The organism is Burkholderia sp. BCC1208 (assembly GCF_902833095.1).
GTDB lineage: Bacteria > Pseudomonadota > Gammaproteobacteria > Burkholderiales > Burkholderiaceae > Burkholderia.
In genome coordinates this window covers 490,308-547,499 of the sequence record NZ_CADFDY010000002.1, presented here as the reverse complement: position 1 = coordinate 547,499, position 57,192 = coordinate 490,308, and the positions used below count along the sequence as shown (strand labels likewise).

Genomic DNA, 57,192 nt, shown 5'->3' with positions numbered 1-57,192 from the left:
CGAGTACGGCCGCGGCTTCGCGGTCGTCGCGACCGAGATCCGCCGCCTGGCCGATCAGACGGCCGTCGCGACCTACGACATCGAGCAGACGGTGAAGGAAATCCAGTCGGCCGTGTCGGCGGGCGTGATGGGAATGGACAAGTTCTCCGAGGAAGTGCGCCGCGGGATGCTCGACGTGCAGCAGGTCGGCGGGCAGTTGTCGCAGATCATCTCCGAGGTGCAGACGCTCTCGCCGCGCTTCCAGATGGTCAACGAGGGCATGCAGACGCAGGCGAACGGCGCCGAGCAGATCACGCAGGCGTTGTCGCAGCTGTCGGAGGCCGCGCAGCAGACGGCCGAGTCGCTGCGCCAGTCGTCGCAGGCCATCGACGACCTGACGCTCGTCGCGAACCAGTTGCGCACCAGCGTGTCGCGCTTCAAGGTCGACGCGTGACGCGCGCCGACACGCAGAACGGCGCTCACGCGCTGTTCCTGATGTTCGAGCTCGACGGCGAGCGTTACGCGCTCGACGCGGCCGGCATCGAAGAGGTGATGCCGCTCGCCGTCACGAAGGCGGTGCCCGGCGCGCCCGACTGGATCGCCGGGCTGCTGATGCGCGGCGGCGAGCCGGTGCCGGTGATCGACGTGCCGATGCTGGCGCTCGGGCGGCGCGCGCAGGCGCTGCGCTCGACGCGGCTCGTGATGGTCCGCTATCGCTCCGGTCACGCCGGGGGCGAGCGCACGCTCGGCCTGATCGTCGAGCGCGCGACGCAGACGATGCGGATCGACCGCGCGGCGTTCCGCGCCAGCGGCGTCTCGACCGCGCGCACGCGCTGGCTCGGGCAGGTCGCGAACACGCCCGACGGTGTCGTGCAGCAGATGTCCGTGTCCGACCTGATCGACGACGTTGCACGCCTGTATCTGTTCGACGGCCTGTCGGGCCACGGGGGGGAATCCGCATGAACGTGTCCGAATCGCGATTTCGCGGCTGGCTGCTGCGCGAGACCGGCATCGACCCCGATTCGCTCGGCAACGATTTCCTGATGCGGGCGCTGATGGATCGCGTGCATGCGTTGCAGGGGGACGGCGAGCGCGTGCCGTCGGCCGCGCGGCTGCCCGTGACGCCGGAAGCGCTCGACGCGTACTGGCAGCAGCTCAACGCGTCGGCCGACGAACGGCGCGCGCTGATCGAGCTGTTCGTCGTCCCGGAGACGTGGTTCTTCCGCGACCGCGAAGCCTTCGCCACGCTCGCGCGGGAGGCCGCCGAACGGCTCGCCGCGATGCCCGGCCGCGTGATTCGCGTGCTGAGCGCGCCGTGCTCGACGGGCGAGGAGCCGTATTCGGCGGCGATGGCGTTGCTGGATGCGGGGCTCGAGCCAGCCAGCTTCGCGATCGACGCGATCGACCTCAGCGCGCGCGCGATCGAGCAGGCGCGGCTCGGCTGTTACGGACGCAATGCGTTCCGCGGGACGGCGACGGAGTTTCGTACGCGGTACTTCACGCCGACCCGCGACGGCTGGCTGCTCGACGAGCGCGTGCGCGCGTGCGTGCAGTTCAGCCACGCGAACCTCGTCGAACCGGTTGCCGACAACGGCATTCGCTACGACTTCGTGTTCTGCCGCAACGTGCTGATTTATTTCGACCGCGATGCGCAGGATCGCGTGATCCGCTCGCTCGACGCGCGTCTCGCCGACGACGGCATGCTGTTCGTCGGGCCGGCGGAGACGGGTGTCGCGATGCGGCAGGGGATGCGCTCGGCGCGCGTGCCGCTGGCCTTCGCGTTTCATCGCGAGTCGGCCGGTGCTGCGGCGGCCGATGCATGCGCTGCCCGGCCGGTTGCGCCGCTGCCCGCGGCGGCGCCGTCCCGGCGCGCGGAGCGCTTCACGGTCGCACCGCTCACCGCGCCGCGCCCGGCGGTGGCCGTCGAGCCGTCGGCCTGGCTCGGCGACGTGCGTCAGCCGTTCGCGGCGGCGCCGGTCGTGCGGACGGCCGCAATCGACGCACGGGCCGCGCTGGCGGTGGCAACCGCCGTGGCGGCCGCGCCGGCCTACGACGGCATCGCGCCGGCGATCGACGATGCCCCGACGCTGGAGGATGCACAGGCTCTGGCGAACGCGGGCGCGTTCGACGAGGCCGAGCGCGTGCTCGCGCAGTTCTCGGCGCGCGTCGGCCCGCATGCCGATGCGTTCTACCTGAACGGACTGATCGCGGATGCGCGCGGGCGCGCCTCGGAAGCGGGCGACTTCTACCGGAAGGCGCTGTACCTGCGCCCAACGCATCATGAGGCGCTGACGCATCTCGCGACGCTGCTCGACGTCGGCGGCGATCGTGCGGGCGCGCAATGGCTGCTCGAACGCGCCCGGCGTTCGGCCGGCTGACACGACGGGAATGGGACCGACACCGCGATGACCAGAGAAACTCATGAACCGCGCCGCCGCTGCCACTGACGACGCGACGCTCGACGTCGACGATTGCTGGAACCGGATCGGCACGCGCGGCGACCGCTCGTGCGAGCGGCTGAACGACTGCCTGCGCTGCCTGAACTGCCCGGTCTACGCCCGTCACGCGGCGAAGCTGCTCGAGCGTCCGCTCGACGTCGCCGAAATGGCGGACGTCACGTGCCGGATGAGCGCGTTCGGCACCGCGCATGCGCGCGACGACGACGGCGATACGCGCCATGCGGCGCTCGCGTTCCGGGTGGCCGACGAATGGCTCGCGCTGCCGATCGGCGTGCTGCGCGAGATCGCCGGCACGCGTCCGATCCATTCCCTGCCGCATCGCCGCCATTCGGCCGTGCGCGGGGTGGTCAACATCCGCGGCACGCTGCGCATCGCGATCTCGATCGGCGCGCTGCTCGGCCTCGATGCCGGCACGACCGGCAACACCGGCAGCGGCAGCGGCGACGGCCGTTTCACGCGGCTGCTGGTGGCCGCGCACCAGGGCGAACCGATCGTGTTTCCGGTCGACGAAGTCGAGGGCGTGCTGCGCTTCGGCGCCTCCGACTGGGTGCCGGTGCCTGCCACGGTCGGGCGCGCGAGTGCGGGCCTGTCGCGCGGCGTGCTGTCGTGGCGCGGCAAGTCGGTGGGGCTGCTCGACGACGATCGTCTGTTCGACGCCGTGACACGGAGCATGCGATGAGCGGCGATGACGACCTGAGCCACCTGTCGCTGCTCGAGCTGTATCGCGAGGAGACGCGCACGCAGACCCAGGCGCTGTCGGAGCGGCTGCTCGCGCTCGAATCGGGCGAGCCCGACTCCGTCGCGCTCGAGGCGTGCATGCGCGCCGCGCATTCGCTGAAGGGCGCCGCGCGCATCGTCGGCGTGCCGCTCGGCGTCGAGATCGCCGGGCGGATGGAGGAATGCTTCGTCGCCGCGCAGGCCGGCACGATCGCGCTGACGGCCACGCACGTCGACGTGCTGCTGGCCGGCGTCGATTTGCTGGTGCGCGTCGGCGATCCGCAGGGGCAGCCCGTGTCGCAGACCGAGATCGACGTGTTCGCCGCGGCGCTGACGGGCGCCGACGGCGCGCGGACGATGCAGGCGCCGGCCGCCGTGCCGCCGCCGGTGCCGCCGTCGTTCGTGCCGTATCGCGAACACGACGGCGCCGCCAACGAGCCGGTCGGCGCGAGTGCCGCGGTGCCGCCGCTCGCCGTATCGGGCACGGTGCCCGATCCGGCCCAGGCCGGCCGCATGGCGGGCGCCGGTGCGATGCGCCGCGTGCGCGCCGACACGCTGAACCGGCTGTTGAGCCTGTCCGGCGAATCGCTGGTCGAATCGCGCTGGCTCAAGCCGTTCGCGGAATCGATGCTGCGCGTGAAGCGCGCGCAGCGCGACGCGGCCCGTTCGCTCGACCTGATGTACGAGCAGTTCGCCGACGATCTCGACGCCGGCATGCTCGCGTCGATGAACGAAGTGCGGCACATGCTCAACGACCTGCAGCGCTCGCTTGCCGAGCGCATGGACGAATTCGACCGCTTCGAGCGGCGCAGCACGCATATCGCCGAGCAACTGTACGACGAGGCGCTGCAATGCCGGATGCGGCCGTTCGGCGACGCGACGCGCGCGTATCCGCGCATCGTCCGCGATCTCGCGCGCTCGCTCGGCAAGCAGGTGCGTTTCTCGATCGTCGGTGAAGGCACGCAGGTCGATCGCGACATCCTCGACCTGCTCGACGCGCCGCTCGGCCATCTGCTGCGCAATGCGATCGACCACGGCGTCGATTCGCCCGACGCGCGCCACGCGCGCGGCAAGCCGGCCGAGGCGAGCGTCACGCTCGAGGCGCGCCACAGCGCCGGCTCGCTGCTCGTCAGCGTGATCGACGACGGGCCGGGCGTCGACATGGATGCGCTACGCGCGGCCGTCGTCCGCCAGCGCCTGACCGACGACGAGACGGCCGCGCGGTTGTCCGATCCCGAGCTGCTCGAATTCCTGCTGCTGCCGGGCTTCTCGATGCGCGATGCGGTGACCGACGTATCGGGGCGCGGCGTCGGCCTCGACGCGGTGCAGGAGATGGTGCGCGGCGTGCGCGGCGCGGTGCGGATCTTCAACGAGCCGGGTGCCGGCATGCGCTTCGTGCTGCAGTTGCCGCTCACGCTTTCGGTGATTCGCAGCCTGCTCGTCGAGGTCGGCGGCGAACCGTATGCGTTCCCGCTCGCGCATGTGCGCCGCACGCTCGAACTCGCGCACGACGACATCGACGTGCTCGAAGGGCAGCCGCATTTTCCGTTCGACGGCCGGCGCGCGGGCCTCGTCGCCGCGCACCAGTTGCTCGACGCGGGCGAGCCCGATGCCGCGCGCGCCACCACCGCTGTCGTGGTCGTCGGCGGCGAACCCGAGCTGTACGGCGTCGCGGTCGACCGCTTCCTCGGCGAACGGATGCTGGTCGTGCAGCCGCTCGACAGTCGTCTGCACAAGATCCAGAACATCGCGGCCGGCGCGTTGCTCGAGAATGGCGACCCGGTGCTGATCGTCGACGTCGAGGATCTGATCCGCTCGGTCGACAAGCTCGTGCGCGGCGGGCAACTCGCGCGGCTCACGCGCGATCCGCAACTCGCGCTCGCCGACCGGCGCCGCCGCGTGCTCGTCGTCGACGATTCGCTGACGGTGCGCGAGCTCGAACGCAAGCTGCTCGAAAAGCGCGGCTACGACGTGACGGTCGCGGTCGACGGCATGGAAGGGTGGAACGCGGTGCGCAGCGATGCGTTCGATCTCGTCGTGACCGACGTCGACATGCCGCGCATGGACGGCATCGAGCTCGTCACGCTGATCAAGGGCGACCCGATGCTCAAGCGCGTGCCGGTGATGATCGTGTCGTACAAGGATCGCGACGAGGATCGCCGTCGCGGGCTCGACGCCGGCGCCGATTACTACCTCGCGAAGAGCAGTTTTCACGACGAGGCGCTGCTCGATGCCGTGCACGACCTGATCGGGGACGCGCGCAGATGAACATCGGCATCGTCAACGACCTGCCGCTGGCCGTGGAGGCGCTGCGCCGCGTGATCGCGCTGCGCGCGGACCATCGCGTGCTGTGGGTGGCGACCGATGGCGACGAGGCAGTGGATTTCTGCGTCGCGCATCCGCCCGACGTCGTCCTGATGGATCTCGTGATGCCGAAGGTCGACGGCGTCGCCGCGACGCGCCGGATCATGGCGCGCGCGCCGTGCGCGATCCTGATCGTGACGGCGAGCGTCAGCGCGAACACGTCGTCGGTGTACGAAGCGATGGGCGCCGGCGCGCTCGACGCGGTCGACACGCCGACGCTCGCGCTCGGACTGTCGACCGATGCGCCGCCGCAGGCGCTGCTCGCGAAGATCGACCAGATCGGCCGACTGCTCGAAAGCCGCACCGCGGCGCTCGTGCCGCCGGGGCCGGCGCCCACGCGCGGACAGCCGACGCTCGTCGCGATCGGTGCGTCGGCGGGCGGACCGACCGCGCTCACCGCATTGCTGCGCGCGCTGCCGGCCGATTTTCCGGCCGCGATCGTGATCGTCCAGCACGTCGACCAGGCATTCGCGTACGGCATGGCCGAATGGCTCGACGGCTATACGCGGCTGCCGGTGCGCGTCGCGCGGCAGGGCAGCGTGCCGGAAGCGGGCGAGGTGCTGCTCGCGGCGACCAACGACCATCTGACGCTGTCGCCGCGCGGCGTGCTCGGCTATACGCGGCATCCGGCCGAAACGCCGTATCGGCCGTCGATCGACGTGTTTTTCAACAGCGTCGCGGACGGCTGGCAGGGCGATGCGCTCGGCGTGCTGCTGACGGGCATGGGACGCGACGGCGCGCTCGGCCTGAAGGCCATGCGTGCGAAGGGCTGCTATACGATCGCGCAGGACGAAGCGACCAGCGCCGTGTACGGGATGCCGAAGGCGGCCGCGGCGGTCGGCGCGGCGTCGGCGATCCTGCCGCTCGAACAGATCGCGCCTCGGTTGATCGCGCGAATCGCGCTCGCGCCGCGCGACTGACGGCGGCGCATCGGGCAGGCGCCGTCGTTTCGTGGCGCATCGGCGTCCGCATTGCGTGCGTGGCGCGGCGTCGCGTACAATCGCGGCCTGCGGAGATGGCATGCCTCCCTGTGGTCGTTCGCGGCGCATGACGCGCGCGGTGCGGCCCTCAACCGCCGGTTCGCCCGGCTGATGATGCCTGCGTGTTCCTGGGTCGTCAGGAGGTCGCAGGCCGTCCATCCGGTATTCTGCCGCCCAGGTTTTGATGTTCCGTCGAATCTGGAAATCATGTTCTTCACGACTTCTGCCGATCTTTTCGCGACCGTGCGCTACGTGTGCCGCTGGCTCGCGCTTTCAGCGCTGCTCGGCGCGCTGGCCGGTACGGCTTCCGCATTGTTCCTGATCGCGCTCGACTGGTCGACCGATACGCGCGTCGCGCATCCGTGGCTGCCGTGGGGGCTGCCGGCCGCCGGTTTCGCCACCGGCTGGGTCTACCATCGCTTCGGCCAGTCGGTCGCGCGCGGCAACAACCTGCTGATCGACGAGATTCACGACCCGAAGGCGCTCGTGCCGAAGCGGATGGCGCCGCTCGTGCTCGTCGCGACCGTCGTCACGCACCTGTTCGGCGGGTCGGCCGGCCGCGAGGGCACGGCCGTGCAGATGGGCGGCGCGCTCGCCGATCGCGTCACGCACCTGTTTCGTCTCGATCGCGAGCATCGCCGCGTGCTGCTGATGGGCGGCATCGCGGCCGGCTTCGCGTCGGTGTTCGGCACGCCGCTCGCGGGCGCCGTGTTCGGGCTCGAGGTGCTCGCGATCGGACGCGTGCGATACGACGCGCTGCTGACCTGCGTCGCGTCGGCGATCGTCGCGGACGTCGTGTGCCGCGCGTGGGGCGTCCATCACACGGCCTATGCGATTCCGTTCGTGCCGGCCGTATCGGCGACGGGGCTGGCCGTGACGATCGTCGCGGGCATCGCGTTCGGCGTGGTCGGGCGGCTGTTCGCGTTTGCGACGCATGCGCTGACCGCGTGGTTTCGCCGCGTGATCCGCCATGCGCCGCTGCAGCCGGTGCTCGGCGGCCTGGTGGTCGCCGTGGCCGCGACCGTGCTGAACGTGCCGCAGTATCTCGGCCTCGGCATCCCGACGATCGAGGCCGCGTTTCACGGCCCGCTGCCGCTTTACGATTTCGCGGGCAAGTTCGCGTTCACCGTCGTCACGCTCGCGTCGGGATTCAAGGGCGGCGAGGTGACGCCGCTGTTCTACATCGGCGCGACGCTCGGCAATGCGCTCGGCCAGGTGCTGGCGCTGCCGGTGCCCGTGCTCGCGGGGCTCGGCTTCGTCGCGGTGTTCGCGGGCGCGGCGAATACGCCGATCGCGTCGACGATCATGGCGATCGAACTGTTCGGCGCGGATATCGGCGTGTATGCGATCGTCGCCTGTGTCGTCGCGTATCTGTTCTCCGGACACGCGGGGATTTATCGCGCGCAGCGCGTGGCGGTGGGGAAGGGGGCGCGGGTGGAGGCGGAGTGAGTGTGCGGCCACGCTTGACGTCGTTCGATCGCAGCGGCGCGATACGATACCCGGGACGCTCGAACAGGAGAGGCATCCAATGACACTGGACGACTTTCTGACCGAAGCGAAGCGCCTCGCCAGGCCATGCCACGCGTACCGCTTCGCGGCCGACGGCGAAGCCGTCACCGGCTACTGGCATGGGGTCGACGCCGGCGCGTTGTGCATCTCCGTCGAGCGCGACGGCATCTGGCTGAACGTGTATCTCGACGAAAGCGGTACGGGCGGCCGCGTGGAGACTGCCACGCAACCTGTTCGTTCGGATCGCCCGCTGTGCCGATCCGATGCAACGTCGCTTCCGCCGGTCGACGCGGTGTTCCGCTTCGGCTCCGCCGCGATCGACGCCTACCTCGACGCATGCGGCTGGCAGCGCGACTGGGGGTTCAACGACAACTTCAAGGGCACTGCCGCGCACGACTACGCGCGCGCGTGGATGGCGCAATGCCCGCTCTACACGGGCGGGGTGGTGGCCGTCGCGGGCGGATGGAACATGCCGTGGCCCGACGACGGCGATGAGCCGATCGATCTCGATCTCGTCCTCCGGACGTTCGAGGAATCGGAGCCGTGGATCGAGGTGTTTTCCGACGGCACCCGGTACTCGGTGATCCAGCGGATCACCTAGCACGCGGGTAATTCCCCTTTACTGCTTCGGCAGCCGCGCGACATTGCGCGCCAGCAATTCCTCGATATCGATGCCTTTTTCCGCCAGCAGCGCGGTGACGACGCCGTTCAATTCGCCGAGCGTTTCCTTGACCGCTTCCCGGATCGTATCCACGACGACCTGCGTGCTGCGCTCGATCTCGATGTTGACCTTGTCGTTGACGCCCTTCGCATCGAACGTGGTCGCGCGGCGCGTTTCGGGAATCAGCCAGACGTCGAACCAGCCTTCGTCGCGATTGACGTCCGAAACCGTGAGGCTGCAGCCGTTGATCGCGATATAGCCCTTCGCGAACACATAGCGCTTGAACTCGGCAGGCACGCCGATGCGGATCATCCGGTTGTGTTCGGACGACGCGATGTGCAGGATGGTCCCCGGGAAGTCGACATGACCGGACAGCGGATGCCCGCCGATCTCCGCGCCGTCCTTCGCGGCCCGCTCCAGGTTGATCCGAGAGCCGATCGCCAGATCGGCCAGCGTGGTGATTTTCAGGCTCGGCAACATCACGTCGAAGTCGATGAGCTCCGGCGAATGGATGGTCGTCACCGTCAGGCACACGCCATCGACCGACACGCTTGCGCCGATCTCGATATCGTCGGTGAACCGCTCGGGGAATGCGATGCTGAAGGTCCTCAGCTCGCCGTGATCCTTGATGGCGTCGATGGTGCCGACACCCTGAACAATGCCTGTAAACATGGTCTGCCTTTCGTCGCGAATTGCCTGGCCGACATGATAAGTGATCCCGGCGGCGGACACGCGGCGGCGCGCGGTTCGGTGCCGCCGAGCCCGTGCCGCGCACACGAAAAAGGCCGTGCGCGGGGCACGGCCTCGATCCGGAACCGATTGCACTCGACACGGCGCGGCGGCGATGACCGCGCCGCCGGCTCGTGTGGCGACGCGCTCGCGTCAGACCTCCGCCGGCTCTCCCAGCGGCCCGGCATTGCGATCCGCCATGCGCCGCGGCGAATCGGCGAGCCCCTTCGCCAGCTCCAGCGCCTGCCGCTCGAACAGCCGGCGGTAGATGCCGCCGTCGATGCGGATCAGCGCGTCGTGGTCGCCTTCCTCGATCACCTTGCCGCGATCAAGCACCAGCAGCCGGTCGAGCGCGCGCACGGTCGACAGCCGGTGCGCGACGACGAGCGTCGTGCGGCCGACCATCAGCCGCTCCATCGCCTGCTGGATCAGCAGCTCGCTTTCGCTGTCGAGGCTCGACGTCGCTTCGTCGAGGATCAGGATCGGCGCATCCGCGAGGAACGCGCGCGCGATCGCGACGCGCTGGCGCTCGCCGCCCGACAGCTTGATCCCGCGTTCGCCGACGAGCGTGTCGTAGCCGTCCGGCAGCGCGACGATGAAGTCGTGCGCGCTGGCGAGACGCGCGGCGCGCTCGATGTCGGCGCGGCTCGCGTCGGGGCGTGCATACGCGATGTTCTCCGCAAGCGTGCGATGGAACAGCACGGGCTCCTGCTGGACGATCGCGATCTGGCTGCGCAGCGACTCCTGCCGTACCTGCGCGATATCCTGGCCGTCGATCGTGATGCGGCCGCCCGACACGTCGTACAGGCGCTGGATCAGCTTGATGAACGTCGTCTTGCCCGACCCCGAATGGCCGACGAGCCCGACGCGTTCGCCGGGCGCGATCCGCATCGAGAAATCGTCGTACAGCGGCACCGGATGGTTGCCGTAGCGGAACGTCACGTGCTCGAAGCGGATTTCGCCTTGCCCGATCCGGATGGCCGGCGCGCCGGGGCGATCGTCGATGCCGAGCGGCTGGCGTTCGAGCGCGACGAGTTCTTCCATGTCGTTTACCGAGCGCTGCAGGTTGCGGATGTGCATGCCGACGTCGCGCAAGTAGCCCTGCAGCATGAAGAACATCGTCAGCGCGAACGCGATGTCGCCGACGCTCGCTTCGTCGTTCGCCCACAGCCGCAGCGCGACGCCGATCATCGCGGCCTGCATCGCGACGAGCATCGCGCCCTGCAGCCCGCCGTTGAACGTGCCGCGCACCCAGGTGCGGCGCGTACGCTGCCGCCATTTGCCGATCACGCGCGCGAGCCGCGCTTCCTCGCGCGTTTCCGCGCCGAACGCCTTGACGACCGCGTTGCAGCTCACGGCATCGGCGAGCGCGCCGCCCAGGCGCGTGTCCCACAGGTTGCCGAGCCGGGCGGCCGGCGCGACGATGCCGAGCGACACCGCGACCGTCACCGCGATGTACAGCAGCGAGCCCGCGCCGACGACGAGCCCCATCACGGGCCAGTGCGCGCCGAGCAGCACGGTCGCACCGACCAGCATCGCGACCGACGGCAGCAGCGCGATCAGCACGGTGTCGTTGAGCAGGTCGAGCGCCCAGATCCCGCGCGTGATCTTGCGCACGGTCGAGCCCGCGAAGCTATTCGCGTGCCAGTCGGTCGAGAAGCGCTGCACGCGGTGGAACGACGCGGCGGCGATCTCGCTCATCATCTTCAGCGTGAGCGTGATGATGTTCAGGTAGACGCCCTGGCGCAGCACCGTCGCGCCGATGCCGAGCGCGGCGAGCGTGCCGAACGCGACGAGCGCCGAATGCCACGCGGCCGCGCGGTCGGTCAGGCCGGTCGACAGCGCGTCGACGAGGCGGCCGGCGAACAGCGGCGTGAGGACGTCGGCGAGCGCGGCGAGCAGCGCGAGGCTCGCGACGGTTGCGATGCGCGCCGGCTGCTTGCGCCAGTAACGGACGGTGAAGCCGAAGACGGCCCGGAACGCGTGGCCGCCCAGATGGGAGGTTTTTCTGGTCATGTATCGTTGCCCGTCGCATCGCGCGACGGGACTTTCCGGTTCGGAGAACGTCGAAAACGCAACAGCCGGGCCGCGCGAAACACGCGGGCGGAACGAAACGGGCTGTCGGGAAAGCGCGGCTGACGGGTCAGCGGAAAACTCGGGAGCCGGCGCGGACGGCGGGCTGGATCAGCTGGGCCGTGGGACCACGTTCGGGAAGGCTGCTGGCATTCGGAACATCTGCACCTCCCCTGAAGTGAACGGTTGAAAGGACGCCGAAAAGACGTGCAATGATTTTATCAGGAGTGTCGCGCGCGCCGCAATGTCTGACGAATGCGACGTTGCGGCGTCGATACGGTTAGTATTCGAGGTTTTGGCCCCTTTTCGCGTACGTTCCGCGATGGCGGGCACGGGCCGGCGGGCGCATCGATTACACTTCGGCGTCCGCGGCGCGCGACGATGCGCGCCCGCCCGGATTCATTCCGAACCATTCCCGAGGAAACGATGAGCGACGTTCAGCAAGGCATCCTGGCTCCGATCGATACGGCAGCCCGATACCTCACTTTCACGATGTCGAATGACGGCAATATCGCCGCGGCGCTGACCGCGCTGCGCGAGATCGCCGACGGACGCGACACGGTCGTCGGCTTCGGGCACGCGCTGGCTGCCTATCTCGGGCATCCGGTGCCGGGTCTGACCGACTATCCGGCGTTCGCGGTGAACGACCGCACGCTGCCGGCGACGCCGGCCGACGTGTGGGTCTGGCTTCGCTCGGACGACCGCGGCGAGATCGTGCTGCGCGCGCGGGCGATCGAACGCGCGCTCGCGCCGGCGTTCGCGCTGCAGGAAGCCGTCGACGGCTTTCGCTATTCGAACGATCGCGACCTGTCCGGCTACGAGGACGGCACCGAGAACCCGGAAGGCGACGACGCGGTGGCCGCGGCGATCGTGACGGGGCAGGGCGCGGGGCTCGACGGTTCGAGCTTCGTCGCGGTGCAGCAGTGGGTGCACGACTTCGACCAGATGGAGCGTATTGCGCCGGGCGACATGGACCACATCGTCGGGCGTCGCCGTTCGGACAACGAGGAACTCGACGACGCGCCCGAATTCGCGCACGTGAAGCGCACCGCGCAGGAGAGCTTCGAGCCCGAGGCGTTCATGCTGCGCCGTTCGTCGCCGTGGTCGGATACGCGCCGCGCGGGCCTCTATTTCGTCGCGTTCGGCTGCTCGTTCCGCGCGTTCGACGTGCAGATGCGCCGCATGAGCGGCGCGGACGACGGGATCGTCGACGGCCTGTTCCGCTTCACGCGGCCGCTGACGGGCGCGTACTTCTGGTGCCCGCCGATGAAGGACGGCAAGCTGGACCTGTCCGCGCTCGGACTGTAAGCGCCGAACCCCATCCGCAAACGGGCGGGCCGCGCATCGTGCGCGGCCCGCCCGTTTTGCTTGTTGCGTGCCGATGCGTGCGGACCGCCACGGCCGGCACGCCAGGCACGCCGGGCACGCGGCGTGTCAGGTCAGCGTCGTTTCGATGCGCGTGCCGCGCTTGATGAACAGCGTCACCGGCGTCTTCTCGCAGATCTCCGCGAGGCGCTGGCGCTGCGCGTCGTCGAGCGGGCCGTCGAGCGTCACGATGCGGCGCACGTATTGCTGGCCGTCGCGATCGGCATGCAGCTCGGTGTGCACGTCGATGCGCACGGCCGGCCACGTCTTGCGCTGCATGTACATGCGCAGCGTCGCGGCCGTGCACTGCGCGAGGCCGGCGAGCACGAGTTCGAACGGCGCCGGCCCGAGGCCCTGGCCGCCTTCGCGCAGCGCTTCGTCGCCGGTCAGCGCGTGCGTGCCGGCCTGCAGCTGGACGACGTAGTTCGGCGCGTCGGCGGCGAGGGTGGCGGCAGCGTGGATGAGCGGCATGGCGAATCTCCGGTAAGCGGGAAAGAGGGGCCGCGTCGACGCGCGGCATGTCGACCGTCAGCATACCGTCTTGCCGGAAAGCGCGGGCGCAGCGTGTTGCGACGACGTTCGACGCAATCAGTCGGCCCTGACGCCGGCACTCCGGCGCACGAGCGCCGCGACGCGTTCGCGCACCCACTGGTGCGCACGGTCGGTTTCGCGCGATTCGTGCCAGTACGCGAGCAGCGGAAACGGCTTCAGCCGCAGCGGCAGCGGCTGCACGGCGATCGGCAGCATCGCGGCCATGCGCAGTGCATACGTGCGCGGCAGCGTCAGCAGCAGATTGCCCGCCGCGGCGATCTGACATGCGGCGAAATAGTGCTGGCAGACGAGCTGGATATGACGCAAGCGTCCGTCGTTGCCGAGCAGCACGTCGAGCGATTGCGGTTCGCCGTGCGACGACACCGCGACGTGCCGGGCGGCGAAATAGTCGCCGCGCCGCAGCGGGCCGCTCGTCAGCGGATGATCGTGCCGCATCGCGACGACCAGCGAATCGTCGAGCAGGTGTTCGGTCGCGATGCGCGGGCCGGTCTGCACGCGGCGATCGACCGCGAGATCGAGGTTGCCCGACGCAAGTTCGCGCTCGATGTCGTGCACCGCGACGCGGCGGCTTACGAAGCGCAGGCCCGGCGCTTCGTCCGCGAACGCGGCGACGATCTGCGGCAGCGCGATCGATTCGAGCACGTCGCGGATGCCGACCGCGATGCTCAGGTCGAGCGTCGCCGGATCGAACGCCGCCGGGTCGCGCGCGGTGCGTTGCAGGCCGGCGAGGTGGAGCTGCACGTCCGCGATGATCGCGCGCGTGCGCTCGGTCGGCACGATGCGGTTGCCCTGGCGCACGAACAGCGGATCGTCGAAATGCGCGCGCAGCCGGTTGAGCGCATGCGTGACGGCCGGCTGCGTCAGATGCAGCGCGCGGGCGGCCGCACCTATGCCGCCGTGCACGTAGACGGCGTCGAACACGCGGAACAGGTTCAGGTCGAGACGGTGATCGGCGGGCACGGAGCGCGGGCGGCGTGGTGAAGGACGGATCGATTCTAAAGGATGCGCGGGCAACGGATGCGCGGGTCGGCATACGCGGCGCTCGCTCCTGTTCGATGGATGTCGATGCGTGTCGATGCCGTTCGCGCCGATACGCGAGCGTCCGCTTGACCGCTGCGCAACGCCATCGAACACGCACGTCATTAAGCATGACCGTCGCAATAATCTACCGTATCGCATACGCGATTCCATGTCGGCATACCGGCGGTGCGCGGCAGCCTGTAGTAATCCGCCATCATGCTGTCCCCGTCGGCCATTTCGCGCCAAAGGCACTACCCGTTCGGCTAAGATGCCGTCGCTTCATATTTCGGGATAGCCGTCCTGTCGCACGCATTCAAACCAAATATAAGCCTGACAGTTCGACGGTATTAGAAGAAGTCGAACAAGTCGGGGGCTTGGCCAGTGAATGCAGCAGATCAGCGGTGGGTCGTTATCTATTTGAGTACGGGGTTTTCGTTGGCCCAGGCCGCGCGTCTCGGCGAGGCCTTCAATCTGGCGAATCGCCTGCATGGATACGGCGTGGATTACCAGCTTAAGTACGTGTCCGAAAGCGGGGGGCTGTTGCAGTCGTCGTCTGGCGTGAGAATCGCGGCCGATCCGCTCGGCGACGAACACAGCCGCCGTGCGCTCGCGTTCTTTCATCTTCATGGCGACCGCGCGGCCGTCAACTGGGACGACGCATTGCAGCGACGCCTGGCCGACATTCGTCAGCATGCGCGCTGGATCGTCGACGCGATGGATCTGCCCGCGCTCGCCGCCACGCGGCGGCCGTCGTCGTCGATCGACGTGCGGCCGGGCAGGGCCGGGCGCGCCGCCGCCACGACGATCGAATCGCGGCCCGGCGAGACCGACGTGTTCGCCGCCGCGCTCGACATGTTCCGCGCCGACCTCGGCGACGGCGCCGCGCAGGAGATCGCCAGCAACATGATGCGGCCGGTCGAGCAGCGCTACGTGCAGTCGATGTGGGCGTTCCGCGAACTGAGCGCGAGCCCGTCGATCCGGATGTCCGCGCAGCGGCTGCGCGCGCAGAGCGTGAACCGCATCTCGATTGCGAACGCCGCGCACGCGGCCGCGATGAGCGAGCGCAATTTCCTGCGGCGCTTCAAGAAGGAAATCGGCGTGACGCCGACCGAGTTCGTCCAGCACGTGCGGCTCGAACGTGCGTGCCACATGCTGATCCATACGACGCTGCCGGCCGACAAGGTCGCGCGGCGCACCGGGCTCGGCAGCGGCGAGCGGCTCGCGAAGCTGTTTCGCCAGCGCCTGTTGATGTCGCCTACCGAATTTCGCGTCACCGAACGGGAAAAAATCCTCGCGCACGGCGCGGCGTCGCCCGATTCGAACGACGGGCGCGCCGCCGCGTGTTGCGACGCGTGCGTGACAGAGCGCGGAAAAACGGGCCGGATACCCGTAGAATCGTCGTGTCGCGATCTCGATTCCCGGTTTCCATGCCCTTCCTCCCCACCACCGCCACCGCCCCTTTCTGCCCGTCGGAAGTAAAGGGCAGCATCACGATCGACGCCGCCGCGCCGCGCTGGCAGAAGCTCAGGCGTTTTTTCGGCCCCGGCCTGCTGGTCGCGATCGGCTACATGGATCCCGGCAACTGGGCGACCGATATCCAGGCCGGCTCGCAGTTCGGCTATTCGTTGCTGTGGGTCGTCGCGTTCTCGAGCCTCGCGGCGATCTTCCTGCAGATGCTCGCGGCGCGGCTCGGCCTCGTCGCGGGCAAGGATCTCGCGCAAGCCAGCTACGACCGTTACGGCCGCCTTGGCCGCGTCGTGCAGTGGATCACCGCCGAAGTGTCGATCATCGCGTGCGACATCGCGGAAGTGCTCGGCTGCGCGCTCGCGTTCAAGCTGCTGCTCGGCGTGCCGCTCGCGTGGGGCGTCGTGCTGACCGCGCTCGACACGGTGATCGTGCTCGGCCTGCAGGGCAAGGGGGTCCGGCAGATCGAGGCGATCGTGCTCGGGCTGATCGCGACGATGGCGTTCTGCTTCGTCGCGCAGGTGGCGATCACGCCGCCCGACTGGCATGCGGTGGTGGGCGGGCTCGTGCCGGGCGATCCCGGTCACGACCGCAAGGATGCGATCGTGCTCGCGCTCGGCATCGTCGGCGCGACGATCATGCCGCACAACCTGTACCTGCATTCGTCGGTCGTGCAGACGCGGCACGTGGTCGGCGGCGCGCGCGGCGTGATCCGCGACACGCTCGCCATCGTGCGCATCGATACCATCGTGTCGCTGTTCGTCGCGATGCTCGTCAATGCGGCGATCCTCGTCGTCGCGGGCGCGGCATTCCATGCGACCGGCCAGCACAACGTGACCGACATCGAGCAGGCGTACCGGCTGATCACGCCGATCGCGGGCGGCGCGGCCGCGCTGTTGTTCGGTATCGCGCTGCTCGCGTCGGGGCAAAGCTCGACGCTGACCGGCACGATCGCCGGCCAGGTCATCATGGACGGTTTCCTGCATACGAAGATCCCGTGCTACCAGCGTCGACTGATCACGCGCGGGCTCGCGCTCGTGCCGGCGCTGATCGGCGTGCTGTGGCTCGGCGACGGCTCGGTCGGGCAACTGCTCGTGTGGAGCCAGGTGCTGCTGAGCCTGCAGTTGCCGTTCGCGATGTGGCCGCTGATCCGCTCGGTCAGCGACCGCGGCACGATGGGCGAACATGCGATCGGGCGCGGGATGCAGGTGGTCGCCTGGGCGCTGTTCGCCGTGATCACCGGCACGAACCTGCTGTTGATTACCGGTGTCGCGGGTTGATACAGCCTGTCACAGGCTGACACAGGTGCGCCGCGCGCATGCGGTAAACTGCGGCCTTTCGATCGTCCCCGAAGTCCGTCATGTGGAGTGAAATCAGCAACATCGGCGATGCCGCGCTGACCTTGCCGATCGCGCTGACCTGCGCGGCATGGCTCGCGCTGACCGACTGGCGCCTCGCCGCCCGCTGGGGCGTGCTGCTGGCCGCCGCCATGGGCGTCGTCGGCGCCACGAAGATCCTGTATGCCGGATGCGGCATCGAGTTGCCCCAGTTCGATTTCCGCGTGATCAGCGGCCATACGATGCTGTCGACGTCCGTGTGGACAGTCGCGCTGTCGATGCTGTGGCAGGCGTTCCGGCCGGGCAAGGCGCCCGGTATCGCGGCCGGGCTGGCCGTCGGCGCGATCACGGCCGTCGCGCGCGTGTTCGATCATTCGCACACCGTGCCGGAAGTCGTCGTCGGCTGGATGCTCGGCGCGCTGGTCGCGCTGGTGTTCCTGCGCGGCTACGACGGCGCGCGGCAGCGCGCGTTCTCGCCGCGCGTCGCGGCCGTCTGCCTGCTGCTCGTGTCGGGCATCGCGTACGGGCACCGTGCGCCGTTCCAGCAGATGATCGACACGCATTCGCCGCAACTCTGCGCATTCGTGCGCGCGCCGTCGGGCGACGGATTCTGACGGTCGCCGACGGCGGACGCTCCGGCGCCGCCTGCCTGGCGCCTTCTTGCCTCGGCGTTCGTCCGGCGCTTTCCGGCGGGTCGCACGATTCCACGCCGGATCCTCTTCCCGATTGCGTTCTTCCCCGTGCGCAACGCAACACCCGTTTTCCCGCTAATCGACTAGCCGACGCAGCCCATCCGACGGGCCGCGCCGAGCGGTTTGCGCATGGGCGCCGGCACGTGCAAGTCATGAACGACGCCTATGACTGGGCATAACGAATATTCATTTCATCGATTGGCGGCATTCGCGTACGCTGGCTGTCGTTTCACCGCGGGCAAGCCGCCCGGCCGGTTCGGCGTGCGTCCAGGTTATCTCGATATACTCGCGGGAACCGTGCGTTGCGTCGCCATGTCGGCACACCCGCGACCGGCACACGTCGGCTGGAAGATGCACGGCAACCCCGTCGCGGCAGCGTTCCGCGACGACGATTCACGACAGGAGGAGGTCACATGACAATCGTTTTTCCGCGCCTCGCCGGCAAGTGCGCCTACATCACGGGCGCCGCGGGCGGCCTCGGCCGTGCGATCGCGCGCCGGATGGTCGAGCAGGGCGCGCGCGTGTTCCTGACCGACATCGCGGAAGCGGCGGTGCTCGATGCGTTCGCGCAGGAACTCAACGCGGGCCATGCGACGCCGGTCGCGTTCGCCGCAACCCAGGACGTGCGCGACGAAGCGCGCTGGCAGGCGCTGCTCGCGCAGGCGACCGATGCGATGGGCGGGCTGTCGGTGCTGGTCAACAACGCGGGCGTCGGCTCGATCGGCTCGCCCGCGCAAATCGAGCTGGACGAATGGCGGCGCGTGATGGCGGTCAACGTCGAGAGCATCATGCTCGGCTGCAAGCATGCGCTGTCGTATCTGGCCGAGAGCCATCCCGCGTCGATCATCAACATTTCGTCGGTCGCGGCGTTCAAGGTCGAACCGGACTTCACCGCGTACAACACGTCGAAGGCGGCGGTCGCGTCGCTGACGAAGTCGGTCGCGATCGACTGCGCGCGCCGCGAGATCGACGTGCGCTGCAATTCGATTCACCCGGCGTTCATCCGCACGGGGATCGTCGAGCCGCTGTTCCAGTCGCTCGGCGAACGCGACGCGACGCGCAAGCTCGCGCGCGGCATTCCGCTGCGCCGGCTCGGCGAGCCGGACGACGTCGCGCACGCGGCCGTGTATCTGGCGTCCGACGAGAGCCGCTTCGTGACGGCCGCCGAACTCGTGATCGACGGCGGCATGTGCGCGGTCTGACGCGTATCCCGAACCATAACGATTGGAGGAGAACATCATGTCGACACCCGTGAATCGCCAGCTGCTGCTGAAGACGCGCCCGGAAGGGCGGGTCGGCCGCGAACACTTCTCGCTCGTCGAGACGCCGGTGCCGGCGCTCGCCGACGGCGAGGTGCTCGCGCGCGTGCTGTATCTGTCGATGGACCCGACCAACCGCGTATGGATGAGCGACGTGCCGCAGTACCTGCCGCCCGTCGCGATCGGCGAGGTGATGCGCGCGCTCGGTATCGGCCGCGTGGTCGCGTCGCGCCATGCGGGTTTCGCGGAAGGCGATCTCGTGCAGGGGCTCGTCGGCTGGCAGGACTATGCGGTCGTGCCGGCCGAGCAGGCCGCGCAGCTCGTGAAGCTGCCCGCGCAGTCGGGCCTGCCGCTGCCGACGCTGCTCGGCGCATGCGGGATGAGCGGGCTGACCGCGTACTACGGGCTGACCGACATCGCGCCGGTGCAGCCGGGCGAAACGCTCGTCGTGTCGGCGGCGGCCGGCTCGGTCGGCTCGATCGCCGGGCAGATCGGCAAGATCCACGGCGCACGGGTGGTCGGCATCGCGGGCGGCGCGGACAAGTGCCGCTACCTGACCGAGACGCTCGATTTCGACGCGGCCGTCGACTACAAGGCCGACGATTTCCGCCAGCAACTGAAGGCGGCGACGCCGGACGGCGTGCACGTGAACTTCGAGAACGTCGGCGGCGAGGTGATGCGCGCGGTGCTGTCGCGGATGGTGATCGGCGGACGCGTCGCGCTGTGCGGCGTGATCTCGAACTACAACAGCGGCCGCGCGGCCGACGACGTCGGCGTGCTGATCTCGAAGCGGCTGACGATGCGCGGCTTCCTGATCCTCGACTACCGCAAGAGCCGCGAAGCCGTGCAGACGCTCGCGGGCTGGCTGCGCGACGGCCGCCTCAAGGCCGAGGAAACCGTGGCCGACGGTCTCGAAAACGCGCCCGACGTGCTGAACCGCCTGTTCGACGGCGACCATCGCGGCAAGCTCGTGCTGCGCGTCGATCCGGACGCGTGACGGGCATGCGACATCGGTCGCGTCGGGCCGCGCGGCCGTGTCGACCGCGCTGAGTTCGATCCATCCGGCTGAAGTTTAGGACTTGTCCCATATATTGTCCGGGCCGCTCTCCCTACAGTGATTGCCAGTACACAGGCGGCGTGACCGACGCGTCACGCCGCCTGTTTTTCCGGTAACGCGGCAGAGGAGAGGGAACATGCGCGACAACGCGAAGCGATCGGCAACGGCAACCGCCACGGCCACGGCCACGGCCACGGCCACGGCAGTGGGCGCCGCAGTCGTGCGGAGGATGGTGTTCGGGCTCGGTGTCGTACTCGCGATGTCGAATGCAATGCCGAACGCGATGGCGGCTGGACAGCCCACGCCGGATGGCGTCGTGCGGTTCACCGGTTCGCTCGTCGATCTCTACGACGTGACGCTCGATGCGCCGGCGGGCGTGCAGATCGACGCGCTGGCGGCGGCCGACGGCGCGGCAACGGCCACGCTCCGGTTCGATGCGCATGGCCGGCATCTGGCCGGTGCGCAGGTGGCGCTGGTCGGGCCCGACGGCGCGCCGTTCGCGTCGGACGGCGGCGCGGCGGTGCGTGTGACGTGGCGCGATGCGCGCGACGAACGAAGCGTGCGGCTGGCGCCGGGCCGGGTTCATCGCGTCGGGCCGTACGGCGGCGTGATGACGGTCGCGGCGGATGAAGCAACGGGCGCCGCGGCGCCCGTCGTGATCCATATCCGTCATCCTTGATCGGCGCTTTCCGCATGCGTGCGGATCGCCGGCGGCCGGCCGCGCGTCATTCGCCCTGTTCGGCGCGCGCGTAGATATCCCAGCTCGCCATGAACAGCGCGGCGACGAGCGGCCCGATCACGAAGCCGTTGATGCCGAACAAGGCCATCCCGCCGAGCGTCGAGATCAGCACGACCCAGTCGGGCATCTTCGTGTCCTTGCCGACGAGGATCGGGCGCAGCAGGTTGTCGACGAGGCCGATCACGCCGACGCAGAACACGACGAGGATCACGCATTTCCAGACCGCGCCGATCATCAGGAGGTAGAGCGCGGCCGGCACCCACACGAGGCCCGCGCCGATCGCGGGCAGCAGCGACAGGAACGCCATCAACGCCCCCCACAGCACGACGCCCTCGATCCCGAGGATCCAGAAGATCAGGCCGCCGAGCGCACCCTGCACGAGCGCGACCGCGATGTTGCCCTTCACGGTCGCGCGCACGACCGTCGTGAATTTCGCGAGCAGCAGGTTCTTGTGCTCGTCGTCGAGCGGCAGCGCGCGGCGCACGCGGCGGCCGATCTCGCCGCCGTCGCGCAGCAGGAAGAACACCATGTACAGCATCACGCCGAAGCTCACGATGAACTGGAACGTGTTCTGGCCGATGCTGAGCGCCTGGGTGGCCGCGAACTGGCTGATCTGCGCGGCGCCGTCTGTCAGCTTCTTCTGGATGCCCGGGATGTTGGTCAGCCCGTATTTCTGCAGCAGATGCTGGATCGACGACGGCAGTGCGTGAATGATGTCCTGGAAGTACTGCGAATAGTTCGGCTGCGCGGTCTTGATTTCCTGGTACACGTACGCGATTTCCTGCACGAGCGTCCCGGCGACGAACACGAGCGGCAGGATCACGATCAGGATGATCAACGACAACGTGACGAGCGCGGCCAGATTGCGCCGCTTGCCGAAGCGCGCGGCCAGCCAGCGCTGCACGGGCTGGAACAGGATCGCGAGAATGGTGCCCCAGAACACGGCGCCGAAGAACGGTGCGAGGATCCAGCAGAGTCCGACGGTGACCGCGAACAGCAGGAAATATAAAAATTTTTGGTGGTCTTGTCCGCTATCCATGGGAGACATTCGCGCAGATTGATGCGTGGTTTGATTGAATCGCGTTGCCCTGTGCGCGATCGGTTCGCGAACGTCACGGGTTCGCGGCCAAATGCGCGGCGGGGCGGCCCATGCGGAGTATGCCCGCAAAGGTGCCGCCATCATAGCCGCTGCGTGAGACACATGCGAAAACGCCGCGGCCGGGGCCGCGGCGCTGCCGGGAAGCGAACGCGGCGCGAGGCCGCGTGCCGCGTCGTCAGATGTGGAGCTTGGTGACCTTCGTGCCGTTCACCGACAGGTCACCCATCAGGCCCGCGTTGGTCAGGACCAGCACTTCCACCGGTGCGGTGGCCGTGGTGGTGTCGACCGCGCCGTTCGCGCCGACCTTCACGACCGCGACCGACGCGTCGGCGCCGGCCGACCAGCCTTCCGACTTGCGGAACGAGTCGAGCGCATCCTGCGTCATGAACAGGAACACGACCGCCTTCGACTGCGCGCCGGCCTGCAGCCCGACCGACAGCGACGACGTGTTGTAGTAGCCGACGGTACTGCCGCCGACGCGCAGCGCGCCGTTGCCGGACTGGGCGCCGACGATGAAGCCGGCCTGCAGCACGTTCGGGAACACGAGGACGCCGCGTGCTTTCGAGACCAGATCGCGCGAGCCCGGGACCGTCGAATACAGGCGCGACAGCGTTGCATTCACGCTGGCGTCGATCGACTGGCGTTTCGACGCACTGGCCGCCGCGCTATCGGGTTTGTCGGACGTGGTCGTGCAACCGGCGAGGGCGAGGCTGCCGAGCATCACGGCAGCGGCGGCTTTCATGGCGAGGGATTTCTGCATGGCGGTTTCTCCTTCGTTGTCTGATTGAGGACGGACGGTGCGGGCAGCGGGGCGGGCGGCGGTGCCGGTAGCCCCGTTCAACGGCGGGAAAGGAGCAGCCCTGCGACGAACGCGAGGCCAGCGACGACGCCGGCGGTCTGCCACGGATTCTCGTGCACGACCTGCGACATGCGTTCGGCCGAATCGCGCAGCCGGGCGGCCGCGCTGCCCGATGCGTAGTCGAGCGCGCCGCGCGCTTCGTCGATCCGGGATTGGATGCGCTTGCGCAACGCGGCGATATCGCCATCGCCATCGTTTTTCAGCAAATCTTCCAGTTCATCGACCAGCCCGCGCAGATCGTCGCTCACGTCGGTTTGCAGATCGCGGGCGGCGGAGCGGGTCGTACGGCCAACGCGTCGGCCGGTGCGGCGGATGTCGGACAAGCCGCGGTCGAGCTTGTGTTCGATCGAGTCGGTAAGCGCCATGGTGTTTATCCTCCTTTGATTCCAGGCTAATTTGAAGATAAGACGAATCCCAGCAACTAGTGTGATTCACTTGATCCGCCCGAGTTTCGAGACAAATTTTCAATTCGTCGGCGGGATCGCCGGAAAGCCCCGTCACGCGGGGCGGGGCGGTGGTTGAAAAAATTTCGCGTCTCGGACGAGGCAGCATGTCGAGCAGCGGATCGCAGTGAAGGCCCGGTAAATATGGCGTTGCCGGCCCATCAGGTAAATAGTGCCGTTGCAGGTCGCGTACTGATGCAATTGCACTAATCCACACCGGATCGAGGCGCACGATTCGTGCCCGGAGCCGATTGCACCCCGCTGCCGTCCAGCGCGACGTCGATGACGACGGGATCGTGGTCCGACGAGCGGTAGGCGTCGGGCGCGTAATAAGCCGACCGTCGCGCGGACGTTTTGTAATCGGGCACGGGTTGCAGGACGAGCGGTTCATCCGCGTTGATGTGCCAGATCTGCACGGCCTTCACGCGCGCGGCGAGGGGCGGCGTGGCAAGCGCATGGTCGAGACTGCCGGCTTCGCCGCGAAATACGTAGCTGTACGCAGCATCGCCGACGAAGCGCGCAACCAGGTTCGCGTAGCCGCGCGCTTCCAGCGCGCGCACCGGGTCTTCCTTCGCATAACTGTTCAGGTCGCCGATCAGCAGCACGCCATTGGCCGCGATGCCCGTCGGCGAGGTGGCGAGCCAGTCGGCGACGCGCGCGGCCGCCTCGGTACGCGCCGCATTCCAGCAGCCCTGGCCGTCGGACTGGTCGAGATCGGCGCCGCTCGCATGCGGGCAGTTCTTCGACTTCAGGTGATTGACCGCGACCGTGAACGCGCGCGTGCCGCCGATGCGCCGGAACGTCCGCGCGAGCGGCGGGCGGTGCCGGCCGCCGAGTGCGACGGTGGCGGCGCGCCCGACCGGCTCGACCGTGCGGCTGTCGTACAGCAGCGCGACCGCGATCGCATCGCGGCCCAGCCGCGCGGTGCCGGGATCGACCGCGCGCCAGCCGTCGCCGAGTTGCGCGGCGAGACGCCTCGCGGCGCTCGCGTCGCCGTGGCCGTTGTTCGCGATTTCCATCAGTCCGATCACGTCGGCGCGCAGCGCGCGCAACGCCGCGACGATCTTCGCTTCCTGCCGCGCGAACGCGGCAGGCGTTTTCGCGCCGCGGTCGGCCGGCGCGCCGAATCCGCCGCCACGGCCGTCGCCGTTGAAATAATTGAAGACATTGAACGATACGACGCGCACGTCGGCATCGGGATGCCGGGCCGGTGCCGCGGTACGCGGGTTCGCGGCGGCGTCGAATACCGGTGGCGTGCCGGCCACCGGTTGCAGCCGCCATGCGCCGTAGCGCAACTCGAGCACGCCTTCGACGCCGCGTACCGTGTAGCCCGCGCGCAGCGTGTTGGCGGCGCTCAGCGCGGGCGGCGGATAGCGGACGGTCGCCGGGTCGCGGCGGCTCGAACCGTCGTCGAGCACGATGCGGTTCAGCGCGTTGGCTGCCGCCTGCGCGGCAGCGTCGGCCGGCAGCGCGACCTGGGTCGGTACGCGCAGCCGGCCGTTGCTCAGCACGATGCTGCCGTAGCGGCCGAGTTCGTGGGTATCGCTGACCGTCAGCGTTTGCGGCAGGCGTACGCGCATGGCTTCGTGCGCGGCCAGGACGGCGGGCGACGAGACCGGCAGCGCGAGCACCGCCGGCGTGACCGTCTGCCCGCGCGCACACACGGTCACGCGGCCTGACAGCGTGAACTGCGTGCGGCCGTATTGCTCGTCGACCCTGCCGGTCAGATGCACGAGATCGCCGGGTTCGGCGCGCGCGCTCGGCGCGTGGACGAACAGGCCTTCCGAAACGCCCGGCCGGCGTTGCCGCTGCGCGTCGGCCTGCTGGACGAAGAAGCCGCCCAGGCCGTCGGCGCCGCCGAACGCCGCGGTGACGACCGCTTCGATCGACGTCGTTTGCCCGGCGAGCGGCGACGGCCGGCCGGCGCGGCGGATCTCGGTAATCGCCGTGGCCGCGCCGCCGCAGCCGCTGCTGAGCGGCGGTGCGGCGGCCAGCCGGGCGAAGAGGGGCGCGCAGAGCACGACGGACAACGCCACGAGCAGCGCAACGGCAAACAGGGGGAGCGGGCGTGACATGAGACGGTCCACGGGATGAGAATCCGACAGTTCGGGACCGCATCTTGAAGGCAAAATGTCAGGCTGCGGCCGAAATGGCCGTCCGGCCAGTGCCGGTTGGCCAACGATGCGGCAAGCCGCCCCGCGGCTGTTACGCTTTCGCATCGAGCGTCGCATGCCGCTCACCCGGCGCATGCCGCAGCACCCCGTCCCCACAGGAGAAATCCATGTCTTACATGCTGTTGATTGTCGAACCGACCGAACAGCGCGCCGAGCGCACGCTCGACGAAGGTCAGGCGCTCTACGCGCGGATGGTCGATTTCGCCGAGTCGTTGAAGGCGCGCGGCGTGCTGCGCGGCGTCGAGTCGCTGGAGCGGTCCGAGCGCGGCACGCGCGTGCAGGTGCGCGACGGCGAGACGCGCCTGCTCGACGGCCCGTTCGCGGAGGCGAAGGAGATGATCGGAGGCTTCTTCCTCGTCGACGTCGACACGCGCGAAGAAGCGATCGAGATCGCGCGCCAGTGCCCGGCCGCGCAATGGTGCACGGTCGAAGTGCGCGCGGTCGGCCCGTGCTTCCTGTGAGCATCACGACTCGGTATTTACCCTGATTCGTCGTGGCGCGTGTCGATCCGGCCGTCTTCCGCCCGTCGTCCGGGTAAGGCGCCGCGGAACGGGCGCCGCCATCCACCGACGACAAGGAGTGAACGATGCGATTCATGATCATGATCCGGGCGAACGCCGTCAGCGAATCCGACGCGTTGCCGGACAACCGGCTGGTCGAGGCCATGACGGTCTATCACGAGGAACTGGCGAAGGCCGGCGTGCTGCTCGACGCCAACGGCCTGAGGCCGAGTGCCCACGGCTGGCGCGTGCGCTATACGGGCGGCAAGGGCACGGTGATCGACGGCCCGTTCGCCGAAACGAAGGAACTGATCGCCGGCTATACGCTGATCCAGGTGCGTTCGCGCGACGAAGCGCTCGAATGGACGCGCCGGTTCCCCGCGCCGTTCGGCGCCGAGCTCGATTGCGAGATCGAGGTGCGGCCGCTGTTCGAGCTCGACGACCTCACGCCGAGCGAGGCGGTCGAGCGGTTCCGCGATCTCCACGTCGGCCGTAGCCACGCCTGAATCCACCCTCACTGGGAGCACCCCGTCATGCACAAGATGGTTTTCATCAATCTGCCGGTAGCCGACTTGCCGCGCGCGAAGACGTTCTATCAGGCGCTCGGCTTCGAGGTCGTGCCGGCCTATACCAACGATCAGGCCGCCTGCATCCGGATCAGCGACACGATCTTCGCGATGCTCCTCGTGCGGCCGTTTTTCCAGACCTTCACCGACAAGACCATCATCGATCCGGCGACGCACATCCAGGTGTTGTCGTGCCTGTCGTGCGACAGCCGCGCCGAAGTCGACGCGATCGTCGCGAAAGCGCTGGCGGCCGGCGGGACCGCGCCGCAGGCGCCGCGCGAGTACCCGAACATGTACGGCCACGGGTTCACCGATCCGGACGGCCACACGTGGGAACTGATGGCCATGCCGCTGGATGCGTCCGCCCAGGGGCAGGCGTCGTGACGCATGAGGCGACTCATCGTGCGATCGAAGCGGTCTGGCGAATCGAGGCGCCGAAGATCATCGCGCGCGCCGCGCGCGTGGTGCGCGACGTCGGCGTGGCCGAGGAACTGGCGCAGGACACGCTCGTCGCCGCGCTCGAGCACTGGCCCGTCGACGGCGTGCCCGACAATCCGGCCGCCTGGCTGATGACGGCCGTGAAGCGTCGCGCGCTCGACCGGGTCCGGCAGGAGTCGCTTCATGCGGCGAAGCGCGACCAGCTTGGTCACGAGATGGACGCGCTCGACGCGCATGTCGTCCCCGATATCGCGGATGCACTCGCCGACGCGCGCGACGACGACATCGGCGACGACCTGCTGCGGCTGATCTTCACGTCGTGCCACCCGGTGCTGTCGACCGACGCGCGCGTCGCGCTGACGCTGCGGCTGCTCGGCGGGCTGACGACGGGCGAGATCGCCCGGGCGTTCCTGACGCCCGAGCCGACGATCGCGCAGCGGATCGTGCGCGCGAAGCGCACGCTCGCGGCGGCGCACGTGCCGTTCGAGGTGCCGGCCGCCGATGCGCGGCCCGCGCGGCTCGCCTCGGTGCTCGAAGTGATCTACCTCGTGTTCAACGAAGGCCATGCGGCGACGGCGGGCGACGACTGGATGCGTCCGTCGCTATGCGACGAGGCGTTGCGGCTCGGCCGCGTGCTGGCCGGGCTCGCGCCGGACGAAAGCGAAGTGCTCGGGCTCGTCGCGCTGATGGAGCTGCAGGCGTCGCGCATGCATGCACGCGTCGACGCGCAGGGCCGGCCCGTGCTGCTGCTCGACCAGGACCGCAGCCGCTGGGATCCGTTGCTGATCCGGCGCGGCCTCGCGGCGCTGGAGCGGGCGACGAAGCTCGGCGGCGTGCGCGGACCGTATGCGCTGCAGGCCGCGCTCGCCGCGTGCCACGCGCGGGCGCGGCACGCTTCGGACACGGACTGGGCGCAGATCGTCGCACTGTATGACGCGCTCGCCGAAGTCGCGCCGTCGCCGGTCGTCGAGCTGAATCGCGCGGTCGCGGTGGGGATGGCGTTCGGGCCGGCCGCAGCGCTCGAACTCGTCGACGTGCTGCGCGACGATCCGGCGCTTGCGCGCTATCACTGGCTGCCGAGCGTGCGCGGCGATCTGCTCGCGAAGCTCGGCCGCGCCGACGAGGCCAAGCTGGAGTTCCGCCGCGCGGCGGAACTGACGCGCAACGAGCGTGAGCGCGAACTGCTGCTCAGGCGCGCGATGGATGCGTGATGCCTGGCGCATGACGATCGCGGTGCCCGCGGCGCCAGTCTTCCGGCCATTCGCCGCGTTGCGCCCCGACACTATCGTCCGCATTGAAAAAGCCTATTGGGGGATGCGAGCGCGAGCGCCTAGATTGAAGAGCACGATGCGCACCCGGCACACGCATCGTTCCCCACATATCTGATCGGCCCGGCGTCATACGCGGCCGCGCCGACTCGAACGGAGGCGCAAATGGCTCAACTCAAGGGCAGCAAAACCGAAGAGAACCTGAAGGCCGCATTCGCGGGCGAATCGCAGGCGAATCGGCGCTATCTGTATTTCGCTTCGAAGGCCGACGTCGAGGGGCAGAACGACGTCGCTGCGCTGTTCCGCTCGACCGCCGAAGGCGAAACCGGCCATGCGCACGGCCATCTCGAATACCTGGAAGCCGTCGGCGATCCGGCCACGGGTTTGCCGTTCGGTTCGTCGCGGCTGAATCTCGAATCGGCGATCGCCGGTGAAACGCACGAATACACCGACATGTATCCGGGCATGGCGAAGACCGCGCGCGACGAAGGTTTCGACGAAATCGCGAACTGGTTCGAGACGCTCGCGAAGGCCGAACGCAGCCACGCGAACCGCTACACGAAGGCGCTGGACAGTCTCGTCGACTGACGGGCCGCCGGCCGGCCGCACGGCAGCGCCGCGCGACCGGCACGCGGCCGGCTGTTCGTTCATCGCCGCCCGCACCGCGCGGGCGGTGCGCGCACATGCGCGCCACGCGGGAGCGCCCCATGCCCCACAAGGAAGGCAGTCTCGAAGCCCCGACCCGGCATCCGCTCGACTGGCAGTCCGAAGCGTTCTACGACCAGGCCGCGATCGATGCGGAAATGACGCGCGTCTTCGACATCTGCGCCGGATGCCGGCGCTGCGTGTCGCTGTGCGGCGCGTTTCCGGCGCTGTTCGACCTGGTCGACGACACGCCGACGGGCGACATCGAGGAAGTGCCGAAGGCCGCGTTCGGCAAGGTCGTCGACCAGTGCTATCTGTGCGACCTCTGCTACATGACGAAATGCCCGTACGTGCCGCCGCACGCATGGAACGTCGACTTCCCGCACCTGATGCTGCGCGGCAAGGCCGCGCGTTACAAGCGCGGCGAAGCGACGCTGCGCGACAAGGTGCTGTCCAATACCGATGCGCTCGGCCATTTCGCGGGCATCCCGGTCGTCACGCAGACGGTCAACGCGGTGAACCGCACGCCGCCCGCGCGCCACGCGCTCGAAGCGGCGCTCGGCGTCGATCGCCATGCATGGCTGCCGGAATTCGCGCCGCGCACGTTCCGGCGCGCCGCCCGGCGCTCGGACGATTCGCCCGTGCGCGACGGCGAACGCACGCCCGGCAAGGTCGCGATCTACGCGACGTGCTACGTGAATTTCAACGAGCCCGGCATCGGCCACGACCTGCTCGCGATTCTCGCGCACAACGAGATCCCGTACGAACTCGTCACGCGCGAAGCGTGCTGCGGGATGCCGCTGCTCGAGCAGGGCAATCTCGAGGGCGTCGCCGCGAAGCAGGCCGTCAACATCCCGGTGCTCGAACGCTACGCGCGTGAAGGCTATGCGCTGATCGGCGCGATCCCGAGCTGCGTGCTGATGTACAAGAGCGAGCTGCCGCTGATGTTCCCCGGCGACGCAGCCGTGCGCGCGGTGGCCGATGCGTTCTGGGATCCGTTCGAATACGTGATCGCGCGGCATCGCGACGGGCTGCTGAAGACCGATTTCAAAACCGGCCTCGGCACCGTGTCGTATCACGTGCCGTGCCATGCGCGCGTGCAGAACATCGGCCGCAAGACGGCCGATGCGCTGTCGCTCGTGCCCGATACGCGCGTGAACGTCGTCGAGCGCTGCTCGGGCCACGCGGGCACGTTCGGCGTAAAGAAGGCATTCCATGCGGACGCGATGCGGATCGGCGCGCCCGTGTTCAAGGCGATGGCCGAGCCGCAGCCGGATGTCGTGTCGTCCGACTGCGCACTCGCCGGCCATCACATCGTGCAGGGCATCGGCGAGAAGGGGCTGCCGCAAGCGCCGCTCGCGCATCCGCTGACGCTGCTGCGCCGCGCGTACGGCATCTGAGCCGCCGCGGCCGACTCACGAGGACATCCCATGACGCTGACCCGCGACTCCCTGCTGACGCTCGAAGCGTACGCGAAGATCCGCAAGGCCGAACACGCGCGGCTCGTCGCGTACAAGCGCCGCCGCGCGGTGGCGCTCGGCAATCACCTGCGGTTCCTGTTCGAGGACGAGACGACGATCCGCTACCAGATCCACGAGATGCTGCACATCGAGAAGATCTTCGACGAAGCCGGCATCGAAGGGGAGCTCGACGCGTATCTGCCGCTGGTGCCCGACGGCACCAACCTGAAGGCGACGATGCAGATCGAGTACGAGCACGAGATCGAACGGCGCGCGGCGCTCGCGCGGCTGATCGGTGTCGAGGATCGCGTGTACCTGCAGGTCGACGGGCACGCGAGCGTCTACGCGATCGCCGACGAGGATCTCGAGCGCGACAACGCCGAGAAAACGTCGGCCGTGCACTTCGTCCGCTTCGAGTTCGATGCGCCGATGCGCGCCGCGCTCAAGGGCGGGGCTGCGCTGTCGATCGGCTGTGATCATCCGGCCTATACGATGCCGCCGCAGCGCGTCGACGCGGACGTCGCCGCGTCGCTGGCCGGCGATCTGCGCTGAGGCGGCGCACGCTTCGCCCGGCGGCTCCGGCTTTTCCGTTCCGACCCGAAACCGGCGCGCCGCACACGTCGCGGCGGGGCCGTACGTCTATTGCGCCGAAAATGTAACAAGCGTGACGGATTTGCATGCGGGGACACATTGGGCGCAATGCGTCAGTGTGTTTTCATTACTCGCAGAGAAACAATAAAAAGATTGTGCATGGAGATAATTCGATTCACTGCAAATCGAATGATTTACCGATTCGTGAATATCTTGTTACGAATTTTTCCCTGATTTACCGATTCCGGGAAACCATGCCGGCGATTGTTGCCGGCAGGGGTCGGAGCAGGCCGCAACGGCCTGTTTACAAGCATTCTTCAGACGCTGCGGAGCCCCGCTGGACGGGCCTTTGCAGCCGTCGGCATAAAGATCTCGCAAAAAAATTCAAGCGTAAATGGATTGCCCGCCCATGGCAGGTTGTTTCAGTGCGTAACATTAAGTCATTGTCATATTGAGATAAACCCTGAGGATGGTATGCTTCGTGCACAAAAATTCCCACATTGGAGTGAGACCGCGATTTGTGCGCCATTGCCGGGAATCGCGGCACCGTGAAAGTGCGGTGTCGCCCGGTATGCACAACGCCGGATAACCATAATGTGCAACCTGGCCGCCCTGCGACGCGATGTGTCGCGACGGCGCCGCCAATCGCAGCCCCGGCCTGGCTGCGTGGAGAGATCGACTATGTTCTTCGATGAGCTTAACGATGAAGAGTGGTTTCGCCTTTCAGCGCTGATCGCCGATGAACCCATCCGGCTGAACCGTCGTGGGCGTCCACGCGCCGAACCGCGCGTCGTCGCCAACGCGGTGCTGTGGATCCTGACGACCGGGGAAGCCTGGTCAAAGCTGCCCGGTCGCTATCCGTCCGGGCCGACGTGCCGCCGCCGCTACGAGGAGTGGCTTGCGAATGGCACGCTGCTGAAGATGATCGACGTGCTGACGCAGTTCAGCGGGCGCACGTTCGCGTATATTCCGCCGCCGCCGGTGGCGGTCGTGCCGGCCCGCCGCGCGGAGCCCGTGCCCGACAACGACCGTCTGCGCGGCGTGTTCTGGCAGAACCCCGAGTCGTGGCAATTGCCTGTTGCGCAGGCAAACGTTTGGGCGGGCGAGGGTGCGTCGCTGAGCACGATGCCGGACGACCGGATGGACGGCCGCGCCGACGTGTCGTTCACGGTGCCCGGCGCGCCGGGCACGGAGCCGCGCCATGTGCGGGCGTCGTCGGCGAGCTTCGCCGCGGCCGAGCCGCAGGTCGACGAGTATCGCGGCTATACGATCAGCGGCATCGCGCAGCCCGTGCAGAACCTGATGTATCGCGCGTGGGCCGAGATCTCGCAGGACGACCGCCGCGTCGAACGCTCGGGCCTGATCGGCCCGCGCTTCACCGATGCCGAGGAAGCCGAGCAGTACGCGCTCGACTGGGCGCGCCAGTGGATCGATCGCCACGGTGCGAGCGACGCGCCGGCGCGCGAGCCGCAAGGCGAAGTGCTGGCCGGCCTGTCGGCGCTGGCGCGCGCGGAATCGGACATCAAGCGCTTCATCGCCGAGCGTCGCGCGGGCGCGTTGTCGGAAAGCCGCAACGATCCCGTGCAGTCGGAGCGTCGCGAATACGAGTACCGCGTGGGCTGATCGCCGTTCCCGTGCAACGCGCGGGCCGTCGTATGCCACGACGCCCGCGCGCAACTCCAGTGTCTCCATGTCTGCCTCGCCCGGGCGCCGCTGTCGAAGCGGCGCCCTGTGGTGCATGACGGTATGACGCGTTACTGTCTGCCGTAGGTATCGTCGAAGCGGACGATGTCGTCCTCGCCGAGATACGCGCCCGACTGCACTTCGATCAGCTCGAGCGGCATCTTGCCCGGGTTTTCCAGGCGATGCGACACGCCGAGCGGGATGTACGTCGATTCGTTTTCGGACAACAGGAACGTTTCGTCGCCGCGCGTGATGCGCGCGGTGCCGCGCACGACGATCCAGTGCTCGGCGCGGTGGTGGTGCATCTGCAGCGACAGTTGCGCGCCCGGCTTCACGACGATGCGTTTCACCTGGAAGCGCTCGCCCATGTCGACCGAGTCGTAGTGGCCCCAAGGACGATGCACCTTGCGGTGGTCGGTCGCTTCGGAGCCTTGCCGCGCCTTGATGCGCCCGACGATTTTCTTCACGTCCTGCACGCGCGATTTATCCGCGACGAGCACGGCGTCGGGCGTTTCGACGACGACCAGGTTCTGCGTGCCGACGCAGGCGACGAGCCGGCTTTCCGAATGCGCGAACGTCGATTCGGCGCCTTCGAACAGCACGTGGCCGCGGCCGACGTTGCCGGTATCGTCCTTCGGCGAGATCTGCCAGATCGCATCCCACGAACCGACGTCCGACCAGCCCGCGTCGAGCGGCACGACGACGCTCTCGCACAGTTCCGGCAGGCTCGCGAGCGGTTCCATCACCGCGTAGTCGATCGAGTTCGACGGCGACGCGGCGAATGCGTCGCGATCGACGCGGAAGAAATCGCCGTCTTCCTTGCCCTGCGCGACGGCCTGTTCGCAGGCCGCGTAGATCTCGGGTTCGAGTTGCCGGATCGCCTTCAGCCAGACCGACGCGCGCACGATGAAGATCCCGCTGTTCCACCAGTATTCGCCCGACGCGACGTACTGCTGCGCGAGTTCGAGGTGCGGCTTCTCGACGAAACGGTCGAGGCGGCGTACGTCGAGGGGGCCGGTTCCGGCGTCGCCGAGCGGCGCGCCGACGCGGATGTAGCCGTAGCCGGTTTCCGCGTGCTTCGGCACGATGCCCATCGTCGCGATCTTGCCTTGCGCGGCGCAGTGCACGCCGGCCGCGACGGCCGCGTGAAAGCGCGGCACGTCCGCGACCGCATGGTCGGCGGGCATCACGGTCATCACCGCGTCGTTGCCGTCGGCGACGAGCCGCAGCGCGGCGAGCGTCAGCGCGGGCGCGGTGTCGCGACCGAGCGGCTCGAGCATGATCGTCGCGTTCTTGGCCGTCAGGCGCAGTTGTTCGGCGGTCGTGAAGCGGTGATCCTCCCCGCAGACGATCAGCACCTCGTCGTTGAGCGGGTGATCGGCCGTCAGGCCGTCGAGGCGCAGCGCGGTGGACTGCAGCAGCGAGTGATCGCCGAGCAGGCCGATCAGCTGTTTCGGAAAGCGCTCGCGCGACATCGGCCACAGGCGCGTGCCGGAACCGCCGGCGAGAATCACGGGCTGTACGGCGAGACGCATACCGGCGCCGGGCGTGCCGGCGGCGGGTGCGGCGGAAGAAGAATGGCGCGTTTCGGCGGCCACTGCCGGAGCATTCATGATGACACTCTCCACGGTTGAAGTCAGTGCCTGTCGTTGTAGCATGAAGTAAATCGACAATAAAACCGGACCCAATGCCGAATATCCGCCAGGCATTGATCCGGGAGAATTTTCCGCGATAGCACCGGCCGCAAATAAAAAAATAAAAAATAATTCCGGGCGCTGGCCGGACATGGCCGCCCGCAAAGGGCGCCCGGCAAGCGTAACGATTCCGAAAAAATCCCATTTCACGACCGATTCGGGAAAACCTGCCGATTTAATTAAAAAAGATCGCGGCAAGAATTTCCGATTATTTTTCGAAATACTTGTGCGCTTGAGGAGGAATTTTCTTGTCGCTTCAATAGCGTCATGCAACGTTTGAATCGAATGTGCGGCACGGGCTGCACAAGGCGCTGTTCGGCAAACGCCTGTTCAAAGAAGAGGAAACAGACATGTTGAGCGTGCTGGCGAGAGTCATCGATATCGCGATGGTCGTGACGGGCGCGCTGATCGCGGCCGTATTGCACGACGGCAGCATCGGGCTCGGCGACCTGCAGCGCACGACGGTGCTGTTCGACTGCCTGCTGGTCGTCGTGTTCTTTCCGGCCGTCGGCATCTACCAGTCGTGGCGCGGCAAGCGTCTCGTCGGGCTGGTGGTCCGCGTTGCGTTCGCGTGGCTCGCGGTCGAGCTCGCGGGCATCCTGATGAGTTTCAGCTTTCACCAGTCGGGCGACCTGTCGCGGCTGTGGCTGGGTTACTGGGCGCTCACGACGACGGCGCTGCTCGCCGGCTCGAAAGCCTGCGTGCACGTGGTGCTGCGGCAATTGCGCCGCGGCGGCTACAACTTGAAGGCGGTCGCGATCGTCGGCGGCACGCCGGCGGCGCGGCGGCTGATCGCGCAGATGCGGGCGCGGCCGGAAGCCGGCTTCAACCCGGTGTGCGTGTACGACGAAAGCGAGGCGCCGGGCGAAGTCGCGCTCGACGACGTGCGTATCGAGCGGCAGTTCGAATCGCTGGTGTGGCTGGTGCGCAGCCGCGCGATCAGCGAGCTGTGGCTCACGCTGCCGATCACGGAGGAGCGCCGGATTCACCAGATCGTGACGGTGTTCCGCCACGACTTCGTGAACATCCGCTTCATTCCGGACGTGCGCACGCTGTCGTTCTTCAACCAGGAAGTGGTCGAGGTGCTCGGCGTGCCGGCGATCAACCTCGCGGCGTCGCCGATCACCGACGTGCGGATCCTGCCGAAGTTCGTGTTCGACCGGCTGTTCGCGCTGGCGGCGCTCACGGCGCTCGCCCCGGTGATGGTGCTGATCGCGGCCCTGATCAAGCTGACCTCGCGCGGGCCGGTGTTTTTTCGGCAGAAGCGCAAGGGCATCGACGGGCACGAGTTCGAGATCTACAAGTTTCGCTCGATGAAGGTGCACGAGGAAGTGGCCGGGCAGGTCACGCAGGCAACGAAGAACGACTCGCGCGTGACGCCGGTCGGCCGGTTCCTGCGGCGCACGAGCCTCGACGAACTGCCGCAGTTCATCAACGTGCTGAAGGGCGAGATGTCGGTGGTGGGCCCGCGCCCGCATGCGCTCGCGCACGACGACATCTACAAGGATCTGGTCAAGGGCTACATGTTCCGCTACCGGATCAAGCCCGGCATCACCGGGTGGGCGCAGATCAACGGCTTTCGCGGCGAGACCGATCAGATCGAGAAGATGATGGGGCGCGTGAAGCTCGATCTGTACTACATGCAGAACTGGTCGTTCTGGCTCGACATCAAGATCGTCGTGCTGACGCTGTGGAAAGGCTTCACCGGCAGCAACGCGTACTGACACCGACGCGCCGCGTCACGCAGGCATTCCGGTTTTTCCGAATTTCGAATCATTGGTCAAGGGGTCCGACACATCATGAATCTGACTATCATCGGCAGCGGTTACGTAGGGCTTGTCACCGGCGCCTGTCTCGCCGACATCGGGCACGACGTGTTCTGTCTCGACGTCGACCAGGCGAAGATCGACATCCTGAACAACGGCGGCGTGCCGATCCACGAGCCGGGCCTGAAGGAAGTCATCGCGCGCAACCGGTCGGCCGGCCGCCTGCGCTTCTCGACCGACATCGAGGCCGCGGTCGCGCACGGCGACGTGCAGTTCATCGCGGTCGGCACGCCGCCCGACGAGGACGGCTCGGCCGACCTGCAATACGTGCTCGCGGCGGCGCGCAACATCGGCCGCTACATGACCGGCTTCAAGGTGATCGTCGACAAGTCGACGGTGCCGGTCGGCACGGCCGAGCGCGTGCGCGCGGCGGTCGCCGAGGAGCTCGCGAAGCGCGGCGGCGAGCAGATGTTCTCGGTCGTGTCGAATCCGGAATTCCTGAAGGAAGGCGCGGCCGTCGACGATTTCACGCGGCCGGACCGCATCGTGATCGGCTGCGACGACGACGTGCCGGGCGAGCGCGCCCGCGAGCTGATGAAGAAGCTCTACGCGCCGTTCAACCGCAATCACGAGCGCACGCTGTACATGGACGTGCGTTCGGCCGAGTTCACGAAATACGCGGCGAACGCGATGCTCGCGACGCGCATCTCGTTCATGAACGAACTGGCGAACCTCGCCGACCGCTTCGGCGCGGACATCGAGGCCGTGCGCCGCGGGATCGGCTCCGATCCGCGCATCGGCTACCACTTCCTGTACGCCGGCTGCGGCTACGGCGGCTCGTGCTTCCCGAAGGACGTCGAGGCGCTGATCCGCACGGCCGACGAGCACGGCCAGTCGCTGCAGATCCTGAAGGCGGTGTCGTCGGTCAACGCGACGCAAAAGCGCGTGCTCGCCGACAAGATCGTCGCGCGTTTCGGCGAGGACCTGAGCGGCCGCACGTTCGCGCTGTGGGGCCTCGCGTTCAAGCCGAACACCGACGACATGCGCGAGGCGCCGAGCCGCGAGCTGATCGCCGAGCTGCTGTCGCGCGGCGCGCGCGTCGCGGCCTACGACCCGGTCGCGCAGCAGGAAGCGCGCCGCGTGATCGCGCTCGATCTCGCCGATCACCCGAGCTGGCTCGAGCGTCTCACCTTCGTCGACGACGAGGCGCAGGCCGCGCGAGACGCCGACGCGCTCGTGATCGTCACCGAATGGAAGGCGTTCAAGAGCCCCGACTTCGTCGCGCTCGGCCGCCTGTGGAAGACGCCCGTGATCTTCGACGGCCGCAACCTGTACGAGCCGGAGACGATGAGCGAGCAGGGCATCGAGTATCACCCGATCGGCCGGCCGGGCTCGCGCCAGGCCGTCGCCGCCCGCGTGCCGGGCGCCGCGCGCGCCAGCGCGTAACCCGTTTTTCGTTACTCGTTACGAGACGCCATGTTCCGGAACATCCTGATCGTCTGCCATGCGAACGTCTGCCGCAGCCCGGCGGCGGAAATGCTGTTCAAGTCGCATGCCGCGTCGCGCGGCGGCCCGCGCCCGACGTTTCATTCGGCCGGCGTGTACGCGAACGACGGCGACGGCATCGATCCGGTGATGCGGCAACTGCTCGCCGAGCGGGGCGTCGATGCGACGACCCATCGCTCGCGGCGGCTGTCGCGCCGGATCGTGCGCGACGCCGACCTGATTCTCGTCAGCGAGCGCGATCAGATCAAGGCCGTCGAAACGGTCGATCCATTCGCGCGCGGCAAGGTCCACCTGCTGGGCAAGTGGGAGGACGCCGAGATCACGGATCCGCATGGCGGCCCCGAGGCCGACTATCGCGAGAGCTACTCATTGATCGAACGTCTGGTTCAAGGATGGCTGCAAAAACTATGCTGAAACGTCCCATGCGCCCGCTGGCGCTCGCCGTCGCGCTGACGACATTCCTGTCGGCCTGCGCGACCGCGCCCGGCAACTACCTCGACTCGTCGAACCTGAAGGACGAAGGCCGGCAGGAAGCGGCCGAAACCTATCCGGTTCATTACATCGACGCCAAAGTGGTGATGGATCAGCTGCAGAAAGCGCAGGTCGACCATCCGCTGCCGCCCGGGCGCTATACCGATCCGTCGCAGTACACGTATCGCGTCGGCCCGCAGGACATTCTCGGCGTCACCGTGTGGGACCACCCGGAGCTGACGACGCCGCAGGGCCAGTCGTTCTCGAGCGGCGGCAACACGACGCAATCGGTCGCGGGCGCGCTGCAGCAGCCGTATACGACCGCGCTGCCGGGTCAGGCCGATCCGTACGGCCAGACCGTGTCCTCCGACGGCACGATCTTCTTCCCGTTCGTCGGCCGCATTCGCGTGGCGGGCAAGACGGTCGCGCAGATCCGCGACCAGATGGCGTCGAGCCTGTCGCGCTACGTGAAGAATCCGCAGCTCGACGTGCGCGTGCTGTCGTTCCGCAGCCAGAAGGTGCAGGTGACGGGCGAGGTGAAGCAGCCGGGCCCGCTCGCGGTGAGCGACGTGCCGCTCACGCTCGTCGACGCGATCTCGCGTTCGGGCGGCTCGACCGCCGAGGCCGACCTGCAGCGCGTGCGGCTCACGCGCGACGGCAAGCTGTACACGCTCGATGCGAACGGCGTGCTCGATCGCGGCGAGGTGAAGCAGAACGTGATGCTGCAGCCGGGCGACATCGTCAACGTGCCGGACCGCAGCGACAGCCGCGTGTTCATCATGGGCGAGGTCAAGACGCCGGTCACGGTGCCGATGCTCAAGGGCCGGCTGACCATCGCCGATGCGCTGACCGCGGGCGGCGGGATTCTCGACACCGACGCGAACCCGCGCAAGATCTACGTGATGCGCGGGATGCGCGACAACCCGACGAAGCCCGAAGTGTTCCGTCTCGACATGACGCAGCCCGATGCGCTGATGCTGTCGAGCCGCTTCCCGCTTCAACCGCTCGACGTCGTCTACGTCAGCACGGCCGGCTCGGTGCAGTTCAACCGTGTGCTGCAGCAGGTGCTGCCGACGATCCAGACGATCTTCTACATGCGGCAAATCACGCGCTGATAGCCCGCCGGGGCGGCGTCCGCCCCCCGGCACCACTCAAGCGGGAACGAATGGTGAACACGCAAGCGAAACACTCCTACGCGGATCTGACCGCGAAAACCGAGGAAGAGGACGTCGTTCTCGGCCAGTTGCTCCAGGTCATCATGGACGACATCTGGCTGCTGCTCGGCATCGCGGTGACGGTCGTCGCGCTCGCCGGCCTCTATTGCTTCATCGCGAAGCCGGTCTATCAGGCGGACGTGCACGTGCGGGTCGAGGGCAACGACAACACGTCGCAGGCGCTCACGCAGACGCAGACGGGCGCGTCGATCAACAGCGGCCCGCAGCAGGCGCCGACCGATGCGGAAATCGAGATCATCAAGAGCCGCGGCGTCGTCGCGCCGGTCATCGAGCAGTTCAAGCTGAACTTCTCGGTCGCGCCGAAGACGCTGCCGGTGATCGGCAGCCTCGCCGCGCGCCTCGCGACGCCCGGCGAGCCGTCCCGGCCGTGGCTCGGCCTGAAGTCGTATGCGTGGGGCGGCGAACTCGCCGACGTCGACTCGATCAGCGTCACGCCGGCGCTCGAAGGCAAGAAGCTGACGCTGACGGCCGGCCCGAACGGCACCTATTCGCTGGTCGACGAGAACGGCACGCGGCTGCTGGCCGGCCGCGTCGGCGAATCGGCGCAGGGCGGCGGCGTGACGCTGCTCGTGCAGAAGCTCGTCGCGCGCCCCGGCACGCAATTCACGGTGGTTCGCTACAACGATCTCGACGCGATCAGCGGCTTCCAGGCCGGCATCCAGGTGACCGAGCAGGGCAAGCAGACGGGCGTCGTGCAGATTTCGCTCGAAGGCAAGGATCCGGACCAGACCGCCGCGATCGCGAACGCGCTCGCGCAGTCGTACCTGAACCAGCACGTGGTCGCGAAGCAGGCGGAAGCGACCAAGATGCTCGACTTCCTGAAGGGCGAGGAGCCGCGCCTGAAGGCCGACCTCGAACGCGCGGAAGCCGCGCTGACGCAGTACCAGCGCACCTCAGGCTCGATCAACGCGAGCGACGAGGCGAAGGTCTACCTCGAAGGCAGCGTGCAGTACGAACAGCAGATCGCCGCGCAGCGCCTGCAGCTCGCGTCGCTCGCGCAGCGCTTCACCGATTCGCACCCGATGGTGATCGCCGCGAAGCAGCAGCTCGGGGAACTGCAGGCCGAGAAGGACAAGTTCAGCAACCGCTTCCGCAGCCTGCCGGCGACCGAAGTGAAGGCGGTCCAGCTCCAGCGCGACGCGAAGGTCGCCGAGGACATCTACGTGCTGCTGCTGAACCGCGTGCAGGAGCTGTCGGTGCAGAAGGCCGGCACGGGCGGCAACATCCACCTCATCGATTCGGCGCTGCGTCCGGGCGCGCCGGTCAAGCCGAAGAAGGTGCTGATCCTGTCGGCCGCCGTGTTCCTCGGCCTGATCCTCGGCACCGGCGTCGTGTTCCTGCGTCGCAACCTGTTCCAGGGCATCGAGGATCCGGACCGCATCGAGCGCACGTTCAACCTGCCGCTGTACGGGCTGGTGCCGCAAAGCGCCGAACAGGTGAAGCTCGACGCGGCGGCGGAGAAGGGCGGCGGCCGCGCGCGGCCGATCCTCGCGAGCCTGCGTCCGAAGGACCTGAGCGTCGAAAGCCTGCGCAGCCTGCGCACCGCGATGCAGTTCGCGATGATGGACGCGAAGAATCGCGTGATCGTGCTGACCGGCCCGACGCCGGGCATCGGCAAGAGCTTCCTGACGGTCAACCTCGCGGTGCTGCTCGCGCATTCGGGCAAGCGCGTGCTGCTGATCGACGCCGACATGCGTCGCGGGATGCTCGACCGCTACTTCGGCCTGACCGTGCAGCCGGGCCTGTCCGAGCTGCTGAGCGATCAATCGCCGCTCGAGGAAGCGATCCGCGAGACGCCGGTGCAGGGTCTGTCGTTCATCGCGGCCGGCACGCGCCCGCCGAACCCGTCGGAGCTGCTGATGTCGACGCGCCTGCCGCAATACCTCGAAGGGCTCGGCAAGCGCTACGACGTCGTGCTGATCGATTCGCCGCCGGTGCTGGCGGTGACCGACGCGACCATCATCGGCCGCATGGCCGGCTCGACGTTCCTCGTGCTGCGCTCGGGCATGCATACCGAAGGCGAGATCGCGGACGCGATCAAGCGCCTGCGCACCGCGGGCGTCGATCTGGACGGCGGGATCTTCAATGGCATGCCGCCGAAGGCGCGCGGCTATGGCCGCGGTTATGCGGCCGTGCACGAATACCTGAGCGCTTGATCGCATTGCACGAAACCGGGCCGGCGCGAGCCGCATCGGCCCGGCCGAATGGAGAACCCTCGATGAAAATTTCCGTGCTCGTTCCGACCTACCGGCGTCCCGCCGACCTCGCGCGCTGCCTGCTGGCGCTGCAGCGCCAGCAGCGGCTGCCCGACGAGGTGATCGTCGTCGCGCGCCCGGAGGACGACGCCACGCACGAACGGCTCGCCGATCCGGCGGTCGGCGGCGCGCTGCCGCTGCGCATCGTGCCGGTCGACGTGGCCGGGCAGGTCGCCGCGCTGAACAAGGGGCTCGACTCGGCGAACGGCGACATCGTCGCGATCACCGACGACGATGCGGCGCCGCATCCCGACTGGCTCGCGCGCATCGAAGCCGCGTTCCTGTCCGACCCGCGCGTGGGCGCGGTCGGCGGCCGCGACTGGGTGCACGAGAAGGGTCGCCTGCTCGACGAATCGCGAGAGCAGGTCGGCCAGCTCACGCTGTCGGGCAAGATCGTCGGCAATCATCACCTCGGCGTCGGCGGCGCGCGTGAAGTCGACATGCTGAAAGGCGCGAACATGAGCTACCGCCGCGCGGCGATCGAACGGCTGCGCTTCGACACGCGGCTGCGCGGCGCCGGCGCGCAGGTGCACAACGACATGGCGTTCAGCATGGAAGTGCAGCGCGCGGGCTGGACGCTGCTGTACGACCCGGCGATCGCCGTCGATCATTTCCCGGCCGAGCGCTTCGACGACGACCGGCGCGATGCGGCATCGCTGAACGCGATCAGCAACGGCGCGTACAACCTGCAACTGACGCTGCGCGAGCATCTGCCGCCGGTACGGCGCGAGATCGCGTGGTGGTGGTGGGCGCTGATCGGCACGCGCGTCTATCCGGGCCTCGCGCACGTGCTGCTGTCGCTGCCGAGCGCGCGGCGCGCCCGCGTGCTCGCGCACTGGCGCGCGGTGCGCCGCGGCGCGCGCGATGCGCGCCGCACGAACCTCGCCCCCCACCGTGCGGCGATGCCGCCGGTGACGTCTTGAACGGCCTGCGCGCATTGCGCGCGGCCACGCCCGGAGGGCTCGCATGACTGCATCGAAAGCTGCAACCAAAGTCCACGTCCACCTGTTCTACGGCGCCGATCCGCGTACCTACCGGAAAGGCGACGACATCGGCTGCCTGTACGGCTATCACCACGCCGAATCCGACGAATTCCGGCTGACCTATTCGCAGGACGGCGGCGAGAACCGCGTCGTGAGCCTCGCGCGCCGTGCGCTGAAGGCCGCGCTCGGCTTCGACGTCGTGCATGCGTGGCGCAACCGCGCGGCGCTGCTCGCTACCGACGTGATCTGGACACACACCGAGCAGGAGCATCTGGCCGCCGCGCTGATCCTGAAGCTCGCCGGCGAGCAGGGCAAGCGCCAGCTGTTGCTCGCGCAGAGCGTGTGGCTGTTCGACAAATGGGACGGCTTCGGCGGCCCGCGCCGCTGGCTGTACCGCAAGCTGCTCGCGCGCGCCGACGCGCTGACCACGCTGGCTCGCGACAACGCCGAGCTGTGCCGCCGCTACCTCGGGCGCGAAGCCGAGTTCGTCTATTACGGGCTGAACACGCAGGACTTCCCGCCCGTCGAGCCGCAGCAATGGAACCCGAACCGGCCGCTGCGGATCGCGGCGATCGGCAACGACCGCGACCGCGACTGGCGCACGTTCCTCGCCGCGTTCGGCGGCGACGCGCGCTACGACGTGCGGCTCGCGACGCGCCGCCGCGTGCCGCGCGAATTGCACGCGCCGAACGTGAAGATCGGCCCGGCGTCGGGGCTCGCGAAGCAGCACGAGCTGTACGCGTGGGCCGACGTGATCGTCGTGCCGCTGCGGCCGAATTTCCACGCGTCGGGCATCACGGTGATGCTCGAGGCGGCGGCCGTCGGCAAGCCGATGATCGTGTCCGACGTGGGCGGCCTGAGCGATTACTTTCCGCACGATACGGCCGCCTATGTGCCGGCGTTCGACGCGCAGGCGATGCGCCAGGCCGCCGATCGCTTCGTCGCCGACCCGGTGGCGGCGCTCGAGTGCGCGCGGGCGGCCGCCGCGTGCCTGCGCGAACGCGACCTGACGACGCAGGCGTTCGCCGAGCAGCACGTGCGCATCACCCGCGACATGCTGCGCCGGCGCCGCACACCCGCGGCGGCCGGCGTGGCGATGCCGCTCGCCGATTCGCGTCCTTCGTCGCAGTGAGCGCGGATCGATGAGTACGATTGCCGCCGAACGCGCGCCGTCGCGCGCCCGCAGCTGGTTCGCCGAGCCGAAGCACTGGGCCGGGCAGGCCGGGCTGTGGACGTTTACCGCCGCGCTGATCGCCATCCACCAGGGCAAGGTGCTGACGCTCGCGTTCCCGGTGCTGGCCATCGGGGTCGGCATCTGGCTGTATTTCAAGAGCCCGGCGCGCTATGTCGGCTTCATGTGGTGGGTGTGGTTCCTGAGCCCGGAAGTGCGGCGCCTGGCCGACTGGTCGAAGGGCGCGTTCACGCCGACGAGCTTGATCCAGGTCGCGCCGCTCGCGGTGACGATGATCGCCGGCTTCGGGCTGCTCAGGCATTACCGCGTGCTCGCGCAGCGGCGCGGCATCCCGGTGCTGCTGATCCTGTTCGGGCTCGTGTATGCGTATCTCGTCGGGATCGTGTCGAGCGGCGTGATGGCCGCGACCTACGACCTCGCGAACTGGCTGTACCCGATCCTGATCGGCTTTCACATCATGGTGAACGCGCGCAACTATCCGGAGTACCGCGACGTGCTGCTGTCCACCTTCATGTGGGGCATGCTCGTGATGGGCGTGTACGGCGTCGTGCAGTATTTCGTGATGCCGCAGTGGGACGTGCTGTGGATGGTCGGCTCGCAGATGGGCTCGCAGGGCGAGCCGGTGCCGTACGGCGTGCGCGTGTTCAGCACGATGAATTCGTCCGGACCGTTCGCTTTCGCGATGATGGGCGCGCTGGTGTTCGTGCTGGTCGCGCCGCAGAAGATCCGCTGGTTCGCCGGGGCGGCCGGCTTCGTGTCGTTCGCGCTGTGTCTCGTGCGCTCGACCTGGGGCGGCTGGGTGATCGCGCTCGCGATCCAGCTCGTGCAATCGAGCAACCGCGTGCGGATGCGGATCCTGATCAGCGGCGTCGTGCTGGTCGGGCTGTGCGTGCCGCTCCTGACCGTCGGGCCGGTGGCCGACCGGCTCGGCCAGCGTCTGCAATCGATCACGAACCTGAAGGACGATCGCAGCTACGACGACCGCAACAAGTTCTACGCGACCTTCGCGCAGACGGCGTTCACCGACGTCGCCGGCGAAGGGATGGGCGCGACCGGCGCGTCCACGAAGCTGTCGAGCGACAGCGGCGAGCTCGGCAAGTACGGCAGCTTCGACAGCGGCGTGATGAACGTGCCGTTCGTGCTCGGCTGGCCCGGCACGCTGCTGTATCTCGCGGGCGTCGTGATGCTGTTCGGCCGCACGCTGCGCGCGGCGTTCAAGCTGCGCAAGGACAAGTTCGTCGGCGCGTGCCTGAGCCTGTGCCTGTCGACCTTCGCGATGCTCGTGTTCACGAACTCGCTGATCGGCACCGGCGGCCTGCTGATGTTCACAGCCATTTTTTCGATACTTGCCGCGGCGCACTGGCAGAAGGCGCAACGCCTGCTGGCCGCCGCGCGTTCACGGGGAGGCGACCATTGAGAATCGCGATCGTCACGCACGTCGTGCGACATAACGACGGGCAGGGCCGCGTCAATTACGAAATCGCGCGCGCGGCGCTGGCCGAGAACTACGAAGTCACGCTGGTCGCGTCGCACGTCGCGCCCGAGCTGCTGGCCGACCCGCGCGTGCGCTGGGTGCCGGTGAAGGTCGGCGGCTTCTGGCCGTCGAATCTCGTCAAGCAGCAGGTGTTCGCGCTGAAAAGCGCGGCATGGCTGCGCGCGCACCGCGGCGAATACGACGTGCTGCACGTGAACGGCTTCATTTCGTGGATCAAGGCCGACGTGAATACCGCGCACTTCGTGCACGGCGGCTGGTTCAAGAGTCCGTACTATCCGTTCGGGCCCACCAAGGGGCTGTGGTCGGCTTACCAGTACGTCTATACGCGCGTGAATACCGTGCTCGAGCGCTGGGCCTACCGGCGCTCGCGCGCGATCACCGCCGTGTCGCAGAAGGTGGCCGACGAGATCGCCGGGCTCGGCATCGACAGCCGCAAGATCAGCGTGATCTACAACGGCGTCGACGGCAGCGCGTTCGCCGGCGCCCAGGCCGACCGCGCGGCGTTCAAGCTGCCGGACGACGCGTTCCTGCTGCTGTTCGTCGGCGACCTGCGCACGCCGCGCAAGAATCTCGGCACCGTGCTGAAGGCGCTGACGAAGCTGCCCGCGAACGTTCACCTGGCGGTAGCCGGCTACTTGCCCGGCAGCCCGTATCCCGACGAAGCGCGCGCGCTCGGCATCGATTCGCGCGTGCATTTCCTCGGCCTCGTGAAGAACATGCCGACGCTGATGCGCTCGGTCGACGCGTATGTCTTTCCGTCGCGCTACGAAGCGATGAGCCTGTCGCTGCTGGAGGCGATGGCGGCCGGGCTGCCGGTCGTCACCGCACGCACGGCGGGCGGCGCGGAAATCATCACGCGCGAATGCGGGATCGTGCTGGAGGATCCGGACGATCCGGCCGCGCTCGCGCAGGCGATCGGCTCGCTCGCGGCATCGCGCGACACCTGTCGCGCGATGGGCGACGCGGCCCGCGAACTGATGACCCGTTTCGGCTGGGCGCACATGGGTGCCCAGTACGTCGCGCTTTACCGGCGCATCGGCCAACCCCCGCAGCCGTCCGCCTTCGAGCGGGTCGAGCATGCGGTCACGCAGGAGCAACCGTGATGTCCCAATCTTCCCGGCCGATCAAATCGTTGCAGATCGGCATGCACTGGTTTCCCGAACGCGCGGGCGGCCTCGACCGGATGTACTACTCGCTCGTCGGCGCGCTGCCCGGCGCGGGCGTCGAGGTGCGCGGGCTCGTCGCCGGCTCGCCGAAGGTCGCCGACGACACGGGCGGGGCGATCCAGGGCTTCGGGCCCGCGTCGCAGCCGCTCGCGCGCCGGATGCTCGCCGCGCGGCGTGCGCTGCGCGAGGAGGTCCGCAGCGACCGGCCGGACGTGATTTCGTCGCACTTCGCGCTGTACACGTTCCCGGGCCTCGACGTGACGCGCGGGATTCCGCAGGTGTCGCACTTCCAGGGGCCGTGGGCCGACGAAAGCCAGGTCGAGGGCGCCGCGTCGCTCGGGCAGCGCGCGAAGCGTTATCTCGAACAGGCCGTCTATACGCGCTCGTCGCGGCTGATCGTGCTGTCTCAGGCGTTCGGCCAGATCCTGACGCACCGCTACGGGATCGATCCGTCGCGCGTGCGCGTGATTCCCGGCTGCGTCGATACCGCGCAGTTCGACACGCCGCTCACGCCCTCCGAGGCGCGGCACAAGCTGCAACTGCCGCAGGACCGGCCGATCGTGCTGGCCGTGCGCCGGCTCGTGCGGCGCATGGGGCTGGAGGATCTGATCGACGCGATCGGCCTCGTCAAGCGCCGTCATCCGGACGTCCTGCTGCTGATCGCCGGCAAGGGCAAGATCGGCGAGGAGCTGCAGCAGCGCATCGATGCGGCAGGACTGCAGGACAACGTGAAGCTGCTCGGCTTCGTACCCGACCATCATCTCGCGGCGCTGTACCGCGCGGCGACGGTCAGCGTCGTGCCGACGGTCGCGCTGGAGGGCTTCGGCCTGATCACCGTCGAATCGCTGGCGTCCGGCACGCCGGTGCTGGTCACGCCGGTCGGCGGGTTGCCGGAGGCGGTCGCCGGGCTGTCGAACGATCTCGTGCTGCCGTCGACGGGCGCGGATGCGATCGCCGAAGGGCTGGGCGGTGCGCTGTCGGGCGCGATCGCGCTGCCCGACGAGGCCGCGTGCAAGCGCTATGCGCGCGATCATTTCGACAACGCGGTGATCGCGCGGCGCGTGGCCGGCGTCTACGAAGAGGCGATCCAGGCGGCAGGCTGAACGCCAGCGGCGCGCACCGCGCGCGCCGCACCGACACCCCGACCGGCGCGCGTGCGTGGCCGGTTCGCGTGCCGGCCGCCCGTCGAGGGCGCGCCGGCTTTTCCCGTTCGATCCGCATGGCCGGCGCGCGTCACGCGCGCCGCAGCGTCGCGGCCCATGCGCCGAGCGCGGCCACGCTCACCCCCGCGCCGAGCACGCAGACGCCCGTCCATCCGGCGCGCGCATACGTCATCGTCGCCGCGATCGCACCGAGCCCGCTGCCGGCCGAATAGAACAGCATGTAGCAGCCGACGAGGCGTGCATGCGCGTCGGGCCGCGCGCCGAGAATCATGCTCTGATTGATGACGTGCACGGCCTGTCCACCGACGTCGAGCAGCACGATGCCGACGATCAGCAACGCAATCGACGTATTGCCGAACGCGAGCGGCAGCCACGAGCAGGCGAGCAGCGCGAGGGCAGCGCCGGTCGTCGCCTCGCCGCGCCCGCGATCCGCGAGCCGGCCCGCGCGGGCGGCGGCTGCCGCGCCCAGTGCGCCGACGAGGCCGAATGCGCCGATCTGCGTGTGCGACATCGCGTGCGGCGGCGCGCTCAGCGGCAGCACGAGCGCGCTCCAGAAGATGCTGAACGCAGCGAACATCAGCAGCGCGATCGCGCCGCGCACGCGCAGCACGCGTTCATCGCGCAGCAGCGACACCATCGAGCGCAGCAGCGCCGCGTAGCCGATGCGTTCGCGCGGTTCGTGCGCATCGGGCAGCAGCCGCGACAGCACGACCAGCATCGCGATCGCGAGCACGCCCGACACGAGATAGACCGCCCGCCACCCCGCGATGTCGGTGACCACGCCCGCCAGCGAGCGCGCGGCGAGCAGCCCGACCACGACGCCGCCCTGCGCGGCGCCCACGACGCGCCCGCGTTCGCCCGCGCCGGCAAGGGCGGCCGAGCATGCGATCAGCCCTTGCGTCATCGCGGTGCCGAGCAGCCCGACCGCAACCATCCCGGCCAGCAGCGCGACGCGTGTCGACGCCGCGGCCACGCCGATGCAGGCCGCGCTCAGCAACAGAAGCTGCGCGGCGATCAGGCGCTTGCGGTTCAGCAGGTCGCCGAGCGGCACGACGAACAGCAGCGCGAGCGCGCAGCCGAGCTGCGTCGCGGTGATGACGCCGCCGACGGCGGCCTGCGACACGCCGAAATCCCGCGCGATCGAATCGAGCAGCGGCTGCGCGTAGTAGACGTTCGCGACGCTTGCCGCGCAGCAGACGGCCAGCAGCGCGACGCGCGCCGACGACAGGCGGCCGCCGTCGGCCGGGTGGATCGCACCGGTTGGCGCGTTCGATGCAACGGTGTCGGAATGGCAGGACGACTCCATGGTTTCCTCGCGCAATGTAGTTGCAATTTAAAACTGGTTTGAAGTGTAGGGAAACTGGTTTTAAAATGCAACCTGTTATGCGGTGGGCCGGGGGCCCGTGCACGAATGGTCGGCATGCCCGCGAAGGCGGCCGGCACGATTGCGGAGAGGAAGATGGCCAGGCAGAAAAGTCTTGCGAATTCGCCGTGCCCGGTGGCGCGCGCGACCGATATCGTCGGCGATCGGTGGGCGTTGCTCATCGTGCGCGATGCGTTCGACGGCGTGCGCCGTTTCGGAGATTTCCGCGCGAGCCTCGGCGTCGCGAGCAATATCCTGTCCGACCGGCTGAAGATGCTGGTGGACGCGGGCGTGTTCGACGTCGTGCCGGCCTCCGACGGCACCGCGTATCAGGAGTACGTGCTGACCCGAAAGGGCGAGGGGCTGTTTCCGGTCATCGTGATGCTGCGGCAGTGGGGCGAGGCCAACCTGTTCGCGCGCGGCGAGCCGCATTCCGTGCTGGTCGACCGCGGCACCGGGCGCGCGATTCGCAAGCTCGCGCTGCGGCACGACGACGGCCGCCCCTTGAAGGCGACCGAGACTGTCGTGAAGAAGATCGGCGACGAAGCGGGCGCGACGCGTCGCTGAGCGTCATGCGCGAGGGTTGTGCCGTCGGATGGCATTCGGCATGGACGCACGAGCGCGGCCCGGCCCGGCCGGCTACGCGAGTCGATTCACGACGACCTTCGTTCGTTGGCGTTGCCTGATCCAGCCTCACCCCGGCGACGCATGACCGCACACGCGCGATCGGCTGACGGCGTCGCCCGAGTGGCCGGCGCCGTGCCGCGACGCGTATCGGCCCGCACACGGGTCGCGAGCAGCGCGGCCGCGACCAGCAGCGCGACCGACACGACGGTTTCGATCCGCAGCCCGCTGACGACCTGCGATGCACCGCCGCCGCCGGCGAGCGCTCCGAACGCCGCGACGCCCATCGCGCCGCCGGCCTGCCGCGCGGTATTCAGCACCGCCGACGCGATGCCGGCCCGGTCGGGCGAGACCGATGCGAGCACGGCCGTCGTCATCGCGGGCACCGCGAACCCCATGCCCGACGGAATCAGCAGGAACGGCACCAGCAGCACGCCGAGCGGCGTCGCCGCGTCGACGAAATGCAGCGACCCATAGCCGAGCGCGGCGACGAGCGCGCCGGCCAGCATCGGCATGCGCGGGCCGTGGCGGGCGACGACCCGTCCGCTCGCGAGATTCGACAGCAGGAACCCGCCCGTGAGCGGCAGGAACGCGAGCCCCGCCTGCAGCGCCGACTCGCCGCGTGTGCGTTGCAGGTACAGCGCGAGCACGAACACGGTGCCGTAGTATGTGAGGTTCACGCAGATCCCGAACAGCACGGCCGCGCTGAACGTGCGGTGGCGGAACAGCGCGAGCGGCAGCATCGGCGTGGCCGTGCGCGATTCGACCGCGACGAACGCGAGTGCGGCCAGCGCCGCCAGCGCGAAGCCGCCGGCCACGACCGGATGCGTGAAGCCGAGCGGTCGCCATTCGATCACGGCGCCGGTCAGCGCGGTCAGCATCGCGATTGCGATGAACTGGCCGCGCAGATCGAGCGAGCGCGTCGGTGCGGCCCGTTCGCGGCGTACAGGCACCCACGCGAATGCAGCCGCAAGCCCCGCCGCGCACAGCGGCAGGTTCACGAGGAAGATGCCGCGCCAGCCCCATGCCGCGATCAGCAGGCCGCCGACGACCGGCCCCGCCGCGATCGAGATCGACCCGGCCGCCGTCCACCCGCCGACCGCGCGGGCGCGCAGGCGCGGATCATGCCGGCACGCGTCGTTGAGCAGTGCGAGCGAATTGGGCAGCATGGCCGCGGCGCCGACGCCTTGCAGCGCGCGGGCCGCGATCAGCATCGCGGGCGCGACGGCGGCGCCGCACGCAAGCGACGCGAGCGCGAACAGCAGGAGGCCCGCGACGTACAGGCGCCGCGCGCCGAAGCGGTCGCCGAGCGCACCGCCGGACAGCATCAGCACCGCGAACGCGAGCGTGTACGCATCGACGACCCATTGCAGGCCGGCGACCGGCAGGCGCAGGTCGGCGGCGAGATGCGCGAGTGCGATATTGACGATCGTCACGTCGAGCTGCGTGACGACGAAACCGATGCTGACGGTGGCGACGACGCGCGCGAGCGCGGGCGGGAAAGCGGGGGACGGTGTGGTCGTATCCATGCGTCCATCGTAGGCGGCGACGGACATGCGATGTTTCAGCGGGACGTGAAGCGTCGATACGGATGCCGACGCGTATTGCCGGCTACGTGCGCCGGTGCGGATTCGGCGAGGCCAAGGTGCTCAATGCCGTTCACCGCGCCAGCGTCCCGGCGCCACGCCGAAGCGCTTCGTGAACGCATGCGTGAACGTGCTCTGATCCGCGAAGCCGACGCTGCCCGCGATGTCGACGAGCGAATGCCGGCGCTCGGCGAGCAGCACGATCGCGGCGTCGAGCCGCAGCCGCTGCAGGTAGCGATGCGGCGTTTCGCCGAATGCGTCGACGAACAGTTGATGAAACCGGCGCATCCCGTAGCCGCAGTGCGCGGCGAGATCGGCGATGCGCAGCGGCTCCGCGAGCCGCGCGCGCAGCCAGCGGTCGATACGCGCGAAATCGAGGCCCGACGCGGGCGCGGCGATGCCCGCATCGTCGAGCAGCGCGTCGCACAGGCGCGCGGCGGCCTGCCACTGAAAGCGGTGCGCGGCGGCCTGCCGTGCGTCGCCGGCCGGCGCATCGTGTTGCGCGGCGGCCGCCGCGACCTGCGCGACGAGCGACGTGAGCGTCGGGTTGATCGACACGGCGCGGGCATGGTCGAACAGCCGCTGCGGTACCGCGAGCGACGCGGCGGGCAGGTCGATCACGAGCTGGCGGTTGTCGCCGAGGCCCGCGTAGTCGTGGCGCGCGCCGGCCGGAATCAGCCAGGCCGCGTGCCGGTCGATGCGCCGGCCGATTCCGTCCACCGCCATCACCATCGCGCCGTCGACGCCGAGCACGACCTGGTGGAAGTCGTGCACGTCCGACGCTTCGCACGGGGTGTAGCGGCGCAGCGCGATGGCGGGGGAGGCGATGCGTTCCATCGGAAAGAAACGGCCGGATGCGGGGTCAGACGTCGAACAGTTCGACTTCGAACACGAGCGTCGCGTTCGGCGGAATCACGCCGCCTGCGCCGCGCACGCCGTAGCCGAGTTGCGGCGGGATCGTCAGGCGACGCACGCCGCCGACCTTCATGCCCTGCACGCCTTCGTCCCAGCCCTTGATGACCATGCCGCCGCCGAGCACGAACGCGAACGGGTCGTTGCGATCCTTGCTCGAATCGAATTTCTGACCGTCGGTCAGCCAGCCCGTGTAGTGGACGCTGACGGTCTTGCCGGCTTGCGCTTCCGCGCCGGTGCCTTCGGTCAGGTCTTCGTACTTGAGGCCCGATTCGGTCGTGATGACGGACATGATTTCTCCTGAAAGAGAGTTGCGTGAAACCGCTATTGTAGGCGAGCGCGCAGCGGGCCGGCGCGCGTGGAATTCATGCCGTCGTACGCGTGGCGGCAAGCGCGGGGGGGCGCCGCGCGCGGGATCGGCCCCCACGCAATTGGAACGCGCGTTTGAATTTTTCGCGAGCGGCGGGGCCGAGGTTGCACCACGGCGGTGCGCCACGCGTATGAATCGACGCGATCGGCACGCGTTGCCGCATGCCGAGCGACCGTCGCCGGATGCGGCGAAATGCCCGGCCCACGGGGCTTGCGGGCCGATAGCGGGGCGCCGCGCCGCATCCGACATCCTGCCCATCCACGCGCCCGCGCGTTCGAATCGCAACGGGGCCGGGCATCGTTCGAGCGCCGTTTTTTTCATCTTCCCGACCGTGCCCTGTTTGGAAGCGCGCATCTACCGCACGGCTTGCGTGCGTCGGCGCGCGAGGCCTATCTTTACATCTGTCGATGTCAGGATTTTGGCGGCGCGCGACGCGTCGCCCGGGCTTGCGCCGGCCGCGTCCGACGACGCGCCGGGCCGCTCCGCAACAGGAGAACGATGAACATGAAGTCAGCCGCTTCCGTCACCGCAGCCGGGATCATGCCGGTGCGCCGCGACCTGCGCTTCGATCTGCCGGTCGAACGCGCGAAGGACTGGCATGGCCTCGGGTCGCACGTAACCCATTTCTTCAACGCGCTGTCGCTGCTGTTTCCGGCCGGCGAGCGCTTTTTCATGGATTCGGTGCGCAACTACCGCGACCGGATCGACGATCCCGTGCTGAAGCAGCAGGTGCTGGGCTTCATCGGCCAGGAGGCGATGCATACGCGCGAGCACGTCGAATACAACGAACTGATGCAGGCGAACCGATTGCCCGCGCGCAAGCTCGACCGGCGCGTGTGGGCGGTGCTCGGCTACATGAAGCGCAAGCTGCCGCATTCGGTGCAGCTCGCGCACACGGTGGCGGCCGAACATTACACGGCGATGCTCGCCGACTGGCTGCTGCGCGACCCGACGCGCCTCGGCGGGTCGGTCGAAGGCTACCGGCAGATGTGGATCTGGCACGCGCTGGAGGAAACCGAGCACAAGGCCGTGTCGTTCGACGTATGGAATGCCGCGATGAAGCCGGGGCTGCGTCGCTACCTGATCCGCGTCGGCGTGTATCTGCTGACGACGCTGACGTTCTGGCCGACCGTGTTCGTCATGCATGCGACGCTGCTGTGGCGCGATCGCGGCGCCGGGCATCACGCGCGCGGCATGCTGCGAATGATCGCGTTCCTGTACGGGCCGCGCCGCGGGCTGTTCCCTCGCATCGCCGGCGAATGGCTGAGCTTTTTCCGACCGGGCTTCCACCCGTGGGATCACGACAATCACCACCATCTCGCGCGGGTCGACGCACTGGCCGCCACCTACGGCGAACACGGCGGCACGCCGGCCGGCCGCGGCCGCGCGCACACGCCGGCGCCGCTCGCGTCCGGACGCTGACCCACTGCTGACCCGCCGCTGACCCGACCACCCCGCCGCACGGCGGGGCGCCGCGCATGTTGCGTTCGTGCATCGGCCGGCTTGTTCCGACGATTGACGAAAATCAACCGAAACCGGTTGCACGGGCGTCCGCATGCCCGGCAGACCGGTTGCGCGCACATGCACCGGCGCGCCGTTCGGGCGTGCGCCGCCTCCCGCACGATCGCCTCGCGCCAGCACCGGCGTGGCTTTGCGCGCGCGGCGCCGTTCTTTCCGGTCGCGCGCGGCGTCCGCCCCCGGGATAACACCCATTTAGCCGCAAGCCCGCCGCATCGATATACCGTTCATGACGACGTCGACCTCCGGCGCGATTCATGCACAGGGGGATTTTATTCGGACGGAAATACGCCCAATATGTCGGTTCGATCATGTCCGTCGTACGCGGCGGCAAGCCGGCGCGCGATACCAACGCCAAGCGGGGAACAACGATGGTTGCAAGGTCACCCGACGCAAACGGGCAGGCGGCGCCCGAGATGGCGGACGTGTCCGTCACCGCTCCCGAGGCGGGACGCAAGCTGTTCGTGATCATGCGCACGCCCGACGAGCCGTTGCTGGCGCAACTGCGCGGGCTCGGCTGGGAGATCGCGGTCGCGAAGACGGCCGGCGCCGCGCAGAACATCGCGTCCGGCGTGAGCGTGGCCGCCGGGCTGGTCGATTTCACCGGGTTCACGTCGCGCGACTATCCCGCACTGAAGATGTGTCTGAGCCAGCCGGCGATCGGCTGGATTTCCATCGCGCAGGCCGGCGTCACGATTAGCCCTGCCGTGCGCGAACTGATCCGCAGCTACTGTTTCGATTACGTGACGCTGCCGCTGCCGTACGAATGGATTTCGCACGTGCTCGGCCATGCGCGCGGGATGGCCGCGCTCGATCGCGTCGACGGGGCCGCCTATGCGGCGTCGATTGGCGAACACGGGATGATCGGCAACTGCGAGGCGATGCAGCAGCTGTTCAGCACGATCCGCAAGGTCGCGAAGACCGACGCGAGCGTGTTCATCTCGGGCGAGTCGGGCACCGGCAAGGAGTTGACGGCGCTCGCGATCCACGAGCGCTCCGTTCGCGGCAAGGGGCCGTTCGTCGCGATCAATTGCGGCGCGATTCCGCATCACCTGCTGCAGTCGGAGCTGTTCGGCTATGAACGCGGCGCGTTCACCGGCGCGAACCAGCGGCGCGCGGGCCGGATCGAATCCGCGAACGGCGGCACGCTGTTTCTCGACGAAATCGGCGACATGCCGGTCGAAAGCCAGGCGAGCCTGCTGCGCTTTCTGCAGGAAGGGAAGATCGAGCGGCTCGGCGGGCAGGAATCGATCGCGGTCGACGTGCGTATCATCTCGGCCACGCACGTCGATCTCGACGGCGCGGTCGAGGCCGGGCGCTTCCGCGCGGATCTCTATCATCGGCTGTGCGTGCTGCGCATCCACGAGCCGCCGCTGCGCGCACGCGGCAAGGACATCGACATCCTCGCGCACTACGTGCTGCAGAAATTCAAGGCCGACAGCGGTCGCAAGATCAGCGGCTTCACGTCGGCCGCGCTCGATGCGATGCGGCGCTACGAGTGGCCGGGCAATGTGCGGGAGCTGATCAACCGCGTGCGGCGCGCGATCGTGATGGCCGAGAGCCGGCTGCTGACGCCGCACGATCTCGGGCTCGACACGCCCGGCGAAACCGAACCCGTGACGCTCGAACAGGCGCGGGCGCTGGCCGAACGCACCGCGATCGAGAATGCGCTGTTGCGCAACGACCACCGGATCAACAAGGCCGCCGCCGAACTCGGCATTTCACGCGTGACGCTCTACCGGATGATGATCGAGCACGGGCTGAACGATCGCGATCACCACGGCGGCAACGACGGCGGCAACGACGGCGCGCCGTCGGACGACGCGGGGCATCGGCGCGTCGGTTGAGCGGCGCGAGCCCAGGCCCGACACGCCGAAGCGGATCGGCCTGGCGCGCTCGGCGGATCGTCGTGGGCGGTCGCTCGGGTAGCGTGAGGTCGCGGAGGTCGCGTGAAGCGATGTCGCAGTGTCGCGTTGTGATCGGCCGCCGCGTTCAGCATCCAGCCGCGACGTGCGGTGCGCGTTGCCGCCGGCGGCATGTAAAGCGCATGAAACATTTCGCGTCGGCCGGCGGGCGAATTTCCGCCGCGAACCGGGCCGATCGGCCGATCCGTCGCCGGTAAGAATTCCGTGCTCCATTGTTCAGCCTTATTCCGCAAGGCCCCGTCGTGACACGGCCGGCGGCGTGTCGCGGCCCCGATGTTTCAGTTTCGTAACTTCCGGCATCCCGCACCCGTTCCGGCCGCGAGCCGGTCCGGTCACCCCCTTGTCCGGCCGGGCTCGCGCAGCGCTGGCCCGGTCCTTGCGAAGAAGGGCGAGCGAGAGTCGACGACGCGAGGTCCGTCCGGTCAGGCAGCGAAAGCCGTCAGTACCGGCCAGGACGCAGTCCGCGGGGATGCGGCGGCCGAGCGCGGTGCAGCGGCCGCGTCACGGCGAGCACGGAGCGTCGTCGCCTGATCGCCGGGGCATCGGCATCGTCCGGTTGCCGGAACAAATATCAGACAGCAAACGGGGTAGAAAAATGATCGATCGTCACACGCCGCGGTCCGCAGGCCGCGATCGCCGTGATTCGGGACATCGCCGCTCGACCGTCGCGCTTGCGGCCGGCAGGCATGCCTCGACAGGCCATCTCTCCGCGCCCGGTGCGAGGCGGATCCGGCTGGTTGCCGGTCATCCGCGCCGGGTCGGCACTTTCTTGCACGCGAATCCGGTCCGCATGGGCATGTGTGCACGGGCGCCGGTACCGCGACGCCCGATCTTCGCCTATTGACTCGAGCAGAGCAGCACGACGTCCGCTCGCATTGCCCGACGTTGCCCGACGTTGCCGCGAACGATTGATCGGTAATCCGAACGATCGCCGCAGCGTCGTGCCGCGGGCTGCATACGACGCAACACGACAAGCATTCGATGCAACGGCGAACCGCTCGATGCCGTTGCCGTCCGGTTGAAGGGGAGGGGCGGTCGGACGCGCGCGACGGAAGCAGTCATCCGTACGCGCGCGACGCCGTTTTTCAGCCGCCGTAGATGTCGAAGTCGAAGTACTTCGATGCGAGCCGCTTGTAGGTGCCGTCCTTGACCATGTCGACGATCGCGCGGTCGATCTTCGCCTTCAGGTCGGCGTCCTCCTGGCGCAAGCCGATGCCGGCGCCGATGCCGAGCACCTTTTCGTCGACGAGTTCCGGTCCGACGAACGTATAGTTCGCGCCGCGCGG

Annotated in this window: 50 protein-coding genes and 1 riboswitch (2 of these 51 running past the window's edge); of the genes, 36 read left to right on the top strand and 14 right to left on the bottom strand. The window is 68.6% G+C overall.

Translation table 11 applies throughout. The features are described 5' to 3' along the window. The 8 genes from HWX09_RS07285 to HWX09_RS07250 form a co-directional block, all read left to right on the top strand. A protein-coding gene (locus HWX09_RS07285; protein ID WP_027782473.1) for a methyl-accepting chemotaxis protein crosses the window boundary here: on the top strand, positions 1–433 show its 3' portion. Its footprint begins 1,244 nt before the window's first position; 433 of the gene's 1,677 nt are visible here — the last part of the coding sequence; the start codon falls outside the window, past its left edge; it ends in the stop codon at positions 431–433. Beyond that, a complete protein-coding gene (locus HWX09_RS07280; protein ID WP_027782474.1) occupies positions 430–942 on the top strand; it encodes a chemotaxis protein CheW in 513 nt (170 codons plus the stop codon). The genes HWX09_RS07285 and HWX09_RS07280 overlap by 4 nt, the downstream gene beginning before the upstream one ends. After that, positions 939–2,357, top strand: coding sequence for a CheR family methyltransferase (locus tag HWX09_RS07275; RefSeq protein ID WP_027782475.1), 1,419 nt, complete (start codon positions 939–941; stop codon positions 2,355–2,357). The genes HWX09_RS07280 and HWX09_RS07275 overlap by 4 nt, the downstream gene beginning before the upstream one ends. A gap of 43 nt (positions 2,358–2,400) precedes the next feature. After that, complete coding sequence (locus HWX09_RS07270) at positions 2,401–3,117, top strand: chemotaxis protein CheW (protein WP_027782476.1); 717 nt, start codon at positions 2,401–2,403, stop codon at positions 3,115–3,117. Next, positions 3,114–5,423 carry a hybrid sensor histidine kinase/response regulator gene (locus HWX09_RS07265; protein ID WP_027782477.1) on the top strand — a complete coding sequence of 770 codons (2,310 nt, stop codon included), beginning with the start codon at positions 3,114–3,116 and terminating at the stop codon, positions 5,421–5,423. Before HWX09_RS07270 ends, HWX09_RS07265 begins: the two co-directional genes overlap by 4 nt. After that, positions 5,420–6,439, top strand: coding sequence for a chemotaxis response regulator protein-glutamate methylesterase (locus tag HWX09_RS07260; protein ID WP_027782478.1), 1,020 nt, complete (start codon positions 5,420–5,422; stop codon positions 6,437–6,439). Before HWX09_RS07265 ends, HWX09_RS07260 begins: the two co-directional genes overlap by 4 nt. Positions 6,440–6,521: 82 nt before the next feature. After that, positions 6,522–6,627, top strand: a riboswitch (Fluoride riboswitch). Positions 6,628–6,706: 79 nt separating this feature from the next. Then, positions 6,707–7,948, top strand: coding sequence for a voltage-gated chloride channel family protein (locus HWX09_RS07255; protein ID WP_027782479.1), 1,242 nt, complete (start codon positions 6,707–6,709; stop codon positions 7,946–7,948). 79 nt (positions 7,949–8,027) lie between these two features. Beyond that, positions 8,028–8,609: a hypothetical protein gene (locus HWX09_RS07250; protein WP_027782480.1), complete on the top strand. Its 582-nt coding sequence runs from the start codon at positions 8,028–8,030 to the stop codon at positions 8,607–8,609. 18 nt (positions 8,610–8,627) lie between these two features. Here the strand turns inward: HWX09_RS07250 and HWX09_RS07245 are convergent, their stop codons facing one another. Both HWX09_RS07245 and HWX09_RS07240 read right to left on the bottom strand, forming a co-directional pair. Continuing rightward, positions 8,628–9,341 carry a riboflavin synthase gene (locus HWX09_RS07245; protein ID WP_027782481.1) on the bottom strand — a complete coding sequence of 238 codons (714 nt, stop codon included), beginning with the start codon at positions 9,339–9,341 and terminating at the stop codon, positions 8,628–8,630. 210 nt (positions 9,342–9,551) lie between these two features. Further along, positions 9,552–11,414, bottom strand: coding sequence for an ABC transporter ATP-binding protein (locus HWX09_RS07240; RefSeq protein ID WP_027782482.1), 1,863 nt, complete (start codon positions 11,412–11,414; stop codon positions 9,552–9,554). A 483-nt stretch (positions 11,415–11,897) separates the two neighbouring features. Between HWX09_RS07240 and HWX09_RS07235 the strand changes: the two genes are divergently transcribed. Beyond that, a complete protein-coding gene (locus HWX09_RS07235; RefSeq protein WP_027782483.1) occupies positions 11,898–12,779 on the top strand; it encodes a Dyp-type peroxidase in 882 nt (293 codons plus the stop codon). A 126-nt stretch (positions 12,780–12,905) separates the two neighbouring features. Here HWX09_RS07235 and HWX09_RS07230 read toward each other — a convergent pair whose 3' ends face one another. Further along, complete coding sequence (locus tag HWX09_RS07230) at positions 12,906–13,307, bottom strand: OsmC family protein (RefSeq protein WP_027782484.1); 402 nt, start codon at positions 13,305–13,307, stop codon at positions 12,906–12,908. 117 nt (positions 13,308–13,424) lie between these two features. Next, positions 13,425–14,348: a LysR family transcriptional regulator gene (locus HWX09_RS07225; protein WP_027782485.1), complete on the bottom strand. Its 924-nt coding sequence runs from the start codon at positions 14,346–14,348 to the stop codon at positions 13,425–13,427. Positions 14,349–14,843: 495 nt separating this feature from the next. Between HWX09_RS07225 and HWX09_RS07220 the strand changes: the two genes are divergently transcribed. The 6 genes from HWX09_RS07220 to HWX09_RS07195 all read left to right on the top strand — a co-directional run bounded on the left by HWX09_RS07220 (position 14,844) and on the right by HWX09_RS07195 (position 20,896). Then, a complete protein-coding gene (locus tag HWX09_RS07220) occupies positions 14,844–15,887 on the top strand; it encodes a helix-turn-helix domain-containing protein (protein WP_034185270.1) in 1,044 nt (347 codons plus the stop codon). Continuing rightward, positions 15,836–17,152 (top strand): Nramp family divalent metal transporter, encoded by a 1,317-nt coding sequence (locus HWX09_RS07215; RefSeq protein ID WP_027782487.1) that lies wholly within the window; start codon positions 15,836–15,838, stop codon positions 17,150–17,152. The genes HWX09_RS07220 and HWX09_RS07215 overlap by 52 nt, the downstream gene beginning before the upstream one ends. 80 nt (positions 17,153–17,232) lie before the next feature. After that, positions 17,233–17,823 (top strand): phosphatase PAP2 family protein, encoded by a 591-nt coding sequence (locus tag HWX09_RS07210; RefSeq protein WP_027782488.1) that lies wholly within the window; start codon positions 17,233–17,235, stop codon positions 17,821–17,823. Between the two features lie 491 nt (positions 17,824–18,314). Then, positions 18,315–19,103: an SDR family oxidoreductase gene (locus HWX09_RS07205; RefSeq protein WP_027782489.1), complete on the top strand. Its 789-nt coding sequence runs from the start codon at positions 18,315–18,317 to the stop codon at positions 19,101–19,103. Between the two features lie 37 nt (positions 19,104–19,140). Beyond that, positions 19,141–20,157 carry an NADP-dependent oxidoreductase gene (locus HWX09_RS07200; RefSeq protein WP_027782490.1) on the top strand — a complete coding sequence of 339 codons (1,017 nt, stop codon included), beginning with the start codon at positions 19,141–19,143 and terminating at the stop codon, positions 20,155–20,157. Between the two features lie 196 nt (positions 20,158–20,353). Beyond that, positions 20,354–20,896: a hypothetical protein gene (locus HWX09_RS07195; RefSeq protein WP_027782491.1), complete on the top strand. Its 543-nt coding sequence runs from the start codon at positions 20,354–20,356 to the stop codon at positions 20,894–20,896. A 46-nt stretch (positions 20,897–20,942) separates the two neighbouring features. Here the strand turns inward: HWX09_RS07195 and HWX09_RS07190 are convergent, their stop codons facing one another. The 4 genes from HWX09_RS07190 to HWX09_RS07175 all read right to left on the bottom strand — a co-directional run bounded on the left by HWX09_RS07190 (position 20,943) and on the right by HWX09_RS07175 (position 25,432). Next, positions 20,943–21,995 carry an AI-2E family transporter gene (locus tag HWX09_RS07190; protein WP_027782492.1) on the bottom strand — a complete coding sequence of 351 codons (1,053 nt, stop codon included), beginning with the start codon at positions 21,993–21,995 and terminating at the stop codon, positions 20,943–20,945. 235 nt (positions 21,996–22,230) lie between these two features. Continuing rightward, positions 22,231–22,815, bottom strand: coding sequence for a YSC84-related protein (locus HWX09_RS07185; RefSeq protein WP_027782493.1), 585 nt, complete (start codon positions 22,813–22,815; stop codon positions 22,231–22,233). A 77-nt stretch (positions 22,816–22,892) separates the two neighbouring features. Further along, positions 22,893–23,279, bottom strand: coding sequence for a DUF883 family protein (locus HWX09_RS07180; protein WP_027782494.1), 387 nt, complete (start codon positions 23,277–23,279; stop codon positions 22,893–22,895). 284 nt (positions 23,280–23,563) lie between these two features. Then, entirely contained in the window at positions 23,564–25,432 is a 1,869-nt protein-coding gene (locus tag HWX09_RS07175) for an ExeM/NucH family extracellular endonuclease (protein WP_027782495.1), read from the bottom strand. A gap of 206 nt (positions 25,433–25,638) precedes the next feature. Between HWX09_RS07175 and HWX09_RS07170 the strand changes: the two genes are divergently transcribed. The 8 genes from HWX09_RS07170 (at position 25,639) to HWX09_RS07135 (ending at position 32,622) form a co-directional block, all read left to right on the top strand. Further along, the gene (locus tag HWX09_RS07170) at positions 25,639–25,992 is read left to right on the top strand and encodes a YciI family protein (RefSeq protein WP_027782496.1); all 354 of its coding nucleotides are present in this window, start codon (positions 25,639–25,641) and stop codon (positions 25,990–25,992) included. A gap of 125 nt (positions 25,993–26,117) precedes the next feature. Next, positions 26,118–26,537 (top strand): YciI family protein, encoded by a 420-nt coding sequence (locus HWX09_RS07165; protein ID WP_027782497.1) that lies wholly within the window; start codon positions 26,118–26,120, stop codon positions 26,535–26,537. 27 nt (positions 26,538–26,564) lie between these two features. Beyond that, a complete protein-coding gene (locus HWX09_RS07160) occupies positions 26,565–26,981 on the top strand; it encodes a VOC family protein (protein ID WP_027782498.1) in 417 nt (138 codons plus the stop codon). Then, positions 26,978–28,246: a DUF6596 domain-containing protein gene (locus tag HWX09_RS07155; protein WP_027782499.1), complete on the top strand. Its 1,269-nt coding sequence runs from the start codon at positions 26,978–26,980 to the stop codon at positions 28,244–28,246. The genes HWX09_RS07160 and HWX09_RS07155 overlap by 4 nt, the downstream gene beginning before the upstream one ends. Before the next feature lie 222 nt (positions 28,247–28,468). Beyond that, positions 28,469–28,891 carry a rubrerythrin family protein gene (locus HWX09_RS07150; protein ID WP_006497294.1) on the top strand — a complete coding sequence of 141 codons (423 nt, stop codon included), beginning with the start codon at positions 28,469–28,471 and terminating at the stop codon, positions 28,889–28,891. 119 nt (positions 28,892–29,010) lie between these two features. After that, complete coding sequence (locus HWX09_RS07145) at positions 29,011–30,348, top strand: heterodisulfide reductase-related iron-sulfur binding cluster (protein ID WP_027782500.1); 1,338 nt, start codon at positions 29,011–29,013, stop codon at positions 30,346–30,348. A 30-nt stretch (positions 30,349–30,378) separates the two neighbouring features. Then, entirely contained in the window at positions 30,379–30,960 is a 582-nt protein-coding gene (locus HWX09_RS07140) for a DUF3501 family protein (protein WP_027782501.1), read from the top strand. 720 nt (positions 30,961–31,680) lie between these two features. Continuing rightward, on the top strand, positions 31,681–32,622 hold the full coding sequence (locus HWX09_RS07135) for a DUF6566 family protein (protein WP_027782502.1): 942 nt from the start codon (positions 31,681–31,683) through the stop codon (positions 32,620–32,622). Between the two features lie 131 nt (positions 32,623–32,753). Here HWX09_RS07135 and HWX09_RS07130 read toward each other — a convergent pair whose 3' ends face one another. Next, complete coding sequence (locus HWX09_RS07130; RefSeq protein WP_027782503.1) at positions 32,754–34,295, bottom strand: mannose-1-phosphate guanylyltransferase/mannose-6-phosphate isomerase; 1,542 nt, start codon at positions 34,293–34,295, stop codon at positions 32,754–32,756. 431 nt (positions 34,296–34,726) lie between these two features. Between HWX09_RS07130 and HWX09_RS07125 the strand changes: the two genes are divergently transcribed. The 10 genes from HWX09_RS07125 (at position 34,727) to HWX09_RS07080 (ending at position 47,548) form a co-directional block, all read left to right on the top strand. After that, positions 34,727–36,100, top strand: a complete 1,374-nt coding sequence (locus tag HWX09_RS07125; RefSeq protein ID WP_027782504.1) for an undecaprenyl-phosphate glucose phosphotransferase — start codon at positions 34,727–34,729, stop codon at positions 36,098–36,100. Between the two features lie 75 nt (positions 36,101–36,175). Continuing rightward, complete coding sequence (locus tag HWX09_RS07120) at positions 36,176–37,588, top strand: UDP-glucose/GDP-mannose dehydrogenase family protein (RefSeq protein ID WP_027782505.1); 1,413 nt, start codon at positions 36,176–36,178, stop codon at positions 37,586–37,588. A gap of 30 nt (positions 37,589–37,618) precedes the next feature. After that, the gene (locus HWX09_RS07115) at positions 37,619–38,062 is read left to right on the top strand and encodes a low molecular weight protein-tyrosine-phosphatase (protein ID WP_027782506.1); all 444 of its coding nucleotides are present in this window, start codon (positions 37,619–37,621) and stop codon (positions 38,060–38,062) included. Further along, complete coding sequence (locus tag HWX09_RS07110) at positions 38,056–39,234, top strand: polysaccharide biosynthesis/export family protein (RefSeq protein WP_027782507.1); 1,179 nt, start codon at positions 38,056–38,058, stop codon at positions 39,232–39,234. Before HWX09_RS07115 ends, HWX09_RS07110 begins: the two co-directional genes overlap by 7 nt. Before the next feature lie 50 nt (positions 39,235–39,284). After that, the gene (locus HWX09_RS07105) at positions 39,285–41,510 is read left to right on the top strand and encodes a polysaccharide biosynthesis tyrosine autokinase (RefSeq protein WP_027782508.1); all 2,226 of its coding nucleotides are present in this window, start codon (positions 39,285–39,287) and stop codon (positions 41,508–41,510) included. A 62-nt stretch (positions 41,511–41,572) separates the two neighbouring features. After that, a complete protein-coding gene (locus HWX09_RS07100; protein WP_027782509.1) occupies positions 41,573–42,532 on the top strand; it encodes a glycosyltransferase family 2 protein in 960 nt (319 codons plus the stop codon). Between the two features lie 43 nt (positions 42,533–42,575). Beyond that, positions 42,576–43,724 (top strand): glycosyltransferase family 4 protein, encoded by a 1,149-nt coding sequence (locus HWX09_RS07095; protein WP_027782510.1) that lies wholly within the window; start codon positions 42,576–42,578, stop codon positions 43,722–43,724. 10 nt (positions 43,725–43,734) lie between these two features. Further along, positions 43,735–45,201, top strand: coding sequence for a glucose-6-phosphate isomerase (locus HWX09_RS07090; RefSeq protein ID WP_027782511.1), 1,467 nt, complete (start codon positions 43,735–43,737; stop codon positions 45,199–45,201). Then, on the top strand, positions 45,198–46,382 hold the full coding sequence (locus HWX09_RS07085; protein WP_027782512.1) for a glycosyltransferase family 4 protein: 1,185 nt from the start codon (positions 45,198–45,200) through the stop codon (positions 46,380–46,382). The genes HWX09_RS07090 and HWX09_RS07085 overlap by 4 nt, the downstream gene beginning before the upstream one ends. Then, entirely contained in the window at positions 46,382–47,548 is a 1,167-nt protein-coding gene (locus tag HWX09_RS07080; RefSeq protein WP_027782513.1) for a glycosyltransferase family 4 protein, read from the top strand. The genes HWX09_RS07085 and HWX09_RS07080 overlap by 1 nt, the downstream gene beginning before the upstream one ends. A gap of 130 nt (positions 47,549–47,678) precedes the next feature. Here the strand turns inward: HWX09_RS07080 and HWX09_RS07075 are convergent, their stop codons facing one another. After that, the gene (locus HWX09_RS07075) at positions 47,679–48,914 is read right to left on the bottom strand and encodes an MFS transporter (protein ID WP_027782514.1); all 1,236 of its coding nucleotides are present in this window, start codon (positions 48,912–48,914) and stop codon (positions 47,679–47,681) included. 153 nt (positions 48,915–49,067) lie between these two features. On the opposite strand from HWX09_RS07075, the gene HWX09_RS07070 reads away from it, so the two are divergent. Next, positions 49,068–49,538 (top strand): helix-turn-helix domain-containing protein, encoded by a 471-nt coding sequence (locus tag HWX09_RS07070; protein ID WP_027782515.1) that lies wholly within the window; start codon positions 49,068–49,070, stop codon positions 49,536–49,538. Positions 49,539–49,624: 86 nt separating this feature from the next. On the opposite strand, the gene HWX09_RS07065 is transcribed toward HWX09_RS07070, so the two are convergent. The 3 genes from HWX09_RS07065 to HWX09_RS07055 all read right to left on the bottom strand — a co-directional run bounded on the left by HWX09_RS07065 (position 49,625) and on the right by HWX09_RS07055 (position 52,385). Further along, complete coding sequence (locus HWX09_RS07065) at positions 49,625–51,124, bottom strand: MFS transporter (protein ID WP_027782516.1); 1,500 nt, start codon at positions 51,122–51,124, stop codon at positions 49,625–49,627. Positions 51,125–51,244: 120 nt separating this feature from the next. Further along, positions 51,245–52,018 carry an AraC family transcriptional regulator gene (locus tag HWX09_RS07060; RefSeq protein ID WP_027782517.1) on the bottom strand — a complete coding sequence of 258 codons (774 nt, stop codon included), beginning with the start codon at positions 52,016–52,018 and terminating at the stop codon, positions 51,245–51,247. Between the two features lie 25 nt (positions 52,019–52,043). Continuing rightward, positions 52,044–52,385 carry an FKBP-type peptidyl-prolyl cis-trans isomerase gene (locus tag HWX09_RS07055; RefSeq protein WP_027782518.1) on the bottom strand — a complete coding sequence of 114 codons (342 nt, stop codon included), beginning with the start codon at positions 52,383–52,385 and terminating at the stop codon, positions 52,044–52,046. 582 nt (positions 52,386–52,967) lie between these two features. Here HWX09_RS07055 and HWX09_RS07050 point away from each other — a divergent pair. Together HWX09_RS07050 and HWX09_RS07045 are read left to right on the top strand one after the other, a co-directional pair. Beyond that, the gene (locus HWX09_RS07050) at positions 52,968–53,885 is read left to right on the top strand and encodes a metal-dependent hydrolase (protein WP_027782519.1); all 918 of its coding nucleotides are present in this window, start codon (positions 52,968–52,970) and stop codon (positions 53,883–53,885) included. 467 nt (positions 53,886–54,352) lie between these two features. Then, complete coding sequence (locus tag HWX09_RS07045) at positions 54,353–55,828, top strand: sigma-54 dependent transcriptional regulator (protein ID WP_027782520.1); 1,476 nt, start codon at positions 54,353–54,355, stop codon at positions 55,826–55,828. Between the two features lie 1,163 nt (positions 55,829–56,991). Here the strand turns inward: HWX09_RS07045 and HWX09_RS07040 are convergent. Then, positions 56,992–57,192, bottom strand: partial view of an ABC transporter substrate-binding protein gene (locus HWX09_RS07040; protein ID WP_027782521.1) — the end only. It continues 582 nt past the right edge of the window; the window shows 201 of its 783 coding nt (coding positions 583–783); its start codon lies beyond the right edge, outside the window; its stop codon occupies positions 56,992–56,994.

What these genes read in the sequence shown, in the direction of transcription:
- HWX09_RS07275 (WP_027782475.1), top strand. Translation starts at nt 939, where the DNA reads ATGAACGTGTCCGAATCGCGATTTCGCGGCTGGCTGCTGCGCGAGACC.
- HWX09_RS07270 (WP_027782476.1), top strand. Translation starts at nt 2,401, where the DNA reads ATGAACCGCGCCGCCGCTGCCACTGACGACGCGACGCTCGACGTCGAC.
- HWX09_RS07265 (WP_027782477.1), top strand. Translation starts at nt 3,114, where the DNA reads ATGAGCGGCGATGACGACCTGAGCCACCTGTCGCTGCTCGAGCTGTAT.
- HWX09_RS07260 (WP_027782478.1), top strand. Translation starts at nt 5,420, where the DNA reads ATGAACATCGGCATCGTCAACGACCTGCCGCTGGCCGTGGAGGCGCTG.
- HWX09_RS07255 (WP_027782479.1), top strand. Translation starts at nt 6,707, where the DNA reads ATGTTCTTCACGACTTCTGCCGATCTTTTCGCGACCGTGCGCTACGTG.
- HWX09_RS07250 (WP_027782480.1), top strand. Translation starts at nt 8,028, where the DNA reads ATGACACTGGACGACTTTCTGACCGAAGCGAAGCGCCTCGCCAGGCCA.
- HWX09_RS07245 (WP_027782481.1), bottom strand. Translation starts at nt 9,341, where the DNA reads ATGTTTACAGGCATTGTTCAGGGTGTCGGCACCATCGACGCCATCAAG.
- HWX09_RS07240 (WP_027782482.1), bottom strand. Translation starts at nt 11,414, where the DNA reads ATGACCAGAAAAACCTCCCATCTGGGCGGCCACGCGTTCCGGGCCGTC.
- HWX09_RS07235 (WP_027782483.1), top strand. Translation starts at nt 11,898, where the DNA reads ATGAGCGACGTTCAGCAAGGCATCCTGGCTCCGATCGATACGGCAGCC.
- HWX09_RS07230 (WP_027782484.1), bottom strand. Translation starts at nt 13,307, where the DNA reads ATGCCGCTCATCCACGCTGCCGCCACCCTCGCCGCCGACGCGCCGAAC.
- HWX09_RS07215 (WP_027782487.1), top strand. Translation starts at nt 15,836, where the DNA reads ATGCCCTTCCTCCCCACCACCGCCACCGCCCCTTTCTGCCCGTCGGAA.
- HWX09_RS07210 (WP_027782488.1), top strand. Translation starts at nt 17,233, where the DNA reads ATGTGGAGTGAAATCAGCAACATCGGCGATGCCGCGCTGACCTTGCCG.
- HWX09_RS07205 (WP_027782489.1), top strand. Translation starts at nt 18,315, where the DNA reads ATGACAATCGTTTTTCCGCGCCTCGCCGGCAAGTGCGCCTACATCACG.
- HWX09_RS07200 (WP_027782490.1), top strand. Translation starts at nt 19,141, where the DNA reads ATGTCGACACCCGTGAATCGCCAGCTGCTGCTGAAGACGCGCCCGGAA.
- HWX09_RS07195 (WP_027782491.1), top strand. Translation starts at nt 20,354, where the DNA reads ATGCGCGACAACGCGAAGCGATCGGCAACGGCAACCGCCACGGCCACG.
- HWX09_RS07190 (WP_027782492.1), bottom strand. Translation starts at nt 21,995, where the DNA reads ATGGATAGCGGACAAGACCACCAAAAATTTTTATATTTCCTGCTGTTC.
- HWX09_RS07185 (WP_027782493.1), bottom strand. Translation starts at nt 22,815, where the DNA reads ATGCAGAAATCCCTCGCCATGAAAGCCGCCGCTGCCGTGATGCTCGGC.
- HWX09_RS07180 (WP_027782494.1), bottom strand. Translation starts at nt 23,279, where the DNA reads ATGGCGCTTACCGACTCGATCGAACACAAGCTCGACCGCGGCTTGTCC.
- HWX09_RS07175 (WP_027782495.1), bottom strand. Translation starts at nt 25,432, where the DNA reads ATGTCACGCCCGCTCCCCCTGTTTGCCGTTGCGCTGCTCGTGGCGTTG.
- HWX09_RS07170 (WP_027782496.1), top strand. Translation starts at nt 25,639, where the DNA reads ATGTCTTACATGCTGTTGATTGTCGAACCGACCGAACAGCGCGCCGAG.
- HWX09_RS07165 (WP_027782497.1), top strand. Translation starts at nt 26,118, where the DNA reads ATGCGATTCATGATCATGATCCGGGCGAACGCCGTCAGCGAATCCGAC.
- HWX09_RS07160 (WP_027782498.1), top strand. Translation starts at nt 26,565, where the DNA reads ATGCACAAGATGGTTTTCATCAATCTGCCGGTAGCCGACTTGCCGCGC.
- HWX09_RS07150 (WP_006497294.1), top strand. Translation starts at nt 28,469, where the DNA reads ATGGCTCAACTCAAGGGCAGCAAAACCGAAGAGAACCTGAAGGCCGCA.
- HWX09_RS07145 (WP_027782500.1), top strand. Translation starts at nt 29,011, where the DNA reads ATGCCCCACAAGGAAGGCAGTCTCGAAGCCCCGACCCGGCATCCGCTC.
- HWX09_RS07140 (WP_027782501.1), top strand. Translation starts at nt 30,379, where the DNA reads ATGACGCTGACCCGCGACTCCCTGCTGACGCTCGAAGCGTACGCGAAG.
- HWX09_RS07135 (WP_027782502.1), top strand. Translation starts at nt 31,681, where the DNA reads ATGTTCTTCGATGAGCTTAACGATGAAGAGTGGTTTCGCCTTTCAGCG.
- HWX09_RS07130 (WP_027782503.1), bottom strand. Translation starts at nt 34,295, where the DNA reads ATGAATGCTCCGGCAGTGGCCGCCGAAACGCGCCATTCTTCTTCCGCC.
- HWX09_RS07125 (WP_027782504.1), top strand. Translation starts at nt 34,727, where the DNA reads ATGTTGAGCGTGCTGGCGAGAGTCATCGATATCGCGATGGTCGTGACG.
- HWX09_RS07120 (WP_027782505.1), top strand. Translation starts at nt 36,176, where the DNA reads ATGAATCTGACTATCATCGGCAGCGGTTACGTAGGGCTTGTCACCGGC.
- HWX09_RS07115 (WP_027782506.1), top strand. Translation starts at nt 37,619, where the DNA reads ATGTTCCGGAACATCCTGATCGTCTGCCATGCGAACGTCTGCCGCAGC.
- HWX09_RS07110 (WP_027782507.1), top strand. Translation starts at nt 38,056, where the DNA reads ATGCTGAAACGTCCCATGCGCCCGCTGGCGCTCGCCGTCGCGCTGACG.
- HWX09_RS07105 (WP_027782508.1), top strand. Translation starts at nt 39,285, where the DNA reads ATGGTGAACACGCAAGCGAAACACTCCTACGCGGATCTGACCGCGAAA.
- HWX09_RS07100 (WP_027782509.1), top strand. Translation starts at nt 41,573, where the DNA reads ATGAAAATTTCCGTGCTCGTTCCGACCTACCGGCGTCCCGCCGACCTC.
- HWX09_RS07095 (WP_027782510.1), top strand. Translation starts at nt 42,576, where the DNA reads ATGACTGCATCGAAAGCTGCAACCAAAGTCCACGTCCACCTGTTCTAC.
- HWX09_RS07090 (WP_027782511.1), top strand. Translation starts at nt 43,735, where the DNA reads ATGAGTACGATTGCCGCCGAACGCGCGCCGTCGCGCGCCCGCAGCTGG.
- HWX09_RS07080 (WP_027782513.1), top strand. Translation starts at nt 46,382, where the DNA reads ATGTCCCAATCTTCCCGGCCGATCAAATCGTTGCAGATCGGCATGCAC.
- HWX09_RS07075 (WP_027782514.1), bottom strand. Translation starts at nt 48,914, where the DNA reads ATGGAGTCGTCCTGCCATTCCGACACCGTTGCATCGAACGCGCCAACC.
- HWX09_RS07070 (WP_027782515.1), top strand. Translation starts at nt 49,068, where the DNA reads ATGGCCAGGCAGAAAAGTCTTGCGAATTCGCCGTGCCCGGTGGCGCGC.
- HWX09_RS07065 (WP_027782516.1), bottom strand. Translation starts at nt 51,124, where the DNA reads ATGGATACGACCACACCGTCCCCCGCTTTCCCGCCCGCGCTCGCGCGC.
- HWX09_RS07060 (WP_027782517.1), bottom strand. Translation starts at nt 52,018, where the DNA reads ATGGAACGCATCGCCTCCCCCGCCATCGCGCTGCGCCGCTACACCCCG.
- HWX09_RS07055 (WP_027782518.1), bottom strand. Translation starts at nt 52,385, where the DNA reads ATGTCCGTCATCACGACCGAATCGGGCCTCAAGTACGAAGACCTGACC.
- HWX09_RS07050 (WP_027782519.1), top strand. Translation starts at nt 52,968, where the DNA reads ATGAAGTCAGCCGCTTCCGTCACCGCAGCCGGGATCATGCCGGTGCGC.
- HWX09_RS07045 (WP_027782520.1), top strand. Translation starts at nt 54,353, where the DNA reads ATGGTTGCAAGGTCACCCGACGCAAACGGGCAGGCGGCGCCCGAGATG.